At 57.3% G+C, this 57671-nt stretch carries 34 protein-coding genes and 2 pseudogenes (1 of these 36 running past the window's edge); 25 read left to right on the top strand and 11 right to left on the bottom strand.

Annotated features, from left to right (window positions below; genetic code table 11):
• Positions 1-539: the 5' portion of an ABC transporter permease gene (locus ACYP2A_RS01160; RefSeq protein ID WP_459741987.1), read on the bottom strand. The gene continues 256 nt to the left of window position 1, outside the view; 539 of the gene's 795 nt are visible here — the first part of the coding sequence; its start codon is at positions 537-539; the stop codon falls past the left edge of the window.
• Between the two features lie 481 nt (positions 540-1020).
• On the opposite strand from ACYP2A_RS01160, the gene gmd reads away from it, so the two are divergent.
• The 3 genes from gmd (at position 1021) to ACYP2A_RS01145 (ending at position 4188) form a co-directional block, all read left to right on the top strand.
• Positions 1021-2052: a GDP-mannose 4,6-dehydratase gene (gene gmd, locus ACYP2A_RS01155; RefSeq protein WP_459741985.1), complete on the top strand. Its 1032-nt coding sequence runs from the start codon at positions 1021-1023 to the stop codon at positions 2050-2052.
• Positions 2052-2948: a GDP-mannose 4,6-dehydratase gene (locus tag ACYP2A_RS01150; protein ID WP_459741983.1), complete on the top strand. Its 897-nt coding sequence runs from the start codon at positions 2052-2054 to the stop codon at positions 2946-2948. Before gmd ends, ACYP2A_RS01150 begins: the two co-directional genes overlap by 1 nt.
• Positions 2949-3081: 133 nt before the next feature.
• Complete coding sequence (locus ACYP2A_RS01145; protein ID WP_459741981.1) at positions 3082-4188, top strand: glycosyltransferase family 4 protein; 1107 nt, start codon at positions 3082-3084, stop codon at positions 4186-4188.
• 21 nt (positions 4189-4209) lie between these two features.
• On the opposite strand, the gene ACYP2A_RS01140 is transcribed toward ACYP2A_RS01145, so the two are convergent.
• Complete coding sequence (locus ACYP2A_RS01140; RefSeq protein WP_459741979.1) at positions 4210-4956, bottom strand: class I SAM-dependent methyltransferase; 747 nt, start codon at positions 4954-4956, stop codon at positions 4210-4212.
• A gap of 492 nt (positions 4957-5448) precedes the next feature.
• Between ACYP2A_RS01140 and ACYP2A_RS01135 the strand changes: the two genes are divergently transcribed.
• Together ACYP2A_RS01135 and ACYP2A_RS01130 are read left to right on the top strand one after the other, a co-directional pair.
• Positions 5449-15246: a beta strand repeat-containing protein gene (locus ACYP2A_RS01135; protein ID WP_459741978.1), complete on the top strand. Its 9798-nt coding sequence runs from the start codon at positions 5449-5451 to the stop codon at positions 15244-15246.
• 81 nt (positions 15247-15327) lie between these two features.
• Positions 15328-17154, top strand: a complete 1827-nt coding sequence (locus tag ACYP2A_RS01130; protein WP_459741976.1) for an O-linked N-acetylglucosamine transferase, SPINDLY family protein — start codon at positions 15328-15330, stop codon at positions 17152-17154.
• Here ACYP2A_RS01130 and ACYP2A_RS01125 read toward each other — a convergent pair.
• Genes ACYP2A_RS01125 through ACYP2A_RS01115 form a run of 3 tightly spaced genes read right to left on the bottom strand, consistent with a single transcriptional unit; the run spans position 17151 to position 21656 of the window.
• The gene (locus ACYP2A_RS01125) at positions 17151-18548 is read right to left on the bottom strand and encodes a TolC family outer membrane protein (protein ID WP_459741975.1); all 1398 of its coding nucleotides are present in this window, start codon (positions 18546-18548) and stop codon (positions 17151-17153) included. The two genes, ACYP2A_RS01130 and ACYP2A_RS01125, sit on opposite strands and share 4 nt — an antisense overlap.
• Positions 18545-19882 (bottom strand): HlyD family type I secretion periplasmic adaptor subunit, encoded by a 1338-nt coding sequence (locus ACYP2A_RS01120; RefSeq protein WP_459741973.1) that lies wholly within the window; start codon positions 19880-19882, stop codon positions 18545-18547. The genes ACYP2A_RS01125 and ACYP2A_RS01120 overlap by 4 nt, the downstream gene beginning before the upstream one ends.
• Positions 19883-19895: 13 nt before the next feature.
• Complete coding sequence (locus ACYP2A_RS01115; RefSeq protein ID WP_459741971.1) at positions 19896-21656, bottom strand: type I secretion system permease/ATPase; 1761 nt, start codon at positions 21654-21656, stop codon at positions 19896-19898.
• A gap of 871 nt (positions 21657-22527) precedes the next feature.
• On the opposite strand from ACYP2A_RS01115, the gene ACYP2A_RS01110 reads away from it, so the two are divergent.
• The 14 genes from ACYP2A_RS01110 to ACYP2A_RS01045 all read left to right on the top strand — a co-directional run bounded on the left by ACYP2A_RS01110 (position 22528) and on the right by ACYP2A_RS01045 (position 41972).
• Positions 22528-23355 (top strand): hypothetical protein, encoded by an 828-nt coding sequence (locus ACYP2A_RS01110; RefSeq protein ID WP_459742034.1) that lies wholly within the window; start codon positions 22528-22530, stop codon positions 23353-23355.
• 18 nt (positions 23356-23373) lie between these two features.
• Positions 23374-24780 (top strand): DUF4214 domain-containing protein, encoded by a 1407-nt coding sequence (locus ACYP2A_RS01105; RefSeq protein WP_459741969.1) that lies wholly within the window; start codon positions 23374-23376, stop codon positions 24778-24780.
• 148 nt (positions 24781-24928) lie between these two features.
• Positions 24929-27406, top strand: a complete 2478-nt coding sequence (locus ACYP2A_RS01100; RefSeq protein WP_459741968.1) for a glycosyltransferase family 2 protein — start codon at positions 24929-24931, stop codon at positions 27404-27406.
• Positions 27406-29826, top strand: coding sequence for a glycosyltransferase family 2 protein (locus tag ACYP2A_RS01095; protein WP_459741965.1), 2421 nt, complete (start codon positions 27406-27408; stop codon positions 29824-29826). Before ACYP2A_RS01100 ends, ACYP2A_RS01095 begins: the two co-directional genes overlap by 1 nt.
• Before the next feature lie 156 nt (positions 29827-29982).
• Complete coding sequence (locus tag ACYP2A_RS01090; protein WP_459741964.1) at positions 29983-31026, top strand: HAD family hydrolase; 1044 nt, start codon at positions 29983-29985, stop codon at positions 31024-31026.
• Between the two features lie 38 nt (positions 31027-31064).
• Positions 31065-33377 carry a rhamnan synthesis F family protein gene (locus tag ACYP2A_RS01085; protein ID WP_459741961.1) on the top strand — a complete coding sequence of 771 codons (2313 nt, stop codon included), beginning with the start codon at positions 31065-31067 and terminating at the stop codon, positions 33375-33377.
• Positions 33378-33456: 79 nt separating this feature from the next.
• Positions 33457-34557 (top strand): dTDP-glucose 4,6-dehydratase, encoded by a 1101-nt coding sequence (gene rfbB, locus ACYP2A_RS01080; protein WP_459741959.1) that lies wholly within the window; start codon positions 33457-33459, stop codon positions 34555-34557.
• Entirely contained in the window at positions 34554-35459 is a 906-nt protein-coding gene (rfbD, locus tag ACYP2A_RS01075) for a dTDP-4-dehydrorhamnose reductase (RefSeq protein WP_459741958.1), read from the top strand. The genes rfbB and rfbD overlap by 4 nt, the downstream gene beginning before the upstream one ends.
• Positions 35460-35470: 11 nt before the next feature.
• Entirely contained in the window at positions 35471-36352 is an 882-nt protein-coding gene (gene rfbA / locus ACYP2A_RS01070; protein ID WP_459741956.1) for a glucose-1-phosphate thymidylyltransferase RfbA, read from the top strand.
• Entirely contained in the window at positions 36352-36900 is a 549-nt protein-coding gene (gene rfbC, locus ACYP2A_RS01065; protein ID WP_459741953.1) for a dTDP-4-dehydrorhamnose 3,5-epimerase, read from the top strand. Before rfbA ends, rfbC begins: the two co-directional genes overlap by 1 nt.
• A 681-nt stretch (positions 36901-37581) precedes the next feature.
• The gene (locus tag ACYP2A_RS01060) at positions 37582-39186 is read left to right on the top strand and encodes an aldolase catalytic domain-containing protein (RefSeq protein WP_459741952.1); all 1605 of its coding nucleotides are present in this window, start codon (positions 37582-37584) and stop codon (positions 39184-39186) included.
• Positions 39183-39878, top strand: a complete 696-nt coding sequence (locus ACYP2A_RS01055) for an acylneuraminate cytidylyltransferase family protein (protein ID WP_459741950.1) — start codon at positions 39183-39185, stop codon at positions 39876-39878. The genes ACYP2A_RS01060 and ACYP2A_RS01055 overlap by 4 nt, the downstream gene beginning before the upstream one ends.
• On the top strand, positions 39875-40549 hold the full coding sequence (locus tag ACYP2A_RS01050) for an HAD family hydrolase (RefSeq protein ID WP_459741948.1): 675 nt from the start codon (positions 39875-39877) through the stop codon (positions 40547-40549). Before ACYP2A_RS01055 ends, ACYP2A_RS01050 begins: the two co-directional genes overlap by 4 nt.
• Positions 40550-40763: 214 nt before the next feature.
• Entirely contained in the window at positions 40764-41972 is a 1209-nt protein-coding gene (locus ACYP2A_RS01045) for an alpha/beta hydrolase (protein WP_459741946.1), read from the top strand.
• A 172-nt stretch (positions 41973-42144) separates the two neighbouring features.
• On the opposite strand, the gene ACYP2A_RS01040 is transcribed toward ACYP2A_RS01045, so the two are convergent.
• The 3 genes from ACYP2A_RS01040 to ACYP2A_RS01030 form a co-directional block, all read right to left on the bottom strand.
• Positions 42145-43230 carry a hypothetical protein gene (locus tag ACYP2A_RS01040; RefSeq protein WP_459741945.1) on the bottom strand — a complete coding sequence of 362 codons (1086 nt, stop codon included), beginning with the start codon at positions 43228-43230 and terminating at the stop codon, positions 42145-42147.
• A gap of 349 nt (positions 43231-43579) precedes the next feature.
• A complete protein-coding gene (locus ACYP2A_RS01035) occupies positions 43580-44617 on the bottom strand; it encodes a hypothetical protein (protein WP_459741943.1) in 1038 nt (345 codons plus the stop codon).
• A 622-nt stretch (positions 44618-45239) separates the two neighbouring features.
• Complete coding sequence (locus tag ACYP2A_RS01030) at positions 45240-48899, bottom strand: glycosyltransferase (protein WP_459741941.1); 3660 nt, start codon at positions 48897-48899, stop codon at positions 45240-45242.
• Positions 48900-49497: 598 nt separating this feature from the next.
• On the opposite strand from ACYP2A_RS01030, the gene ACYP2A_RS01025 reads away from it, so the two are divergent.
• Positions 49498-50901, top strand: coding sequence for a sialidase family protein (locus ACYP2A_RS01025; RefSeq protein ID WP_459741939.1), 1404 nt, complete (start codon positions 49498-49500; stop codon positions 50899-50901).
• A gap of 133 nt (positions 50902-51034) precedes the next feature.
• Here ACYP2A_RS01025 and ACYP2A_RS01020 read toward each other — a convergent pair.
• Both ACYP2A_RS01020 and ACYP2A_RS01015 read right to left on the bottom strand, forming a co-directional pair.
• A pseudogene (locus ACYP2A_RS01020) lies at positions 51035-51469 on the bottom strand (methyl-accepting chemotaxis protein); the annotation flags it as partial.
• A gap of 105 nt (positions 51470-51574) precedes the next feature.
• Positions 51575-52294 (bottom strand): annotated as a pseudogene (locus tag ACYP2A_RS01015) (PAS domain-containing protein); the annotation flags it as partial.
• A 612-nt stretch (positions 52295-52906) separates the two neighbouring features.
• Between ACYP2A_RS01015 and ACYP2A_RS01010 the strand changes: the two are divergent.
• From ACYP2A_RS01010 to ACYP2A_RS00990, 5 genes are all read left to right on the top strand, one after another.
• Entirely contained in the window at positions 52907-53191 is a 285-nt protein-coding gene (locus tag ACYP2A_RS01010) for a hypothetical protein (RefSeq protein ID WP_459741937.1), read from the top strand.
• Positions 53188-53604, top strand: a complete 417-nt coding sequence (locus ACYP2A_RS01005; protein WP_459741935.1) for a hypothetical protein — start codon at positions 53188-53190, stop codon at positions 53602-53604. The genes ACYP2A_RS01010 and ACYP2A_RS01005 overlap by 4 nt, the downstream gene beginning before the upstream one ends.
• Positions 53601-54479 (top strand): toprim domain-containing protein, encoded by an 879-nt coding sequence (locus ACYP2A_RS01000; RefSeq protein WP_459741932.1) that lies wholly within the window; start codon positions 53601-53603, stop codon positions 54477-54479. The genes ACYP2A_RS01005 and ACYP2A_RS01000 overlap by 4 nt, the downstream gene beginning before the upstream one ends.
• Positions 54466-56250 carry a DUF927 domain-containing protein gene (locus tag ACYP2A_RS00995; protein WP_459741930.1) on the top strand — a complete coding sequence of 595 codons (1785 nt, stop codon included), beginning with the start codon at positions 54466-54468 and terminating at the stop codon, positions 56248-56250. Before ACYP2A_RS01000 ends, ACYP2A_RS00995 begins: the two co-directional genes overlap by 14 nt.
• 536 nt (positions 56251-56786) lie before the next feature.
• Complete coding sequence (locus ACYP2A_RS00990) at positions 56787-57077, top strand: nucleotidyltransferase family protein (RefSeq protein ID WP_459741928.1); 291 nt, start codon at positions 56787-56789, stop codon at positions 57075-57077.
• Positions 57078-57153: 76 nt separating this feature from the next.
• On the opposite strand, the gene ACYP2A_RS00985 is transcribed toward ACYP2A_RS00990, so the two are convergent.
• A partial coding sequence (locus ACYP2A_RS00985) for an RNA-guided endonuclease InsQ/TnpB family protein (RefSeq protein ID WP_459741926.1) occupies positions 57154-57671 on the bottom strand: 518 nt, incomplete at its 5' end.

Raw genomic sequence — 57671 nt, 5'->3', positions numbered from 1 at the left:
ATAACCTGACCCACATCGCGCACGAAGACGTTGAGCACGCCGATGATCAAACCCAGGCCGACGGCCAGTGCCGTGACGACCACGGTCAAGGGAATCAGCCAGAGCATCTGCCATTGCGGCCACTGGCCCAGCAGGGCGAATACCGCCAGTAGCGCGACAAATAGCAGCAGGTAGTTGAGCAGGCACGAGCCCACCACGATCACCGGCAGGGTAATGCGCGGAAAGCGCATTTTCTTCATCAGGTTGCCCTGGTCGATGAACAGGGTCAGGCAGCGGCCGATGATTTCGGAGAACAGGCTCCAGGCCAATATCCCGGCCATCAGGTACAGCGCGTAGGCATACTTGTTTTCAATGCCGGGCAGTTTGGCCGCCAGCACGTTGGAGAGCACCAGCGCATAAATCGCAACTTGCGCCAGCGGGTTGATGATCATCCACAGGCCGCCCAGGCGACTGCGGGAAAAACGGGCGGAAAATTCATTGCGAATGGACGAAAACACGAAGCCTCGGTAACTCCATAGGCTTCTAAACAACTCCAACATTCATGACTCCTGATAAGGGCAAGACCTGGCGGTCTCACGCTTGAAATGGTGTTTCGGAAGAGGCCTTTCGCAGGCCTGCCCTCGGGTGACAAAGTCCTTTGCACGGTGGGCAGCGAAACGCAGAAAAGCCAAAAAGGAATTTCCGGAGGCGCACTATATCGCCTTCACCGCAATAGTCACCGATTAGTCTCTTGAAGCGCGGGGTTGGATAGGGTGTCGGGGCATTGGTTCATCGTTGTGAACAGAGGCCGGGAATTAAACAGTCGATCAGGTGTCAGTTAGCCACTAATTTACCTTGACGCACTGTTCGCCCAAAGAGCCTGTACGGTTTCAATACGGCCCTGACAGCATCAGACACATGGCTTGGCGGGTCGTATATAAGCGGCCTAACCTGTATCATCGCGTCCTTTCGTTTACTGGCCGATCCTTGCGCCAGTCGTCTTTGACTACCCATTCTTTTTAATGGAGTAAAACCCCCAGCATGAAAGCAATCGTTACCGGCATCACAGGTCAAGACGGCGCCTACCTGGCCGAACTGCTCCTCGAGAAGGGCTATACCGTCTACGGTACTTACCGCCGTACCAGCTCTGTCAACTTCTGGCGTATCGAAGAGCTGGGCATCCAGAACAACCCTAATCTGCACCTGGTCGAATACGACCTGACCGACCTTTCTGCCAGTATTCGTTTGCTGCAAACCACCGAAGCCACCGAGGTTTATAACCTCGCCGCACAAAGCTTCGTGGGTGTGTCGTTCGATCAGCCGGTCACCACCGCCGAAATCACCGGTCTGGGCGCTGTGAACCTGCTCGAAGCGATCCGTATCGTCAATTCCAAGATCCGCTTCTACCAGGCATCGACCTCGGAGATGTTCGGCAAGGTCCAGGCCATCCCGCAGATCGAGAGCACGCCGTTCTACCCGCGCAGCCCGTATGGCGTCGCCAAGCTGTACGCGCACTGGATGACCATCAACTACCGCGAGTCGTACGGCATCTTTGCCACCAGCGGCATCCTGTTCAACCACGAGTCGCCACTGCGCGGCCGTGAGTTCGTGACCCGCAAGATCACCGACTCCGTGGCCAAGATCAAACTGGGCCTGCTCGACAAGCTCGAACTGGGCAACATGGATGCCAAGCGCGACTGGGGCTTTGCCAAGGAATACGTCGAAGGTATGTGGCGCATGCTGCAAGCCGACGAGCCGGACACCTTCGTGCTGGCCACCAACCGTACCGAAACCGTGCGTGACTTCGTCAGCATGGCGTTCAAGGCAGTCGGCATCACCCTCAAGTGGGAAGGCAAGGACGAAGCCGAGCAAGGCATCGACGAAGCCACCGGTAAAGTGCTGGTCGCGGTCAATCCGAAGTTCTACCGCCCTGCCGAAGTCGAGCTGTTGATCGGCAACCCGGCCAAGGCCAAGGAAGTGCTGGGCTGGGAGCCCAAGACCAACCTTGAAGAGCTGTGCCGCATGATGGTCGAGGCGGACCTGCGCCGTAACGAAAAAGGCTTCTCGTTCTGATGACTATCGCCGGTAAGCGTGTCCTGATTACAGGTATCAATGGCTTTACCGGACAGTTCATGGCCGCCGAGCTTGCCGCTCGCGGCTGTGAGGTGGTCGGCACCGGAAGCCAGCCTTCGAACAGCGCCGGTTACTACCAGGCGGACCTCACGGACGCCGAAGGCTTGCGCACGCTGCTGGCCGATATTCAGCCGGACATCGTCGTGCACCTGGCGGCGCTGGCCTTTGTCGGGCATGGCGCGGCGGATGCGTTCTATCAGGTCAACCTGATCGGCACCCGCAACCTGCTGGAGGCCATCGCGGCCTGCGGCAAGACGCCTGACAGCGTGTTGCTGGCCAGCAGTGCCAACGTGTATGGCAATGCGTCCAGCGGCCTGCTCGACGAGTCGACCCTGCCGGCGCCGGCCAACGATTACGCGGTGAGCAAGCTGGCGATGGAGTACATGGCCAGCCTCTGGCACGGCCGCTTGCCGCTGATCATTGCCCGCCCGTTCAATTACACCGGCGTCGGTCAGGCCGATAACTTCCTGTTGCCCAAGATCGTTTCGCACTTTGTTCGCAAGGCCGACACCATCGAACTGGGCAACCTGGACGTCTGGCGCGATTTCAGCGATGTGCGCGCGGTGGTCAGTGCCTACCGCGGCTTGCTGGAAAGCCAGCCGATCGGGCAGACCATCAACGTCAGCTCCGGTGTGACCCACTCGCTGCGTGAAGTCCTGGACATGTGCCGGGACATCACCGGCCAGGCCATCGATGTGCAGGTCAACCCGGCGTTTGTGCGGGCCAACGAGGTCAAGACCCTGTGCGGCGACAATAGCCGTCTGCGCTCACTGGTCGCCGACTGGCAGACCCCGCCACTTCGGGAAACCCTGAGCTGGATGTTGTCTGCTCGCTGACTTGCCCGACACCGATTCCGTAGGAGCGGCTTCAGCCGCGAATGGCATTACCACAAATCGGTGGTGCCCCATTCCCGGCTAAAGCCGGTCCTACGCGGTTCGCCGCCCGCACGCCCCGACAACGAGTTCTCCCATGAAGGTATTGCACTTCTTCAAGACCTATTACCCCGACACCACCGGTGGTATCGAACAGGTCATGTTCCAGCTTTGCCAGGGCAGCCGCGCGTTTGGCGTGGAGGGTCAGGTGCTGACCTTGAGCCCGAACCCCTCGCCTGAACGTATTCAGGTGGCCGACCACCCGGTCGTACGGGTCAAAGAGAACTTCAACCTGGCTTCTACCGGCTTTTCGTTGTCGGCGTTCTCGACCTTCAAAGCCATGGCCGCCGAAGCGGACCTGGTGCACTTTCATTTTCCGTGGCCGATGATGGACCTGGTGCATTTTGCCACCCGCCATGGTCGTCCAACGGTGCTGAGTTACCACTCCGACATCATCAAGCAGCGCACCCTGCTCAAGCTGTATGCGCCGCTGATGAACCGCATGCTGGGCAGCATGGACCGCATTCTGGTCGCCTCGCCCAATTACCAGCGCACCAGCGAAACCCTCAAGCCGTTTGCCGACAAGACCGTGGTGGTGCCGTACGGGCTGGATGAAACCGCGTACCCACAGGTTTCAGCCGAACGCCAGGCGCACTGGCAGGCTCAGGTGCCGGACAAGTTCTTTCTGTTCGTGGGTGTGTTGCGCTATTACAAAGGCCTGAGCACGCTGCTCGATGCCCTGGAGGGCGTGGATTACCCGGTGCTGATTCTGGGTGGCGGGCCGCAGGAGCAAGAGCTCAAAGCCCAGGCCGAACGCCTGCAATTGCGCAATGTGCGTTTTCTCGGCCGTCTGGACGACGAAGACAAAGCCTGCCTGCTGCAACTGAGCCATGCGCTGGTGTTTCCTTCGCACTTGCGCTCGGAGGCCTTCGGGATTTCGCTGCTGGAAGCGTCGATGTACAGCAAGCCGATGATCTCGTGCGAGATCGGCACCGGCACCACCTTCGTCAATATCGACGGTGAAACCGGGCTGGCCGTGCCCCCGGAAAATCCGCAGGCACTGCGTGAGGCTTTAAAGCGCTTGTGGGACAACCCCGAAGAAGCTGCCCGCTTCGGCGCCCAGGCCCGGGCGCGTTTTGAGGCGATGTTTACCGCACAACGCATGTGCGAGCGCACCGTCGAGGTTTACAGACAACTGGTCTGAAACCTCTCGGCAGGCCTGGTATTACGCGTAAGGCTTGATCACCAGGCCCTGGCCGGTCGGCAATTCCAGAACGGTCAAGCCAAACGAGGCCAGCAACGGGTCTTCGGCGGCTTTCTGCGAGCCGTAACTCCACCAGCCGTAATCGTCGAGCACCAGCACGGCACCGGGCACCATGTTCGGAACGATGCGTTTGAGCGCTTCGACTTCAGCCGGGGCCTGGTTGAGGTCGACGTGGGCAAAGGCGATTTTCTCGGGAAAGCCCTTTTCGAATGAATCCGGCACATAGCCCTGAATCACCTGCACGAAGGGGTAGTTCGCAAAGCGTTCCTTGACCTGATTGTACAGCTGCGGGCCGTGCTCGGGCATCGCGTGGTGTTCGTCGGTCTCTTTATGTTCGAACGCATCGTACAGATAGTACTGCTTGCCACTGGAGGCCATGTCGATGCGATCGGCAATGACATTGGCAGTGTTGCCCTTGTACGCCCCGACTTCGACGAAATCACCCGGCAGGCTGCGCGCCAGGGTGGCGAAGTGGCAGAGGATATAGGTGCGCCAGATGATCGTCATTTCGATGTTGGAGGTGGCGTTGCGACGCATGATCTCCATGAAGCCTTCATCGGTCATGAAGCTGAAGTTGCGGTTCCAGCAGATGACATTGTCGGAGCTGTAAAAGCTGTCCGGGGTGGCGACGCTTTGGCGCAGGCCTTCGAGGCTGTGCTTGAACAGTGGCAGGTTGGTGATGTTGAAGTTGTCGCCGTTCACGATCATTGCTGTTACCTCAGGTTTATTTGCCCACATCGCAGGGCGCCTCGATTGGCAGCATGTGCCTGCCAGCCGGAAAAATGCTGTTTGACCCGAATCCGATCAAGACCCTTGCTGGATAGCGCGAGGCTGGGGGGATAACGTCCTGCGTGCTGTGCGCCGACGGACGGAGGTTCCAGCGCACACTAGGGGAAGAGCCACAGAGGGTCAAGGTGGTGACAGGCCTTGCATGGCTCTGCACCGCTGATCGTCTGCCGCTGGAAATGGCGTTCAAAAAACAGTAATAGCCATGTGATATCATCCTTGTCTGGACCTTAGCCTCTAAAAATGAGCTTTTTAATAACCAAAAAACAAAAAAAGGCAAAAAGCCATATAAAAAGTTCTTAATGTTTCTTTAGCCTCGGTCGCTAACGAGGACACATGGGCTACCCATTCTTTCCATCAAGCTAAGGCGGCAACGCTGACAGCGCGGTTAATCATCTTAAACAGGATGCGTATATGAGCTTTATTTCTTCGTTGACGCCCGCGCAAATTGCTGCCTTGAGCACCGATACCATCGCCGGACTTGCAACCGAGGACATTGCTGCCTTCAGCACCGATCAGGTGGCAGCATTGACCACGGCACAAATTGAGGTCATCACCGGTGTCAATCTGGGCACGTTCTCCGCCGATCAACTGCCAGGGTTCACCACTGCCCAGGTTGTGGCCCTGACCACCGATCAGATCGGCGCGCTGAAAACCGCCCAGATCGTAGCCCTGACCACCACTCAGGTGGCAGCCATTGAAACCGACGACATCGCTGTCTTGTCCCTGGCCAGCCTGAACGCGCTGACCACCGCACAGACCGCAGCGCTGACCACTGATCAGATCGTGGCCCTGACCAGCACCCAGGTGGCAGGCCTGACCACCACTCAAGTCGTGGCGCTGACCACCGCTCAAGTGGCAGCCATTGAAACGGACGACATCGCCGCCCTGCCGGTCAATAAAATTGCGGCACTGACCACCGCCCAAGCGGCGGCATTGACCACTGATCAAGTGGTCGCCTTGACCACCGCTCAAGTGGCAGGTCTGACCATCGAGCAAGTCGCCGCCTTGACCACCGGTCAGGTTGCTGCCCTGGAAGCCGTCGACGTCGCAGCCCTGACCACCGCTCAGGTCGTGGCCCTGACCACCGCCCAAGTGGCTGCGCTGACCACCGATCAAGTGGCGGCCCTCAAGAATACCCAGATCGCTGCGCTGGAAACCGCCGATGTAGCGGCCCTGACCACCGACAGCATCGTGGCCCTGAGCAGCACCCAGGTCGCGGCCCTGACCACTGCCCAGGTGGCTGCCCTGACCACCGGCCAGGTCGCGGCCATTGAAGTCGCTGATATCGTGGCCCTGACCACCGCGCAGGTCGCGGCGCTGACCACCGCTCAAGCGGCAGCGTTGACCACCGATCAAGTGGTCGCCTTGACCACCGCTCAGGTCGCCAGCCTGACCACCGCCCAGGTCGCGGCCCTGACCACCGGTCAGGTTGCTGCTCTGGAAGCCGTTGATGTCGCGGCCCTGACCACCGCTCAGATCGTTGCCCTGACCACCGCGCACGTAGCCAACCTGACCACCGAGCAAGTGGCGGCCCTCAAGGCTACGCAGATCGCTGCCCTGGAAACCGTGGATGTCGCGGCGCTGACCACCGGCAGCATCGTGGCCCTGAGCAGCACCCAGGTGGCGGCGCTGACCACTGCCCAGGTCGCAGCACTGACCACCGGCCAGGTCGCGGCCATTGAAACCGCTGATCTTGCCGGTCTGTCGACCGCCAGCATTGCCGCGCTGACCACGGCTCAAGCGGCGGCATTGACCACCGCTCAAGTGGTTGCCTTGAGCACCGCTCAGGTCGCCAGCCTGACCACCGCCCAAGTGGCCAACCTGACCACCGCTCAAGTCGCGGCCCTGGAAACGGTCGATGTCGCGGCGCTGACCACCGCTCAAATTGTTGCCCTGACCACCGCGCACGTGGCTAACCTGACCACCGCTCAAGTCGCGGCGCTCAAACCTGCCCAGATCGCCGCGCTGGAAACGGTCGATGTCGCTGCCCTGACCACCGCTGGTATCGTTGCCCTGAGCAGCGCCCAGGTGGCGGCGCTGACCACTGCCCAGGCCGTCGCCCTGACCACCGCCCAGTTGGTTGCCATTGAAACGGCTGATATCGGCGCGCTGTCGACCGCCAGCGTTGCGGCGCTGACTACCGCTCAAGCGGCGGCATTGACCACCGCTCAAGTGGTTGCCTTGAGCACCGCTCAGGTCGCCAGCCTGACCACCGCCCAAGTCGCCAACCTGACCACCGCTCAAGTGGCGGCTCTGGAAACGGTCGATGTCGCGGCGCTGACCACGGCTCAAATCGTTGCCCTGACCACCGCCCACGCAGCCGCCCTGACCACCGCGCAAGTGGCGGCCCTCAAGCCTGCCCAGATCGCCGCGCTGGAAACCGCTGATCTGGCGGCCCTGACCACCGCCGGCATCGTGGCCTTGAGTTCCACTCAAGTAGCCGCCCTGACCTCTGCCCAGGCAGCCGCCCTGACCACCGCTCAGTTGGTTGCCATTGAAACGGCTGATATCGGCGCGCTGTCGACCGCCAGCATTGCCGCGCTGACCACGGCTCAAGCGGCGGCTTTGACCACCGCTCAAGTGGTTGCCTTGAGCACCGCTCAGGTCGCCAGCCTGACCACCGCCCAAGTCGCCAACCTGACCACCGCTCAAGTTGCGGCTCTGGAAACGGTCGATGTCGCGGCGCTGACCACCGCTCAAATCGTTGCCCTGACCACCGCCCACGCAGCCGCCCTGACCACCGCGCAAGTGGCGGCCCTCAAGCCTGCCCAGATCGCCGCACTGGAAACCGCTGATCTGGCGGCCCTGACCACCGCCGGCATCGTGGCCCTGAGTTCCACTCAAGTCGCTGCCTTGACCTCTGTCCAGGCCGCCGCCCTGACTACCGGTCAGGTCGCCGCCATTGAAACGGCTGATATCGCCGCCCTGCAGGTGGCCAGCGTTGCAGCACTGAGCACTGCCCAGACCGTCGCGCTGACCACCGGCCAGGTCGTTGCCTTGAGCACCGCTCAGGTAGCAGGTTTGACCACAGCCCAGGTTGCCGCCTTGACCACCGCCCAGGTCGCCGCACTGGAAACCGCCGATGTCGCCGCCTTGACCACCGCTCAGGTTGTCGCGCTGACCACCGGCCAGGTCGCTGCGTTGACTACCGGCCAGGTCGCCGCGTTGACCACTGCCCAGATCGCAGCGCTGGAAACCGCCGATGTGGCAGCACTGACCACCGGCAGCATCGTGGCCCTGACTTCGGCTCAGGTAGGCGCGCTGACCTCTGCCCAGGCCGCCGCTCTGACTACCGGTCAGGTCGCCGCCATTGAAACCGCTGATATCGCCGCCCTGCAGGTGGCCAGCGTTGCAGCACTGAGCACTGCCCAGACCGTCGCGCTGACCACCGGCCAGGTCGTTGCCTTGAGCACCGCTCAGGTAGCAGGTCTAACCACGGCGCAAGTGGCCGCATTGACCACTACCCAGGTCGCAGCACTGGAAAACGCTGATGTCGCCGCCCTGACCACCGCTCAGGTTGTCGCGCTGACCACCGGCCAGGTCGCTGCGTTGACTACCGGCCAGGTGGCCGCGTTGACCACGGCCCAGATCGCCGCGCTGGAAACCGCTGACGTCGCCGCCTTGACCACCGGTCAAGTCGTTGCGTTGAACGCAGCCCAGGTAGCAGCCCTGACCACGGCCCAGGCCGTCGCCCTGACCACTGCTCAGCTCGTTGCCATTGAAACCGCTGACATTTCGGCCTTGTCGGTTGCCAATATTGCCGCGTTGACCACCGCTCAGGCGGCCGCGTTGACCACTGATCAAGTGATCGCCTTGACCACCGCTCAGGTAGCAGGTCTGACCACCGCTCAAGTCGCGGCGCTGACCACTACCCAAGTTGCAGCACTGGAAACGGCCGATGTGGCTGCCCTGACCAATGCCCAGATCGTGGCCTTGACCACTGCGCAAGTGGCCAACCTGACCACTGCTCAGGTCGCTGCCCTCAAGACTTCGCAGATTGCAGCAATGCAAACCGTCGATGTGGCGGCACTGACCACCGACAGCATTGTGGCGCTGACCACTGCCCAGGTGTCCAAGCTGACCACCGCGCAAGTGGCCGCGCTGACCACCGCCCAGGTTGCAGCACTGGAAACGGCCGATGTCGCGGCCCTGACCAACGCTCAGATCGTGGCCCTGACCACCGCTCAAGTGGCCGCATTGACCACCGGTCAAGTGGCTGCCCTCAAGACTGCACAGATCGCAGCGATGCAAACGGCTGATGTGGCGGCCCTGACCACCGACAGCATCGTGGCCCTGACCACCGGCCAGGTGGCCGCGCTGACCACCGCCCAAGTGGCCGCCTTGACCACCGGTCAAGTGGCTGCACTGGAAACGGTGGATGTCGCAGCGCTGACTACCGCTCAGATCGTGGCGCTGACCACGGCCCATGCGGCCAACCTGACCACCGATCAAGTGGCTGCACTCAAGACTGCCCAGATCGCTGCGCTGCAAACCGTCGATCTGGCGGCCCTGACTACTGGCAGCATCGAGGCCCTGACCACCGCTCAAGTGGCTGCATTGACCACCGCTCAAGTGCGGGCGTTGACCACCACTCAAGTAGCGGCCATTGAAACGGCTGATATTGCAGCACTGACCACGGCTCAGGTCGCCGCGCTGACCACCGCTCAAGCGGCCGCGCTGACCACCGATCAAGTCGTTGCCTTGACCACCGCTCAGGTAGCGGCGCTGACCACCGCGCAAGTGGCCAACCTGACTACCACTCAGGTTGCAGCGCTGGAAACCGCCGATGTCGCGGCACTGACGACCGCTCAGATCGTGGCCCTGACCACTGCACACGTGGCCAACCTGACCACCGAGCAAGTGGCGGCGCTCAAGCCTGCCCAGATCGCAGCGTTGCAAACCGTCGATCTGGCCGCGCTGACCACCGCTAACATCGAAGCCCTGACCACGGCTCAGGTAGTGGCCCTGACCACGGCCCAGATCGCGGCACTGACCACCAGTCAAGTCGCTGCACTGGAAACCATTGATGTTGCCGCGTTGACGACCGCCCAGGTCGTGGCGCTGACCACCGCTCAGGTGGCCAACCTGACCACCGATCAAGTGGCGGCCCTCAAGCCTGCCCAGATCGCGGCGCTGGAAACCGTGGATGTCGCAGCCCTGACCACCGGCCAGGTTGTTGCGCTGACGTCTGCCCAGGTCGCAGCATTGACCACCACACAAGTGGCCGCTCTGACCACCGCTCAGGTCCGCGCGATCGAAACCGCTGATGTGGGTGCTCTGACCACCGCTCAGGTAGCGGCTCTGACCACTGCTCAAGCGGCTGCATTGACCACTGATCAAGTGATCGCCTTGACCACCGCTCAGGTGGCTAGCCTGACCACTGCTCAAGTGGCTGCACTGACCACTACCCAGGTTGCTGCACTGGAAACTGCTGATGTTGCAGCGCTCACCACCGCCCAGGTCGTGGCGCTGACCACCGCTCAGGTGGCCAACCTGACCACCGCTCAAGTGGCGGCGCTCAAGCCGACCCAGATCGCGGCGCTGGAAACTGTCGATGCGGCAGCCCTGACCACTGCACAGGTCGTCGCCTTGACCACCGCCCAGGTGGCAGCACTGACCACCGATCAAGTGGCCGCACTGACCACCACTCAAGTCGCTGCGCTGGAAACCGTTGATGTCGCAGCCCTGACCACCGCTCAAGTCGTGGCCCTGACCAGCGCTCAGGTGGCCAACCTGACCACTGCTCAAGTGGCAGCGCTCAAGCCTGCACAGGTTGCTGCGCTGGAAACTGCGGATGTCGCGGCCCTGACCACCGGCCAGGTGGCAGCACTGACCACTGAACAAGTGGTCGCGCTGAAAACCGCTCAAATCGCTGCGTTGACCACCGCTCAGGTAGCGGCCATCGTCACGGCCGATATCGCGGCCCTGCCGGTCGCCAGCATCGCGGCACTGACCACTGCCCAGGCGGCGGCGTTGACCACCGCTCAGGTCGTAGCCCTGACCACCGCCCAGGTGGCAGGTCTGACCACTGGTCAAGTGGCAGCGTTGACCACCACTCAGGTTGCAGCGATGCAAACTGTCGACGTGGCGTCGCTGACCACTGCTCAGGTCGTGGCATTGACCACTGCCCAAGTGGCCAACCTGACCACCGCGCAAGTGGCAGCTCTTAAAGTGGCTCAGGTCGCAGCGCTGGAAACCGCTGATGTCGCGGCGCTCACCACCGCTCAGATCGTTGCGCTGACCACCGGTCAAGTCGCGGCCCTGAAAACCAATCAGGTCGCCGCCCTGACGACCGCCCAGGTCGCCGCCCTGCAAACCGTCGACCTGGCCGCTCTGCCGGTCGCCAGCATTGCTGCCCTGACCACCGCGCAAGCGGCCGCTCTGACCACCGCTCAAGTGGTGGCGTTGAGCACAGCCCAAGTAGCCGGTCTGACGACCGCTCAAGTGGCGGCGTTGACCACGGCTCAAGTCCGCGCGCTGGAAACCGCTGATGTGGGCGCTCTGACCACCGCTCAGATCGTGGCCCTGACCACTGCTCAAGTGGCCAACCTGACCACCGCCCAAGTCGCGGCGCTCAAACCTGCCCAGATCGCGGCGCTGGAAAACGCCGATGTTGCAGCGTTGACCACCGCTCAAGTCGTGGCGCTGACCACCGCCCAGGTGGCGGCACTGAAACCTGCTCAGGTCGCTGCGTTGACCACCGCTCAAGTGGCTGCCCTTGAAACGGTCGATCTCGCTGCCCTGCCGGTTGCCAGCATTGCCGCTCTGACCACCGCGCAAGCGGCTGCTCTGACCACCGCTCAAGTGGTTGCCTTGAGTACCGCGCAAGTGGCCGCGTTGACCACCGCTCAAGTGGCCAACCTGACCACCACTCAGGTCCGCGCGCTCGAAACCGTTGACGTCGCGGCCTTGACCACCGCTCAGATCGTGGCCCTGACCACTGCGCAAGTGGCCAACCTGACCACCGCTCAAGTGGCGGCGCTCAAGCCTGCCCAGATCGCGGCGATGGAAAGCGCCGATGTCGCGGCACTGACCACCGCTCAATTCGCAGCACTGACCAGTGCTCAAGTAGCCGCGCTTAAAACCACCCAGGTCGCGGCACTGAGCACTGCCCAGATCGCGGCCATGGAAACGGCTGATCTTGCGGCCTTGCCAGTGACCAGCATTGCTGCCCTGACGACCGCTCAAGCGGCGGCGTTGACCACCGCTCAGATCGTTGCCCTGACCACCGCTCAGGTGGCGGCGCTGACGACTGCGCAAGTGGCCAACCTGACCACCACTCAGGTCGCGGCAATGCAAACCGCTGACGTGGCTGCACTGACCACCGCTCAGGTCGTGGCGCTGACCACCGCCCAGGTGGCCAACCTGACCACTGCGCAAGTGGCGGCCCTCAAGCCGACCCAGATCGCAGCGATGCAGACTGTCGATGTCGCAGCACTGACTACCGGCAGCATCGTGGCCCTGACCTCCGCCCAGGTGGCGGCCCTGACCACGACCCAGGTCGCAGCCCTGACCACCGCTCAGGTCCGTGCGCTCGAAACCGCTGATGTGGGCGCGCTGACCACGGCTCAGGTCGTGGCGCTGACCACCGCTCAAGTGGCCAACCTGACCACCGCTCAAGTGGCGGCGCTCAAGCCTGCCCAGATCGCGGCGATGCAAAACGCTGATGTCACGGCGTTGACCACCGCTCAGATCGCGGCACTGGGCAGTGCTCAAGTCGCTGCGTTGAAAACTACCCAGATTGCTGCCCTGACCACCACGCAAGTGGCGGCTATTGAAACGGCTGATCTGGCAGGCCTGGCGGTTGCTACCATTGCCTCGCTGAGCACTGCTCAAGCGGCAGCATTGACGACCGCTCAAGTGGCGGCGTTGAGCACGGCTCAGGTGGCGGCGCTGACCACCACTCAAGTGGCCAACCTGACCACCACTCAGGTTCGTGCGCTGGAAACCGTTGATGTGGCGGCGCTGACCACCGCTCAAGTGGTTGCCCTGACCACCGCGCAAGTGGCCAACCTGACCACCGCGCAAGTGGCGGCGCTCAAGCCTGCCCAGATCGCCGCGATGCAAAACGCCGACCTCGCGGCGCTGACCACCGCGCAAGTGGCGGCACTGACCACCGCTCAAGTGGCGGCGCTGAAAACCGCCCAGATCGCTGCCCTGACCACTACTCAGGTAGCGGCCATTCAAACCGCTGATCTCGCGGCCCTGCCGGTCGCCAGCATTGCAGCGCTGACCACCGCTCAAGCGGCGGCGTTGACCACCGCTCAGATCGTGGCGCTGACCACGGCCCAGGTAGCAGCGTTGACCACCGCTCAAGTGGCTAACCTGACCACCACTCAGGTCCGCGCGCTTGAAACTGCGGATGTGGGCGCTCTGACCACGGCTCAAGTCGTTGCGCTGACTACCGCTCAGGTGGCCAACCTGACCACCGCGCAAGTGGCGGCCCTCAAGCCTGCCCAGATCGGTGCGATGCAAACTGCAGATCTTGCAGCCCTGACCACCGCTCAGGTTGTAGCCCTGACCACCGCTCAGGTGGCCGCGCTCAAACCTGCTCAGGTCGCTGCTTTGACCACTGCGCAGGTGGCCGCACTGGAAGTTACCGATCTAGGCGCATTGACCTCCGCTCAAGTGGCTGCGCTGACCACCGGCCAGGTCGCCGCGTTGACTACCACGCAAGTGGCCGCGTTGAAAGTGGCTCAGATCGGTGCCCTGGAAACCGCTGATGTAGCGGCCCTGACCACCGCGCAAATCGTCGCCTTGAGCACCGCTCAGGTCGCCGCGCTGAAAACCACTCAGCTCGTTGCCCTGACGACCACTCAGGTCGCTGCGCTGCAAACGGCTGACATCGCGGCTCTGTCGGTTGCCAGTGTGTCGGCGCTGACCACCGCTCAGACGGCTGCCCTGACCACCGCTCAGGTCGTCGCGCTGAGCACTGCTCAGGTCGTCGCGCTGAAAACGGCCCAGATCGCCGCTCTGACCAACACTCAGGTTGCTGCTCTGGAAACCGCTGACATCGCTGCCTTGACCACCGCTCAAGTGGTCGCTCTGACCACCGGCCAGGTCGCGGCCCTGACTACCGCGCAGATCGTGGCCTTGAAATCGACGCAGCTCGCTGCGTTCCAGACCGCCGATATCGCGGCCCTGACCACCACTCAGATCCGTGCGATCGAAACCGTTGACCTGGCGGCGATCACCACCGCTCAAGTCAAGGCCTTGACCACTGCGCAAGCGGCGGCCCTGACCACTGAACAACTGTCGCACCTGAAAATGACCCAGGTCGATGCCTTCACCACCGCGCAGCTGCAAGCCATGAGCGCGGCCCAGATCGACGCGCTGGCCTTGTCCACGCCGCTGGTTCTGGACCTCAACGGTGACGGCGTGCAGACCACGCACCTGGTGGCCGGTACGCGCTTTGACCTCAATGCCGACGGCCATAAAGAAGCCACCGGCTGGACTGCCGGCGGCGACGGCCTGCTGGTGCTGGACGTCAATGGCGATGGCAAGGTCAACGATGGTTCCGAGCTGTTCGGTTCTTCGTTCCGCCTGGCTGACGGTTCGCTGGCCAAAGACGGCTTCGACGCCCTCAAGAGCCTGGACAGCAACAACGACGGCGTGGTGAACGCCGCCGACCATCTGTTCGGCGCTCTGCAGGTCTGGGTCGACAGCAACAACGACGGCATCAGCGATGCGGGCGAGCTGCACAGCCTGAAAGACCTGGGTATCACCCAGTTCAATCTGGAGGCGGCGACCACCACCGAGCTGAACCACGGCAACCTGATCGGACTGCACAGCAGCTTCGAAACCAGCGATGGCCAGTCGCACACCATTGCTGACGTGTGGTTCCGCACCGATGCCAATGGCGGCGAGTCCATCGACCTGACCAAGCTGGATGTCTCGGTCGTGGGTGCCCATGCCCTGGGCGCCATCGACCTGGCTGCCGACAACGGCGCGACCACGTCGCTGACCCTCGATGCCAACGCGGTCAGCCAGCTTGGCCAGGCCGGCCAGGTGGATCTGGGCAACGGCGCTGCCGCACCGGTGCAGATGATCATCAACGGTGATCAGAACGACAGCGTGCATATCCAGGGCAACGCAGGCGAATGGCAAGCAGCAGGCACGGCAACAGTCGATGGCACGAGCTACAACGTGTTCAACGACGGTGACGTGCAAGTGCTGGTCGCCACCGATGTTCACACTTGGATTAGCTGATATTCAGTGTTAAACCTTTGATAGACCTTGATACCGGACTCGCAAGAGTCCGGTATTTTTTTGTGTGCGGAGCCTTCACCCATGCTGACCGATAATCTTGACAGTCCGGACCTGAACGAAGTGCTTGCCAGCGCCTTGCAACGGGCCGAGCGTGTCGTACTGGAACCGATGCAACTGCTGCATATCGCCGACCGGCTGCACGGCGCCCAGCGCCCGGCCGACGTCGCGACGCTGTATCAGCGCTGGCTTGCGCACTGCCACTCCTCGATCAATTACATCATTCAGTTCAACCTCGGCGTCACGCTGACCAACCTTGGGCGGGTAGCAGAGGCTGAGCAGGCGTATCGCGTGGCGATCGCACAAAACCCCGAATTCGCTCAGGCCTGGTTCAATCTGGGCTCGCTGCTGGAGCGTCAGCTCAAGCCGCAGGAGGCACTGGATATCTGGCAATCGATGCTCGACAAGAAGCTGGTCGATGCGCAGCAAAGCCAGGAGCTGTACCTGATGACGTGCAACAGCCTGGGCCGGCTGCTGGAAGAAACCCGCCAGTTGCAGTCCGCCGAGGCGAATCTGCACGCCAGCCTGCTGGCCGCACCGGCGCAGCCCAAGGTCATTCAGCACTGGGTGCATTTGCGCCAGAAACAGTGCGTGTGGCCGGTGTATGACGCCCCTGTTGGCCTGACCCGTGGCGACTTGCTCAAGGGATCTTCGCCGCTGGCGTTGCTCGCTGGCAGCGATGACCCGGGCCTGCAACTGGCCGCCGCGATGCATTTCGTCAAAGAGCGGGTCAATGTGCGGGTGCCGGCGCTGACAACAGCACAGGGCTATGGCCATCAGAAACTGCGCATCGGCTTTTTGTCTTCGGACTTCTGCCTGCATGCCGTGTCGTTGCTGACCGTCGAACTGTTCGAGCTGATCGATCGCGAGCGCTTTGAGGTCTACGGGTTCTGCTGGACCCGTGAAGACGGCTCAGCCCTGCGCGCGCGAGTGAAAAAGGCCATGGATCACTTTGTGTTGATCGGCGGCATGGATGACGCCACAGCCGCGCAGTGCATCCGCAACCACGAGATCGACATCCTCATCGACCTGCACGGCCTGACCTCCGGTGCACGGGCGGACATCGTCGCGTATAAGCCTGCGCCGGTGCAGATGACCTATCTGGGCTTTCCGGGCACTACCGGGCTACCGGGCATCGACTACGTGATTGCCGACCGCTACCTGATCCCCGACAGCGAAAAGCCCTATTACAGCGAGACTCCGCTGTATCTGGACAAGATCTACCAGTGCAGCGACCGGCAACGTCCGGTGGCCGAACTGCCGACCCGGGCGCAGTGCGGCTTGCCGGAAGATCGCTTCGTCTTCTGCTCGTTCAACAACAACTACAAATTCAACGAAGAGGTGTTCGACTGCTGGATGCGCATCCTCAAGCGCGCCCCTGAGAGTCTGCTGTGGCTGCTGGCCGACAATACCTGGGCGCAGAGCAATCTGTGCGCGCGTGCCGAACGACAGGGCATCGACCCGGCGCGCTTGCTGTTCGCGCCACGCGTGGCCCCGCCGGAGTACCTGGCCCGTTACACGGCAGCCGACCTGTTCCTCGATGCGTACCCGTTCAACGCCGGCACCACCGCCAACGACGCACTGTGGATGGGCTTGCCGGTACTCACCCGCTCAGGCCGCACCTTCGCTTCGCGCATGGCCGGCAGCCTGTTGACCGCGCTGGATTTGCCAGAGTTGATCACCACCACCCTGGCCGACTACGAAGACCGCGCCGTGCAACTGGCGACACAACCGGGCTTGCTGCCCGAGTTGCGTCAGCGTCTGGCACAGGCACGTAACGATTCGCCGTTGTTCGATACGCCGGGGTTCGTTCGCGACTTTGAAGCCGCGATCAGCAGCGTGGCGCTTTAGCGAACCCCGGTCGGGGCCGGTTTGGCGGGTTCTTGTGCCACAGCGGTCCCGCCCAGCCAGACGTTGACGCTGTCGATGCTGTCTTGCGGCGGGCGCCCGGCCCAGCGGTTGAGGATGAACAGGTTGGTGATGAAGTCGTACTGCGCCTTGAGCAGGTCGCGGCGGGCCTTGAACTCGGTCTGTACGCTGTTGAGCACATCCACCGCATTCACCACGCCATACTTGAACGCCTGCTCTGCCGCATTGCTCGACTCTTTTGCCGAGTCCAGAGCGTTCTTGCTGGCACGCACTTTCTCGACGCTGGAGAACGCTGTCAGGTACGAGTTGGTGGTCTCCTTGACCACCTGCCGGCGCGCGGCCTCAAGCTCCTGCTCGACCGCCAGTTGCTCGTCATACAGACCACGCACCCGTGCCGACGTCGAGCCACCGCTGTAGATCGGCACTTTCAGGTTAATGCTGGCCACATAACTGTCGCTGCGACTGGTCAGCGTGTTGTCATAGCCCACGTCACTCTGCTGACCGCTGATGCTGAAACCCAATGTTGGATAATGCCCGCCCTTGCCTTCACGCACAGCGGCATTGGCCACCTCGACGTTGCTTTCACGCGACTTGAGCATCGGGTTGCTGTCCATCGCCTGGGCCACCCAGCTTTCCAGCGAACTGCCCGGCACTTCAAAGGCAATGTCGTTGCGTATACGGCTCAGCGGCTCCACGATCGGCCGCCCCACTAACTCCGACAACGCAGCCCGGCTAACCCGTACCTGATTGCGCGCCTCGATCTCCTGCGCGGCCAGCAAGTCGACCCGCGCCTTGAGGTCCAGCACGTCAGTTTTCTTGGCAAACTGACGCTCGTACAGCGCCGACACCAGGTCAAGGTTCTTCTGCGTGGCGCGCCGCTCGGCCATCAACAGCTCAAGCTCGTCATCGGCCGACAACGCCACGAAATACCGCTGGGCCAGATCGACCGTGGCTTCAGCCTGTGCATCGTCGGCCTGCTGGCCTTTCTGCAAGGTGACGCTCTTGGACTTCTGATACCCCTCCCAGACCGCCTTGTTATACAAGTGCTGGGTCAGGCTCAAGCCGTAGCTGGAGTTGTTATAGATATCGCGTTCGGCTTCATTCTTGCGCAGCACCCGGTTGAAACTGCCATTGGCCGACACCTGCGGCAGTAACGTACCGAACGCCTCACGCTCTTTCTCCTCCGCCGACCGGGCACGCAGGTAGGCGGCCAGGATGCGCGGGTCTTCAAGACGCGACTGGCGAAACAGCTCCATCAGGTCGATGGTCTGCAACGATTCGCGAGTGACCTGAGGGGCATCGGGTTGTGCGGCGTGGGCCTGGTACGAGACCAGGCCCAATGCCAGAACGAGAGGTAATAAACGCAGCACGGTCACTCCTCGATCATCGACTTGGCGAACATGTTACGCGCAGGCTTGAGCAGGTATTCCAGCATGGTGCGGCTACCGGCGTTGATCAGCACTTCAGCGGGCATGCCCGGTTGCAGGCGGCGGTCAGCGAGTTTTTTGATGCCATCGTCGGTGAGCTTGACGCGTACCAGGTAATACGGGTCGCCGTCTTTCTTGTCTTCCAGGCGGTCAGCAGAAATGCCCACCACCGTGCCCTCGATAATTGGCGTGGTATAACTGTTAAAGGCGGTGAAGCGAATGTCCGTCAACTTACCCATCTCGACACGGTCAATGTCAGTGGGCGAAATGTGTGCCTCGATGATCAGCTCAGAAAACTCCGGTACGATGTCCAGTAGCGGTGTTGCCGCACTGACCACGCCACCCACCGTATGGACTTTCATGTCCAGTACCATGCCGTCTTCAGGCGCACGAATCACGATTCGTGAAAGACGATCCTCAAGGGCTGCGGCCTTTTCTTGCAGGTCAAACACATTGGCTTGCACCTCGCTGAGTTCATTGACCACATCCGAGCTGAACTTCTTCTTCAACTGGACGATTTGCAGTTCTGTTTCGCTGATCTGCAACTGGGTCTTGGTGATCGTGGACTCATGATCGGCCACTTCAGACTTGAGCATGTCCAGGCGACGCTCTTGCTCAAGCAAGCGCTGTTTCTCGACAAAGCCCTGAGCCAGCAACGGCTTGAGCTCAGCGATTTCGCTGCTGTAAGAGCGCTGCAAGCTGCCCTTGGTACGGATCATGTCCTGAAGGCCAATAATCTGCTGTTTCAACTGGCCGATACGCTCACGCTGAACGGAAATCTCGCCCAACATGGAAAGCTTGCGAGCCTTGAACACCTGCTGCTCGCCAGCGATAGCTTCTTGAGCACGCTGACTGTCAGTGTCCTTGATCACCAACGCCGGAATCTCGTCCAGATTATCGCGCTCGGCACGCAAACGTGCTTCTTTGGCCTTGGCGGACACCAACTGGTTACGCGTCGACTCGTATTCAGCACTCAGTTGCGCTTCATCCAGCACGATCAGCGGATCACCTTTATGTACGGTGTCGCCATCACGGGCCAGCAACTCTTTGACGATACCGCCCTCCAGGTGCTGAACCGTCTTGCGGTAGCTCTGCACCATCACCACGCCATTGCCATGCACAGCATTACTCAGTGGCGCCACGGCCGCCCAAGTGCCGAAAAAGCCAAAGGTCACCAGCACGATGGTCATTCCGATGCGGCGAATGCCGCGGTCGGAGGTCGGTAGGTCATCAGAGTGCTCGTTTGACTGCTCATCGAGCACATTCACTGCTTTACTGCTCATCTACGAATTCCTTTCACGCGCCAGGTTGCGTCGGCGCAACGGCGGTACCGGTTGAAGCCGCTTTCTGTTGAGCTTGCAGTTGCGCGGCCTTGGCCTGCTGCTGGGCCAGTTCGGCAATCACTTGTTCACGCGCGCCGTACAGGCTGATGGTGCCGTTGCTCAGTACCATGACCCGGTCAAGACGAGACAGGATGCTCGGCCGGTGCGAAATGATGAACACCGTGGCCCCGGTTTCCTTGACCTTCTCCAAGGCAACGCTCAAGGCACGCTCACCGACATCGTCCAGATTGGAGTTGGGTTCATCGAGCACAATCAGGCGCGGGCTGCCATACAGGGCACGGGCCAGGCCAATGCGCTGGCGCTGGCCGCCAGACAGGTTGATACCTTCGCTACCGATCACTGTGTCGTAACCATCAGGTTGTTGCAGAATCAGCTCATGCACACCTGCCATACGGGCGGCATGCACGACCTTCTCGGGGTCGACCTTGCCAAAACGGGCAATATTGTCGCTGATGGTGCCTTCGAACAACTCGATATCTTGTGGCAGATAGCCCAGGTACGGGCCCAGACGCTCTTTGTCCCAACTACTGATATCGGCGCCGTCCAGACGTACCACACCATTTTTCGGTGCCCAGATGCCCAGCAACGCCCGAGCCAGGGTCGACTTGCCAGCACCGCTTGGGCCGACAATACCAACAATGCTGCCTGTGGGCGTTACGAAGCTGACATTGCGGATGACAGCGGATTTGGCGCCTGGCGGGGAAACCACCAGGTTTTCGACCTGAATGTGGCCTTCAGGATCGGGCAGTGCCATGCGCTCGGGCTCGTCCTTGAGTTGCTCCATTGTTTCATTCAGGCGCGTGTACTGAACACGGGCTGCGATAAAGCCCTTCCAGCTACCGATCATCTGGTCAATGGGCGACAGTGCGCGTCCCAGCAACAGCGAACCGGCCATCATCAGGCCGGGATTGATCTCGTGAGTGATAACCAGATACGCCCCGATTGCCAGCATGATCGATTGTGACCACACCCGGAAAGTACGGGAAATATTGCTGACAACACCCCCCTTGTCGCTGGCATCAGACTGCAATACAAGCACCCGACGCTGTCGATTTGCCCAACGCGCCATGAGCGTGTCAAGCATCCCCATGGACTCGATAACCTCGGCATTACGCAAGGTCTTGGTGGTCAGCAAATTAGCAGCGACGCTTTCCTTGTTGGCATCGGTAAGCGCTTTTCCGGTATAGCGATGATTCAAATAAGCCAAAAACACCAGAATGATGGCAGAACCAATAGTCATCCAGCCAAACCATGGATGGAACAGGAACATCACTGCCGTATAGATCGGTAGCCAGGGCGCATCGAAAAAAGCAAACAAGCCCCTTCCAGTCAAAAATTGTCGCAGCGCCGTCAGGTCATTCAGCGACTGAGCCGTGGGGTCCATACCGCCGCTGTTGAGTGCTTTCTTGAAGCTGGCACGGTAAACGTCACGGCTAAGCAGCACATCAAGACGGTTGCTGATGCGCACCATGATCCTGGAGCGTACCCACTCCAGGGAACCCATCGTTATCATCAGAACGGTCATGATCAGGGTCAGCATGAGCAGCGTCGAGCTGCTTCCAGTGGAAATCACCCGGCTGGAAACCTGAATCATGTAGAAGGTGGGGACCAGCATCAAAGCATTGATGAAGAAGCTGAAAAATCCCAGTGAGAGGAAGCTGCCTTTACAGACCTTGAGGGCGGCCTGCAAATTGTTTTCGTGTGGACGACTCATAGAATCCGTACTGATGAGGGGCGGCAAAGGCGCGGCAGTGTAGCACCAGCGGTGATGCCGGTGCAGCATTAGAGGGCCATCAAGTTAACCAAAGCGCGGTTAAACACAAGTGAAGATTTTTCCAACGGTACTTGTAAGCCTCTGCAAAAAAAACGGACTCAATTCTTCACCCCTGCCAAAAGTTCCATTTTATTTTTCGCCGCCGACGAGCGTAACGCGTCTGTTGTCGATGAGGCGTCTGCGCCCTGCTTCACCTTTGCAGCGTCTGAAACAGACGTTTTGCATAAACACCTAACAAGAAGGCATAACTTGCAGGGTGCACTACGGCAATAACCAACTGCCTCTTTGCAACAGCAAAGAGCTTGCGAGTGCTGATGACAGCAGCCCCCTTCATTTGTTCCTGGCTACAGCAAATAATATCAAAATGCCTTCCGGTTATGAGTCAGGCCCAAGGGCCGGAAGAGGCCGAAATCCTTGGTCTTCAGGGCGGGTAACACGATGTTGCAGCAATTTTTAGCGCCCGGTAGCAGTCTCTGAATGCGGTGGCCCTGTTTCGGGTCAGAAGAGGCGCTCACTGCACTACGAAAGGTCAGCAATCGTTTGCTGATGCATGTCGCTGCGGGGAAAATTTCCCACAAACCTTATGGAATTTTCCTATCAACTCAATTGACTTTTCCCACAAATGTATTACCCTCTCGACTTCGTGACTCAGAATGGGTCGCTTGAACAATTACATCTAGAGAAGTTGGTTAGCGGCTGTTGGTCGCTAATAGATGTAGACGCTCGAGATGAGAAGGAAGCTTATTGAGTGCAGTCGCAAAAACACGATGGCCTGAAAATCAATTCCCGGATCACCCTGCTGGAACCGGGGATGTACATTTTCCGCTACGCCTCCCAGCCCACCGCTGAAAAAAGCGTCTGCATCGCTCTGCAGCAAGCGCCGCTGGGCAAGGGTGCGATTGACTTTTTCCCTGCTGAAGGTGTGAGCAAGAATATCCTCACCAAGCTGGGCGACTGTATTATCGGTCGCGTCAAAGGCGGCGTCACCACGGTCCTGATCACCGAGTACTACCTGGCCAACCATGAAGTTGAGCCGGTGGACCTGCGCATCGATCGAATTGATACCTCTGCCGCCATCATGCGTAACCTCAAGCCCACCCTTTCCTCCCCGGACACCGCTGCCCTGTCGAACACAACGCCTGGCGCTGCCGTACTGACATTGACGGGCCATATAGAACAAATCGGCGACGTCAGTGTCATTAACCAGTGCCTGGGTGATGAAGCCGGACAAAGCCGCCTTGAAGGCTTCGCCATCAATTGGGCCAACAAGCCCCAAGGCGTAGACCTTGCATACACCACAACGCTTGCGGGCTCAGGTCCAGGTCAGAAAGTCATGACCGGCAGTTTTACCGGTGCACGTAATAAAGCTGCAGCAATCATCGCTGTAGGCTTCAGTCTCACGGGCCCTGAACGTGCCGATTATGAACTGGCAGGCCATGTGGTATTTGCCGGGGGTGACCGGCAGGCAATCGTCACCGATCAAATGATTTTTGGACCCAGCGGTAACGAGCCGCTGGTTGCAATGAGTTTAACGATTACTCCCAGGAACGAGATCAACGCCCTCCGCCATACATCTCAAAGTCAAAGGGAACAACCTGCGATTACGCAGACGGATAGCAACATAGGCCAACTGGCCTGATATGGCAGGAATTGACTCATGGCATTGCAATACGACAAAGCAGTAACCAGCACCGAGTTCGCAGCATCTCTGGCAGCCAACACCAACATCTCTAGCACCACTACTGCTGCCATCAGCTCGGTATTGGGTCTGGACTCTACAGACTCTGTGGTTGTTGGTAGCTGGAACGGTACTTCTCCTGTTATCGCACCGGTCGGTCAGATTCCTGACGCCCTGCTGATCAGCGCTGCTGATGAAGCAAACCTGACCCTGCCAACCGGCACCGAAGACACCAAAGTTGTTCTGATCGACAGCCAGGCTGGTGACGACGTAACTCTGACCATCGGTGCAGAAGCTGCTGTTGCTGCTCGCCTGCTGGCCACTGACGCCGTTGTTGAAGGCATCGCTCGCGTTGTAGTTGGCGGCGACGGCAACGAAACCATCACTGTCAACGGTAGCACCAACGTTCTGCTGGACGGCGGCGCTGGCGACGACACCCTGACCACTGGCTCCGGCAATGACGTGATCATCGCTGGCACCGGCACCAACACCATCGACGCAGGCGCTGGCAACGACACCATCGTTACCGGTCTGGGCGTTGACACCATCGACGCTGGTGCTGGTTTCGACACCATCGACGTAGTTGGCAACCGTGCAGACTTCGCTGCTACCGTAGCGAACGGCTCTCTGGTTCTGACTGGTTCGGGCGCTTCTGTTGGTGCAGTTTCGACTGTTACCGGTGCCGAGTTCCTGACCTTCGCCGACGGCAAGTCCGTAGCAATCGTCGAGACTCAAGCTGAAGCCCAGGCTCTGAGCCTGTACTCCGCCCTGCTGGGTCGTGATGCAGACGCAGGCGGTGCTCAGAACTTCCTGAGCGCAGTCGACAGCGGCACTTCGCTGACTGACGTTGTTGGCCAGTTCCTGAACTCCAACGAGTTCCTGACTGCCGAGCGCACTGACTTCCTGGCTGACCTGTACCAGGGTCTGTTCGGTCGTGCAACTGATGACACTGGCCTGCAAGGCTGGCTGTCGGTGTTCGAGCAAGGTGCAAGCCGTAGCGACGTGATCGCCGGTATCGCAGGTTCGGCTGAAGCTTCGGCTCTGTCCGACGACGCGTTCGTCTCCGCTCTGTACTCGGCTGCTCTGGGCCGTGACTCTGTGGGCACCGAAGCTGATGGCTGGCTGTCGCTGCTGGAATCGGGTACTTCGCGTACTGAAGTTGCTGATAGCATCTTCGCTTCGGCCGAGTCCAACCACAACGCCAACTCCGAGTTCGTCGATTCGCTGTTCGACAACCTGGGTAACACCAACGATTCGGCTAAAGCAGCTTACCTGCTGGCGCTGGACAGCGGTGCAACCCAAGCCGACGTGGTTGTTTCGCTCATCGGCCAAGACGATGCTCTGGACAACGTCACCAACGTGATCGTGGTACCAGGCGCAGTCTAATCACTGCTCCGCTGCAACAAAGCTGAACACCTCCAGCCGCAAGGCTGGGGGTTTTCAAAAAAGGGGCACCTTCGGGCGCCCCTCTTTCATTTAACAGCGAAATACCATGCCCATGTCCAAAGACGCCCTACATGAGCGAGGCACGCTCATGGATCATTTCCATCGCCAGCGCCAAAATGGCCAGCATGGTGATGCTGCGGCTTGTCTGGAACGTGCGCTGCAAACCCCCGAATACCGTCCTGAAGCCTTGATCTGGAAAGGGATCGAAGCGCTGCAGGAACAACGCCCCACCCACGCATTCATTTACCTGGCCTGTGCCGCCAATGCCCTGCCCGAGCGGGCCGACATTCGTGCACTTGCAGGTCGCAGTATTCTTGCCCAGCAGCAGCCCGCGCTCGCTACACGGCAACTGAGCGCTGCCTGGCAACAGATGCCCGCAGACCCTGCGTTGCGCATCATGCTCTGGCAAGCCCGCAGCAAGACTGAAAAACCTGAAAAGCTGCGCAAGCAGATTCTCGCTCGCCTGCCTGAAATCAACGACCCCAAAGAGCTGCATCTGGTGCTGAGCCTGTTGGCCACCCAGCCCAACCCGCCGGCCCATATCGGCGTGGTCAGTTATCAGGTGGACACCGGTGAAATTCAAGGTTGGGCCGTGAGCCTCAAGAACCCTCAATCGGTCGTTGGCCTGAGCATCATCAATGCCGGGCAAAGCACGTCATGTGCGGCCGACAAGCCTCATCCCTTGCTGACACAGGCCGGTTTTCCGGCCACTCATGGCGGCATTCACGAGCGCATCGTGGATCCGGCGCTAACCCTGCACGTGCGATTCAATGACGGTACGCCCTTGCTGGGCAGCCCGTTACTGAACCAACCCGCATTCGTGGCCCCTGTACAGGTCGGAAAAACCCGCAGTCGTCAGGAGCCGGTCGATGTTCTGGTTCCGGTTTACGACGGCTATGAAGAAACACTCGACTGTCTGAACAGCGTCATTCGTAGCCGAAGCCACAACCGCACCGCTCATCGTCTGGTGGTGCTCGATGACGCCACCCCCAATGCGCCCCTGCGCGAAGCGCTGCTGGCCATGGCCGCTGCCGGCGACATCGAACATGTGATCAACCCGGTCAATCTGGGCTTTATTCGTAACGTCAACCGCGGCATGGCCTACAGTCCGGAGCGCGATGTGGTGTGGCTCAATGCCGATACCCGTGTGCATGGTGACTGGCTGGACCGTCTGCGTGCGGTTGCCTACAGCGATAAAAGCATTGCTTCAGTCACGCCTTTTACCAATAACGGCGAACTGATGAGCTTTCCTGAAAGCCGCATCAGTCACACCATGCCCAGCGCAGAGGAACAGGCGCACCTGGACGATCTGGCCCGGCAGACCGACAGCCCGGCCATGGAAATCGAAACCGGTTGTGGTTTTTGCCTGTACATCAAGCGCCGCGCCATCGTCGAGGTCGGTTACCTCGACGAAGTGCATCTGATGCGTGGCTATGGCGAAGAAACCGACTGGTGCCTGCGCGCTCGATCACACGGCTGGCGGCATATGGGAGCGCCTAACGTATTTGTCGCGCACCAGGGTGGTGCTTCTTTTGGCGATGAAAAAGTTATACGCGTGGCATACAACAACGCCATTCTTACGCGCCGTTACCCGGATGCCTCGGCACGCTATTCAGCGTTTTGCCTGACTGATCCGATCAAGCCGGCACGGCAAGCCTTGCAACGGGCGCGCCTGGCCGAGTTGCGCGAGCAGATCGCGAACAGCAGCAAAAGCCAATGGCCAAAAACCAGCCTCAAACAGCTGCATTTGCACAATGGCAACCTGCCTGATCTTCCGTTAAGCCTGATCTGGCGTCATACCAGCCAACAGACCTGGATCACGCTGAAGGCCGACCTGCAACCGCTGGCCTTCAGTCTCGACTATGCCTGGCCTGCCGAGCGTGACCAACTGCTGCAAGACCTAAGGGATTTGCCGCTGGATGAGCTTATCTATCAGCAGTTGAATGGCTGTCCGAATGCATTGCTCGACTTACCCGGTCAACTGGACAAGCCTTATCGCATTGTCTGCCGTGACGACCGTTTGCTGGAGCAGGACGCTGTGCATGACTGGCCAGCTTTTGCGCACTTGGCTGCCAGTGTGCAACTGCCTTTCAAAGCCCTGCAAAAACGCTATGCCGCAGCACTGCCTGATGGTCGCTTCGTCATCGGTAAAATCCGTAAACCGGTTGCCGTCACCAAGAACGCATTGCGCGTACTGTTGATTGCCGACACGCTGCAGGACCCACCGCTGGCTGAACAATGGATTGCACTGGCCAGACGTATTACTCGCGAAAAACGCCCGGTCCTGCTGCTGACCCACACCGACGGCCCATGGTTTAAAGCCCTGCTGGCGACCGGCGCCGTTCAGGCATTGCCCGAGGTAGACGGTCTGGAGCTGGCCGAATGTGCGTTGCTCGCCGGCTGTAAAGTCGCCTTGAGCCTGGACCATAACCCCGGTGCAAGCTGGGCTGCGCCGAGCCTGGCGCATGAGCTGGGCCTGACGCTGTATGCCCCTCCCGGTGCTGCTGCCAATGAAGCCGGGGCACGTCCCATCAACCAGTTATCTTTTTTAACGGATCGGGCCTGATGTCAGTAGAAGTCTTGAATCAAGAACAGCACGCGCTCAACGGCCGCTTCAGCGGCGCGATCAGCGGTCTTTATGGCGACGTGTTGCAGGGCTGGGCACTGGATACCGAGCAGTTCAATCAGCGTTTGGCCATTGAGATTTTTGTCAACGGTGCCAGCGTTGCCCTGGTGCGCGCCGATCAGTTCCACCCAGATGCCACGATGGGCGATCAATTTCACGGGTTTACCGTGCAACTATGGCCAGCCTGGTTATCGGACGCGCATTATATCAGTGCCCGGATCGCCAATCAGGATTTCTGGCTTGAAGGCACGGTTCAATTGCCTGCGCCCATTAATAAAGAACCAGCACCTGCGGCTTCGCAAGTCTGGTACAGCAACGAAGGCCTCAAGCTCAGTGGCTGGGCATGGGACACGCAAGCACCCCACAGGCATGTACAAGTCACCATCCGCGAAGGCAGTCGTGTATTGGGCCGTGTGACCTCCGATCAATATCGTCAGGGCATTATCTGCAAGGCGGGCAACGATCATGGCTTTGACTTTGACCTGCCTTGGGAACTGGCCGACGGCACGTTACACCTCTTGCATATAGAGAATGATCAGGGAGAGTCGCTGACAGGTAGCCCAGTCAGCGTATGCTGCTGGCCTGAAGGCCTTGAAGGCTTGCTGCAACGCTATGACAATTCTCCTGACGAAGAAACCTTCGCCCTGCTGAGCCAAGGCATAAAAGAACTCACGTTGCATGCACCGAAAAGTGCTGGTTTTCAGCATTACCCCCACTGGTTTGAACTGTTTCAGCACAATGTGCCCGCGAAAAGCCGGCCGCCTCAAGGCAAGTTGGGTGTACTGCTGATTAGTGAAGGTGATACGGCGCTGGAAAGCATCACGCTGAGCAGCCTGCGCGGCCAACGGGTTATCCAGTACCAGATCGCCAAAGGCTCTGAGCACGACGTATTGCCTGCGATTGCCCATCTGCTAAAAGACGGTTGCGACCGCATCGTGCCTTTGTTTGATGGAGACCGGTTGGCACCCCATGCGCTCGAGCATCTCAGCGGCTTGCTCAACGATGGCAGCGCCTGGGGATTTGCAGACTGCGACCGTGATGGTACGGACGGTGAGCGTAGCCTGCCCTGGTTCAAACCGGTCTGGGATATCGACTTGTTCATTGGTGCCGATATTTTCACTCACGGCGCGATCTTTAGCTCGACCATCCTTAACCAGGCACTGGCCTTGTTGACGCCGTTCGATGGCTTGAAGTCGTTGAACTGGCAGTTCCTGCTGGCCGGTATTGCCTTGGCAACTGAAATGAGCCATGCCAGTGTTGCGCATCTGCCGCAGGTGCTTTACCACCGCCATCATCTGGCACCGGCCAGCCCCGAACAAGCTGCCGCATCAATGGACCGCCACCAGGCCATCGCCTGGCTGTGTCAATGCCTGACGCCCGGCGCGCTGGTCAGGACGTTGCCTGCCTATCCTGCACTGCTGCGTGCGCAATGGCCATTGCCGGTAGAGTTGCCACGCGTCAGCCTGATCGTGCCCACCCGTGATCAGGTCGGCCTGTTGCGCACCTGTATCGAAGGGCTGCTGAACAACACCGATTATCCAGACCTGGAAATCATCGTTGTCGACAACCAGTCCAGCGACCCGGCCACATTGGCCTACTTTGAAGAGCTGCCGCGCCAAGGGGTAAACGTACTGCCCTATCCGCAGCCATTCAACTATTCAGCCATTAACAATCATGCCGTGGCCCATGCCACAGGTGAGTTGATCGGCCTGATCAATAACGACATCGAAATTATCGAGGCAGGCTGGCTGAAAGAAATGGTCAGCCAGTTACTGCGTCCTCATGTCGGCGCTGTCGGCGCCAAACTGCTGTGGCCTAACCGCATGGTTCAGCACGGTGGTGTGGTGCTGGGGATGAGCGGGCTGGCGGCACACACCGGTCATGGCGTAGAGCAACATGACCCGGGGTATCTGGGTTTGAATCAAATTGCTCGCCGGCAGAGTGCCGTAACGGCCGCGTGTCTGTTGTTACGTAAATCCGTGTTCGAGGCAGTAGGGGGGTTTGATGAGCGAGCCTTCCCGGTTACTTTCAACGATGTCGATCTGTGCCTACGCCTCCAGAAGGCAGGCCTGCATCTTGTCTGGACACCGTTTGCGCAGTTGATTCATGCCGAGTCTTCCAGTCGGGGCAAGGATGAAACACGCGAGAAAAGTGCACGCGCCTCACGCGAACAGCAGGGGTTTGTGGCGCGATGGTCTTCACACCTGATCAACGAACCGTATTATCACCCTGCCTTGAACCTGGATTATATGAGTGGGCCTTATGGCGGGCTGGCCATTCCCGTCAGAAGTACGGCGGTCAGAAGCACGGCATCGGTATCCAGCAGCCGGCCTGCCAAGTACAGGGAGACGATGCCATGAGCCTTGATCTCATGGTCCATGACCCCGTATTGCCTGACACCTTTCTGGATCGTGTGCGATGAAAGACTTCATTGCGTTCAAGCAGCGATCAGACCTGACCGTCATCAATCGCCGCTCATCAGCAGTCAACCTTTTATCAGACGGGCGAAATGTCGCATGAAAAACTCTCATCGGGCGCTATACGAATTTGGATATAGCTTCTTTTCGCCCATCTTCAATCATTATGTGCGCCGAATCACCGAGTACACCGGCGAGTACCGTGCCGTCTGCCTGGCCCGTGAGGGGTGGGTGTTCTTTAAACTATTGACCCACCTGCAGGACCGCAATCTTATCCAGCTGCAACACGCCCCCCTGTACCTGAAAGTGTCGAGAACCTTGTTGTTCCGCAGCCAGTTAGGTAACCCCTATGTTTGGGACGCCGCGCTGAAAGGCATTTTTGAAGGCTCGGTTTTAAGCCTGCTGATGAAGCGTTTTGGCCTTCAACAGCACGAACTCACCGAGTGGCTGCCTGCAGAGCTGCTGAGCCTTGATATCTCTCTCCCTGATGACAAAGACACGTTTATGCAGTGGATGGCGCCACACAATGAGCGCCTGCAAGCCTGCGTAACACCTACACGTACGGCGGTTTCCACTTACTTTGAGCGTGAGGGGCTGCTGCAAGGACCTTCTCCCTTGATGCTGGACCTGGGGTATGCGGGCACCATACAGAAACTGATTACCCGAATGATCGAAAGGGACACGTCCGGCCTTTACTTCATTGCCAACGAAGCCGGTGATGCTCAAGTGGGGAAACACACCGCCCACCTGCGCGGTGTGTTCAAGGAAAACGTCAAGTGGTCTGAAGGCTACTTGATGCTTGAGCGTTCTTTGTTGTTAGAGACGTTAATGACGGCTCCGCACGGGCAAGTGATCGATATCCGGCTCAACACCAACGGTGCACTCGATTTTTTCTATGGCCGCATGGCGGCACCCCAGCGCTACCGTCAAGACCTGGATGCCATCATGGAAGGGGCTCTCGATGGCGTCGAAGAAGGACTTCGCTTGAACATCAATTACAGTGTCAAGGACATTGAATCCATCTATGCCGGTTTTGCGCTGACGCCCAGCGCGATTCCACGAGAGGTCTTTCATATCTTTGATATTGATGATGACTTTTCTGGAAACGGCGTACTTAATCCGACCACCTTATTTGGCCTCTGACGCCTCGTCCTCACTTATTAATCTGGTCGGCACTTTCTATGAAAGCCAAAGAACCCGTTATCAATAAAGACCTGCAAGAAATAATCACCTACATTGAAACAATCGAGGTGTTTGACAAGAAATTTTATCGTTCGCAGGTCAAGGGTAAACCGATAAAATTTAAAAACCTGATCGAGCACTACCTGATGGAGGGGTGGAAAACCGGTTTTGAACCGCACCCGTGCTTTCACACCGTATTTTACTGGCAGCACCATGCCGATGTTCGCGAAACAAAAATGCATCCGTTCATTCATTTTGTGATGCATGGGCATCGCGAGGACCGCTACACCCGAAAGGATTTTTCACTTTCTGATTATCGCCGGCGTCACCCTGACATTGACGTGCACGGTATTAATCCATTTAAGCACTACACCCAGACGTACGGCCAGGCAAAACAGCTTCCTGAAACGTCGAGTCTCTATTCGGCCCCTAAAGACCCTGCGAATATCAATGAAGCCCTGTCTACAGCGCTGAGCCTGGGATTGTTTGATAAGGACTGGTACAACGAGACGTATGGCAAGTCGTTCGAGGATGCCAAATCGGCGTTCAGCGATTATCTGTTCAAATCAAGATTTTCTCCGGTCAACCCTTCGCTGTTATTCGACAGCGAAACGTATCACCGTTTGAATTTCGACGTCTATCATTTGCAAATGAGCCCGCTCTACCACTACCTCATGACCGGCAAGAAGGAAGGTAGAGCCTGCCCTCCGGCCATCAGGCGATGGAATCCCAGGACAACGCTGACGATCGCCAAAGACCTGTTACCCGACGCTCAACAGCTGAAGATTGCGGTCTGCCTGCATATTTATTATGAGGACTACATTGAGCGTTTTTCACAGGCGTTGAATACGTTTCCTGTCGACGTTGACGTCTTCATCACGCTGGCCAATACAGACCATGAAGCACGTGCCCGCGACGTGTTCAGTAAACACCCGCGTGTGAACAGCATTGAAACCCGATGCGTGCCTAACCGCGGAAGAAACTTTGGGCCTTTGCTGGTCGAGTTTGCAGAGGCTCTGCAGGGTTACGACCTTTTCTGTCACCTGCATTCCAAGAAGTCGCTGTATTCCGGCCGAGAGCAAACCCAGTGGTCGGACTACCTGACGGAATACCTGATGCGCGACGAGTCCGTCGTGACCCGGGTGGTCAATGCTTTTCAGGAAAATCCCGACCTGGGCGTGTATTACCCCACCACGTTCTGGATGATGCCTTCCTGGGTTAACCATATCACCATGAACAAAGGGTTCATGAAGACCTGGCAACAGGACCTTGGCCTGGACGAGCATGATGGATTTTTAAGTTACCCGGCCGGGGGCATGTTCTGGGCCCGACCCGAGGCCCTGAAGGGCATTATCGACCGTTCGTACGACTATGAATTTTTTCCTGCAGAGCCTCTTCCGAATGATGGCTCCCTGCTGCATGCTCTGGAGAGAATGATCGGTCTGCTGGCCGAGCATAACGGGTATAAGCAGTTCTTTTACTACCCACCCACCGGGCAGTTCACCCTCGACCAGAGCTACACCGTTTCCAGCTACGTCAACAGCGTGGAGAACGTCCAGGCGCAACTCAGAAACTTTTCGACCATCAGCTTCGATGTGTTCGACACCTTGGTCCGCCGAGAATACTCCGTTCCCGACTATGCCAAGCTTCTTCTTGGCAAGGAGCTGGTAGAAAGAAAGCTCGTTACGTCACCTCAAGCATTTGTAGCGCTTCGCAACGATGCCGAGTTTCAACTTCGCCAGCGCGCCAATTTTCAGGGTGATGTAGGGATCCGTGCGATCTATACCGAGCTCGGTGAGCAGTTAAAGATCCACGAAGATGAAGCGCAACGTTTGATGCAGCGCGAGTTTGAGCTGGACCTCAATGGGCTGTGTGCCAAAGATGAAATGGTCGACATGTTCAATAATCTGGGCAGCCTGGAACATACCCTTTGGGTCATCTCCGACACGTATTACACCCGTGACCAGATTGGTCTCATCCTGAAAAAAGCGGGCATTTCAGTGCCCTATAGGCTTCTCGTTTCAAGCGAGGAACAGAAGCGCAAAGACAATGGCACGATGTGGCGCATGATCAAGTCTGATCTGCAGCGCGATGAGGTCACTCGCTATATCCATGTGGGGGATAACGTTGTCGCCGATTGCCAGCTACCTGGCGATTTAGGCCTGACCACCCTGCATATCTTGCACCCGGTGGATAAGTGGAAGGCATTAGGGTTCCCCGCAGGCAACGAAACAGGATCGTCCCTCGACGAGTACACGATCAAGAAATGGGGCAAACTCATTAGTTGTATCGGAAGGGTACCGTTCTTATGACCATGCGCCCTGCCCACCGCCTACGCGCCTTGAGGCGCTGTATGAAAATTCTTTCTGTATCGCAATTCAGAGACTTCCCATGATCCTAGTCACAGGCGGAGCCGGCTTCATCGGCTCAAACTTCGTTCTCCAATGGTGCGCTCGCAACGGTGAGCCGGTCATCAACCTCGATGCCCTGACCTACGCCGGCAACCTGGCCAACCTGCAATCGCTGGAAGGCAACGAGCAGCACCATTTCGTGCAGGGCAACATCGGTGACGCCGATCTGCTGACCAAGCTGTTCGCCGAGCACAAGCCACGCGCTGTCGTGCACTTCGCCGCCGAGTCCCATGTCGACCGCTCCATCACCGGCCCCGAAGCCTTCGTTGAAACCAACGTCATGGGCACTTTCCGCCTGCTGGAAGCCGCTCGCGCGCACTGGAACGGTCTGCAAGGCGAAGAGAAAGCGGCGTTCCGTTTCCTGCATGTGTCCACCGACGAGGTGTACGGCACCCTGAGCGCAACCGATCCTGCGTTTACCGAAACCACGCCGTACGCGCCAAACAGCCCGTATTCGGCAAGCAAGGCGGCCAGCGACCACTTGGTACGTTCTTACCACCACACCTACGGCATGCCGGTACTGACCACCAACTGCTCGAACAACTACGGGCCGTTCCACTTCCCTGAGAAGTTGATCCCGTTGATGATCGTCAATGCATTGGCCGGCAAGGCACTGCCGGTGTATGGCGATGGCCAGCAGATCCGCGACTGGCTGTATGTCGAAGACCACTGCTCGGGCATCCGTCGTGTACTGGAAGCCGGCACTTTGGGCGAGACCTACAACATCGGCGGCTGGAACGAGAAAGCCAACATCGAGATCGTGCAGACGCTGTGTGCACTGCTCGATGAGCTGGCCCCGGCCGCTGCCCGTAACGTGATCAACCAGAAAACCGGTGCGCCGGTGCAAGGCTATGCCGAGCTGATCACCTACGTCACCGATCGCCCCGGCCACGACCGCCGCTATGCCATCGATGCCCGCAAGATCGAGCGCGAGCTGGGCTGGAAGCCTGCTGAAACCTTCGATACCGGTATTCGCAAGACCGTGGAGTGGTATCTGGCCAATCAGGAGTGGGTCACTGGCGTCATGGACGGTAGCTATCGCGACTGGGTCCAGAAGCAATACGAGGTAACGCCGGCGTGAAAATCCTCTTGCTCGGCAAAAATGGTCAGGTGGGCTGGGAGCTGCAGCGCGCCCTCGCCCCGCTGGGCGAAGTGGTTGCGCTGGACCGTCAGGGTGCCGATGGCCTGTGTGGTGATCTGGCGAATCTGGAAGGCCTGGCGGCGACCGTTCGCACGCTGGCCCCGGATGTAATCATCAACGCGGCGGCCTACACCGCCGTCGACAAGGCCGAGACCGAAACCGAGCTGGCCGACGTGATCAACGGCCAGGCCCCTGGCGTGCTGGCCCGCGAGGCCGCAGCCCTGGGCGCCTGGCTGGTGCATTACTCCACCGACTACGTGTTCGATGGCAGTGGCGAGCAGCGTTGGGAAGTCGACGCGCCGACCGGGCCGTTGTCATCCTACGGCCGCAGCAAGCTGGCCGGCGAGCAGGCGATTCAAGCCAGCGGCGCCAAAGCCATCGTGCTGCGCACCAGTTGGGTGTATGCCGCCCGTGGTCATAACTTCGCCAAGACCATGCTGCGCCTGGCCAAGGAGCGCGACACGCTCAATGTTGTGGCCGACCAGTTCGGCGCACCCACCGGTGCCGAGCTGATTGCCGATGTCACCGCCCACATTCTGCGGCAGATTTTCGCAGCCCAGAACGCGCAAGCGCTGGCCGGTGTCTATCATCTCGCTGCGGCAGGTGAGACGTCCTGGCACGGCTTTGCCCGTTTTGTGCTGGAGCATGCCGAGCACAATGGCGCCGTGTTGAAAGTGGCGCCCGGTCAAGTCGGCGCAATTACAACGGAACAATACCCGGTACCGGCCCCGCGCCCGCGCAATTCGCGGCTGGCATTAGGTAAACTCGAAACCGCTTTTCAACTGAAGATGCCGCTTTGGCAACAAGGTGTGCAACGCATGCTGGACGAAACCCAGCAATAAGGACTCTCTCAATGGCTCGTAAAGGAATCATTCTGGCTGGCGGCTCCGGTACTCGCCTGCACCCGGCCACCCTGGCCGTCTCCAAGCAGTTGCTGCCGGTGTACGACAAGCCGATGATCTACTACCCGCTCAGCACCCTGCTGCTGGCCGGTATCCGCGACATCCTGATCATCTCCACGCCGCAAGACACGCCGCGTTTCGAGCAATTGCTGGGCGATGGCAGCCAGTGGGGCCTGAACCTGTCCTACGCTGTGCAACCTACTCCGGACGGTCTGGCACAAGCCTTCACTATCGGCGCCGACTTCATCGGTAACGACCCGTCGGCACTGGTACTGGGCGACAACATCTTCTACGGCCATGACTTCCAGTCGCTGCTGCTCAATGCCGACAAGCGCGAGTCCGGAGCGTCGGTATTCGCCTATCACGTCAATGATCCAGAGCGTTATGGCGTCGCTGAGTTCGATAACAGCGGTCGCGTACTGTCGCTGGAAGAAAAGCCCAAGGTGCCGAAATCCAGCTATGCCGTGACCGGCCTGTATTTCTACGATAACCAGGTTGTCGGTCTGGCCCGTGATCTGAAGCCATCGCCACGTGGCGAGCTGGAAATCACTGACCTGAACATCCTGTACCTCGAGCAGCAACAGTTGAACGTCGAGATCATGGGCCGCGGTTATGCCTGGCTCGACACCGGTACCCACGACAGCCTGCTCGATGCCGGTCAGTACATCGCCACGATGGAGCGTCGTCAGGGTCTGAAGATCGCCTGCCCTGAAGAAATCTGCTTCCGTGCCGGCTGGATCGATGCCGAACAAGTGGAACGCCTTGCTCAGCCACTGCTCAAGAACGGCTATGGCCAGTACCTGAAGAACCTGCTCAAAGAAAAGGTGTTTTGATGCAAGCAACTCCTTTAGCCATACCTGAAGTCGTGCTGTTTACCCCTAAGGTATTCGGTGATGAGCGTGGCTTTTTCTACGAAAGCTTCAATGCACGTGTGTTTAAAAACGCCACCGGTCTTGAGCCTGAGTTTGTCCAAGACAACCACTCGCGTTCGGTAAAAGGTGTACTGCGCGGCCTGCACTATCAACTGGACCCGCATGCACAAGGCAAGCTGGTGCGTGTGGTGCAAGGCGAAGTGTTCGATGTGGCCGTGGATATCCGTCGTTCTTCACCGACCTTTGGTAAATGGGTCGGCGCCGTGCTCTCGGCGCAGAACAACAACCAGTTGTGGATTCCGCCAGGCTTTGCCCATGGGTTCATTACCCTGAGCGACACCGCCGAGTTCTTGTACAAGACCACGGACTTCTATTCGACGCAGAGCGAGCGCTGCATTGCCTGGAACGACCCTGAGATCGGGATCGAATGGCCGCTCGATTGTGCACCGCAGTTGTCGGGTAAAGACCAGTTGGGTGTGGCGTTGAAGGATGCCGATCTGTTCGACTGATCAGTCGAAAAAGGCGGAGCGTGCCCTTTAAGGTGACGCTCCGTTTCTGATTCGATAAGCCGCTCGCTTTAGTTGGAATGTCACCGCGTGCCGAACCGTTCCATGTCTGCCCATGTCAGGATTTTTCCTAGACGCGAGTGCAGATCAAGGGCTATATTCCCGTGAGATCAAGAAGATTACTGGTGGCAGTTGCAAGTACTGAATGCAACGGGTTACTGAATTGAAGTAGGAGCAGCATGATGCATGCCCATCACCTTTGTGATGACTTCAATCGGGCATTTGGAACCGAGGCGGCTGCGAGGTCGAACCCTCAGTCCCTTCTGGCGGTATTAAGACACGTCCGTGTCTGTTCATTGGTTACTCAACGTCGCGTAGCCCCTAACATCTGCCGACATCGCAGCAAAATTGCGTATTTCGCTGTGGCACCGATCTCCCCCTCCGCTGGTCTAAACGCTCAACCGTGGAAAGTACTCGCGAACTGGTCATGGGCTGGTTAAGTCACCGTGCTGCCAGTCAATGTGGAATGGCGCCGGGTGCGCTTTATCTGCAACCCCCTTATTTGCCGTTTTTTTTCGGATCGCCGCGGATGACGGGCGAGTCCTGCTGCATCACATTCTTCAATTATTTGTGCCTTGATGAAGCGAGACCTCGCTTCCCTTCCCTCCCAAAAGACAGGTTGATATGAAGCATCTTGACTGCACTCTCAGAGATGGCGGCTACTACAATGCATGGGATTTCTCTGAGTCCCTGATAAAACAATACCTGGTGTCGATGCAGGCTGCCGGCATCGATATTGTAGAGTTGGGGCTTCGCTCACTGAAAAACAGCACCTTCAATGGAGCCTGCGCTTACACCACCGATGCATTTCTCAAAACACTGGAGCTGCCGCCATCATTGACCATCGCTGTCATGGTCAATGGCAGTGAACTGGTAGGAAGCCTTCCGTGCGAGCAAGCGCTGGAGCGTCTGTTCCCGTCCCCTGCAAGCGAATCACCGGTTGATCTGGTTCGGGTCGCCTGCCATGTCCATGAGTTTGCCAAAGCCTTGCCAGCCGCCACCTGGTTGAAAAAGCGTGGCTATCAGGTCGGCTTCAACCTGATGCAGGTAGCGAACCGCACGGAAGAGGAAATCAAGGCCCTGGCTAAACTCGCCACCGAGTACCCGCTGGACGTTCTGTACTTCGCCGACAGCCTGGGCAGCATGCCGCCGGCCCAGGCGGCACAGATCATTGGATGGTTACGCAGCGAATGGAAAGGCGCACTGGGCATTCACACCCACGATAACCTGGGCCTGGCGCTGTCCAATACATTGCGCGCCCTGGATGAAGGCGTGACTTGGGTAGACTCCACTGTTACCGGCATGGGACGCGGCCCTGGTAACGCTCGCACTGAAGAGCTGGCCATCGAGATCGCTTCGCGACGCGGTAAGCCCAACAACCTGATTCCTTTGATGACCCTGCTGCGTGAGCATTTCAAGCCCATGCAAACCAAATACGGCTGGGGCACTAACCCGTACTACTACCAGGCGGGTAAATATGGCATTCACCCCACCTATATTCAGGAAATGCTCAGTGACTCCCGTTATGGCGAAGAGGATATATTCGCGGTGATCGAATACCTCCGTAACGAGGGAGGAAAAAGCTACAGCCCCAATACCCTGGAAGCCGCACGCCTCTTCTTCAGTGGCAACCCTAATGGGCTGTGGGCGCCCGATACACTGTTTGCCGAGCGCGATGTACTGCTACTTGGCACAGGTCCCGGCGTCGCCAAGCACCGGGAAGCGCTTGAAGAGTTTATTCGTCAGCACAAGCCTTTGGTGATGGCGCTGAATACCCAAAGCGCAATTGCTGCTGAAATGATCGATGTACGCGTGGCATGTCACCCCGTTCGTCTGCTGGCTGACTGTGAAGCGCACATCAACCTGCCTCAGCCATTGATCACGCCTTATTCCATGCTGCCTCTGGACGTGCAGGATGCACTTTCCAATAAGACAGTGCTGGATTTTGGCCTGAACGTTCAGCTCGATGAGTTTGCATTCGAGCGCACGCATTGCACCATACCGACCTCCCTGGTCGTGGCATATGCGCTGGCGGTGGCCACCAGTGGCAAGGCAAAACGCATATTGATGGCGGGGTTTGACGGGTACCCTGGTGAAGACCCACGGAACTACGAAACCAACAAGCTGCTCAAGCATTATCAAGAGACGCCGAATGCGACGCCGCTGCTGTGCATCACCTCCACGCGCTACGACATCAACTCCCAAAGTGTTTATGGGCCTTTAGAATGAGCATAGATAAAATCACCTGCTTTCTGCCTTGCCGCAAAGGCAGTCAGCGTATTCCCAACAAGAATATCAAGCCCTTCTCAGGTATTGAGTTCGGGCTGGTTGAGATAAAGCTGAAGCAGTTGCTTGATGCTGAACAGATTGACAGGATTGTATTAAGCACCGACGACGATGTGATTCTGGAATACGCTCACTCTCTGGGCAGTGAGAAAATTCAGTTGCACAAGCGAAGTGCCGAATTGTCCAGCAGTGAAACCAGCACGGACAAACTGGTTGCGCACGCGCTTGACCTGATCCCGGAGGGGCATATTCTCTGGACACACGTCACTTCGCCATTTGTCACGGCAACGCACTACAACGACATCGTGAAGACCTACAAGGAAAAGCTTAAAGAGGGCCATGATTCGCTGATGACCACCACCGTAATCCATAGCTTTCTCTGGCAGGACGGAAAGGCGATGAATTATGACCGGAATGTGGAAAAATGGCCGCGAACCCAGACATTGAAGCCTGTCCACGAAGTGAACAGTGGCGTGTTTCTCGCGCCTTCAACGGTCTATAAAGAACTGGATGATCGAATCGGTAATCAGCCTTATCTTTTTGCGCTGGACAACTTGATAAGCCATGACGTTGACTGGCCCGATGACTTTATCATCGCTGAATGCCTGCTGGAAAAAGGGCTGGTTAAACTATGACCCAGCCCCTGTTAAGCATTGATCGTTATGCAACGATGGTCTTCGATTGCGATGGCGTCTTGTTGAACTCCAACGAGGTCAAAACCCAGGCCTTTTTTCAGGCGGCACTGCCTTACGGTGAGAAGGCGGCCCAGGCCTTGGCCGACTATCACGTCGCCAATGGTGGCGTTTCTCGGTACAAGAAATTCAGCTACTTCCTTGAGCACATGGTGCCGGCGCCTCTGGAGGATGTGACGCTTGATCATCTGCTGGCCCGCTACGCAGCCTGTGTACAGGAGGGGCTGCTTAAGTGTGAGGTGGCCTCTGGTTTACACCAGCTACGCGAGAAAACACCAGGGGCCCGCTGGCTGATCGTTTCTGGCGGCGACCAGGCCGAGTTGCGTAGCTTGTTTGCAGAGCGTCAATTGGCATCGCTATTTGATGGCGGTATTTTTGGCAGCCCGGACACCAAAGACGAAATACTGGCGCGCGAGAAAAGCAATGGGAACATTGTGTCGCCCGCTCTGTTTATTGGTGATAGCAAATACGATCATCAAGCCTCGACAGCCGCCGGTCTGGACTTTGTATTTCTCAATGCCTGGTCGGAAGTGAAAGAATGGGAACACTGGTGCCAACAGAATGAAATCGATTTTTCATTGAACGTTTCATCGTTGGCGGACAGGCTGAAGTAGTCCTGCATTCAAACTGCCTACCGCTTGCAACATAGACGGCCGATCAAGATCCTATCAATCGGCTGTCAACCTTTGCTGTGCGCCGAGTCCCTCCAGAAGCCAGCCTTTCATGAGGCGACCAGACGCTAAAGTCAGAAACTTCTGTCGACTCTCCTGACGATACATTAACGGGTGGGGGGCTTGTATACTTCAGGACTCCTGGAGAGCGACCAACATGCGAAATACCTCAATCCCCCTGGATTTCCCCGAGTCCGACAAGATCATTTATGAATCGGAAAATCTCGTCGTACTCTACTGCCGCGCCTCGGATGCTCAATCCAGGCAGTTGGTTGTTGCGTTTTACCCTTTGCAACTTACGCATTATATGGACTTACCGCGTAAAGGCCAGAGCCGTGAAACCATTCGAGCCGCCGGGCTGGATGCCATCCAGGTGATTCCTCGTGGAAATCATTGGTACCAGTATGACGATATCGATGCAATGATCGCGGAGGTGCGCCTTATCGCTGATCGGTATTCGGAAGTCGTAGCCTATGGTCAGTCCATGGGGGCATATGGTGCGATTCACACATCAGCGCTGCTTCGTCCTTCTACAGTCTTGGCAATCTGCCCACAATTTTCAGTCGATCCAGCGAGAATAACCTTCGATTCCGGCTACGAGGACTATGCGGTAGACATAAACTTTATCCGCGACGATATCGAAAAGAATGCAAGTCCGGACACTGAATTTGTTATCACGTATGACCAGCACCTTCTAAACGACTACAACCACTACCTTGCGTATGAGGGGCATCTGAAGACGGTATATAGATTGCGCATGCCGTTCTGTGGGCATGGTGTGAGCGAGGCGCTGAGAAAAGCTGAAATGGTCCCCAACTATCTTATTCGACTGATTATTGGGGGCAAAAATGAGATCAATGCCACACGGCAAGAATTTCGGCGTCACAGGCATAAAGTCCCTGCCTACTGGGAGGGATTAAAACGGGCCTTATCCAAGTGGCAGCTCAGAAACAAGAGCATCGATAAGGCCAGTGCTCGAGCTTTCAACGTCTACGAGTCGACCAGGCTTTTCTCATCGCTGCAAGCGTTTTGCGAGATTGCCGAAAAGCTAGGTACGCCACAGCAGGCTGCGGCTCGGTGGTTTTTTGCCATATCAATTTTTGGCGAGAAACTCCCAACACTTGCTTATGTGCGTGCCATCAAGTATTCCTTGCTGGGCGGGGACATCGACTTGGCGCGGATCACGTGCCTTTCGGCACTTGAAAAATTTCCGAATGATTTCGGGCTGATGAGGGAATACCTGGACATTCTGATCCATGAATCCAATTTCAGCAGCGCAAAGCTGGCAGCAGCCGAGCTTCAAAGAGTTCATGGAGCGAAAGCGGATGATGTGATCCGTCATCGAAAGGCTGTGCTCTCGATTTAATATCTCGCCAGCGATGCGTAGGCCCGGCCGGTCGCTCATGATGCGTGCCGATGCCAATTGAAAATCCTTTGTAAACGCGCCACACACCACCTTTTATAGGGGGTATGGCGCGTTACGGTCAAGCCGTCCTTGTTTTCTCTCTCCGGAAAACCTGTCAGCCCACACGGGGTTATCAAACGGTTGACACAAGCTCTTTTAAGACACAATACGGATTATCGCGCATATCGCCCTCTTTAAACATAATAGAAAGCGCCACATACAACACTTGAGACAAGCCAATCAGATTATAAATATCGCCCGCCACTTCTTCATCTTCAACATCATGTGTCATCACGTACTTCAAGGTCGGCTTGGCCCTGGAGGTGGACTCATAAAAATATGTTTTGTCCCGATTTTTTACCACAAGCACTTTTTTCTTATACGGAGAATTATCAAAGTGCGACAATTGATCGCTGTGAATCTTCGCGTTTTCTTCGCCGGCAAAATACAATAGGTTATCGCAATATTTATGCGAAGCAAAGATGGCCTCTTCAGCGTGCCGTAACTCAACCCCTCCGATCACGCGTGGCTCAACAATCCCCAAACCAACATAGTTATTGATAAGCTTGAATGAGTTATTGGTGCCAGATACTACAACTTTCTCATTTCTAAAATATTTGAATATCTTGAAAAATGACTTTTTCAAGGCCAGCGTGTCATGAAAAGCATCCATAGGGGACTTCCCCTGATACAGCTTTTTCAAGAAAAAAAATCCAAACGTCGTGGGATGATTGCTCGCGTCCATAAACAGGAAATCCAGATCCTGATCAAATAAAACAGAAAGCTTTATCGCATTCTTGAATTTATTTTCCAGGTGGCCCAAATTCCAGACCGGGTGCTTATAACAACCATTCACGGTGTATTTGTTGTTAATTCTGTTTTTATATTCCCTGATGAACAAACACCAAAAAACCAGTTTTATATCATGGCGATTAAGCTTTTCCAAACCTTGGATTGATTTATCAAATGAGACCTTGTCTATGTCCAGATTAAAAAATTCTTTTTTAATCGAGAACATGTCTTTGACGTTATGGGTTACGTGATAAGCATTTCCAAACCTGAAGTCGCCCACCATAATAAACGGGTGTGCGGTCTGTGCCAGTTGCTCAACTTTTTCATGCCAGATCGGCAGTGTTCCATGCCCATAGAACTGGTCATCTATATTGAAAAATGATTTAAGCCTTTGCCAGCGAACAACATGAGATGGACCAATAATCATAGGGGTAGAGACCTGAATATTTTTAGATAACTAAACGTTAATAACGCACACCTTTGTTCTTTCTGAACAGGTGATGTTTTCAGATACATTGATCAACTTCAAGTGTGCGTCATGTTTTATCCTGGTGCGCCACACCGCCTCATGAGTGGCTGTGTAGGTACCGCCCTGATCACGCCTGCACACCGCCGCAGCACCGTTTTTGTGCTGTTCTGGAGAACGGAATGTTCGGGTGTCTTTTTTCATGGTGGGAAGTGTACTCAATGCCCTATTTAATTGCCAGATCATGTGTGTCGCAACGGCGTGTCCTGCCCATTAGTTCAGGTAGCACGCCGTGAACATAGCGTCGGAATCAATTATTGAAAAAATCATTCTTCGTTTTGTTCAGGCGATCCTTAAGCTGAATGAAGTAACCCAGTCGAGGAGGAAGGCCCTTGTCATGCCGGCGTACGGCACCAATGAAATCGATGTAATAGCCTGCCAGGTCGACAGGATACTCCGCCGTTGTGCCAGGTGAAAATTTTCGCTCATTCAGAGCCGCATGAGCGGCGAAGGCATTACGCCCGATTTCTACCAGGGCCGTGCAGTCTGGATATTGACTCAAGATACTTTTGTTTTGAAAACTGAAAATATCAGAGAGACCACGACGGCAGAGTATAAACGTATTCAGGAAAGCATCCGACGCTTCTCCATGACGGCCTTTTCCATAGAGATAAAAGGAATAAAGCAGCATGGCCGAAGCGGTGTTCCAGTAAACAATATGCGCTTTGGCACTTTCGTCGCGCATGTCATAGAGGTCTTTCGCAATATCGAAAGCACTGTCGCGAAGCCCGTAGAACTCTGCCAACGGAATGATATTGGTCCCCGAAGAAATCCACCAGCGCAGCGTCACAGGATCCAGAGGGGCGGCGGGTTTGGAAGCGATTAATTCGCTCCGAATACGAATAAGCTCACGCCCCAATTCCGCTCGGCCCTCAGGGTTTTCACCCACACGGAAAGCGAGGACGGAAATCACGCCACAGAAAAACTTGCTACTCCTATCCATCGAGAGCAAGAGGGAGCGTAGATAGTGGTAGAACACCGTCTTGTCAGACACTCGGGTACGGAAATTGAAGACTTTTTCATTCAGATAATGAATATTATGCGAACGGTCTATATCGAAATCCATCGGCGGATCAATACACGTCGTCTGCCCGTTAGTTTCGCTGATCAGTACGCTATCCGCCACGAGAGAGTAAGTATCAGGAACAGAGAACACATGGCTTTCGGGAGTGACGGCGACCGGCTCCAGCCACGTCGTTCCTCCATCGAAACTGACCGTGGGAGAGTTTTCTGCTGTGACATGAAGTTTTACATCAAAAGCAGAGTATTCAAATGTTGTAGATGGCAACTAATTCACCTATTTATACTTGAGTTTTAAGGTCGTGCAGATGATGGCAGGACGAGTTATTGTAAGCAGGGCACGTGCAGGCGTAGAACTTTCAATCGGGATAAAATAATTGAAGTTGGTCGACATGGCGTGTTGAATTAAACCACCTACAGCCCTTCGATAATCCCCTGCTTTACGCGGTGGTTCGATGTAAGAACTCAGCGGATAAGATCGAGGGTTGTTTTGATATAAATTCACTTATCTGCCTGAACTGAGAAAATCTCGCTAGATCGCTTAAAAATACCACCAATCATCTAATTATCAAGCAGGTTTGACGGTTTTTTGCGGACGGCGACGAAAACCGAGTGAGCCCCCTTGCCTGAGGTAAGGGGCGGTAATGCCTTATACCAAACTCAGCCTCGAAGAATGCGTGACTATCCCGATCAGGAAAATGCACAATTTCTGGCCTTGCTGGTTTCAACCAGGCTTCAAGAGAGTGACGAGAATCGGCGGGCTTGACGAAGAGAGAATAGTTCGACGTTGGCGTCGAGGTGCCTCATGAGAGGCTGGCGCCTGAAAGCGTTCAGGCGCCACCCCAAGGTGTTGAATGACGTATTACGGGCTGATTTTTAACAGGCTCAGATTACACCTCGGCCCCTGCTTCAATCACCTCGCTTGTCAGCTCCATGTACAAGCCTTTCAATGTTTCTGTCTGCTCTGTGGCCGTTCTTTTGACAGCGGTAGTGGAAGAAGCCTTATGTTTCTCGGGCGACAGATTGATATAGTTCAATGCTTTTATCAGCATGTCTTCTGTCGGATTGATCACATACCCATTTTCGCCGTTGACGATATCCTCGCCGATGCCCCCCAGACTGCTGGCCACCACCCAGCAGCCACACGCTACCGCTTCGCGCGTGACAAGGCCAAAGCTTTCAGGCCAGATGGAGGGCGCAAACAGCACATCAATCTGACGGTACAGGTCTACAATCTTGTCCTGATCGACGCGCCCGATGAATTTGACCGGTACCTTGCCCCAGAATGAGCGATGCTCGTACCCTTCTTCCTTGGAGTGATCCACGATAAGGAATTCCAGGTTTTTCGGTTGAGACTCCAGCACGGCGTCTTTAAGCAGGTGATAGCCTTTGTGCTCAGACATGCTACCGATATGGCCGCACACGACATTCTCTGTGTGGCTGGTATCTTTGGGGCTCCATGGCAGGTATTCAGAGATACCGTTCGGAGTCACCTCAATATCACGGATGCCGTTGGCGCGGTAGATATTGGCAAATGCATTCGATACGGTTAAACGTTTTTCAGCGCTGTTCAAAAGCTCTTTCAAATCCCGACGACGCTCAATGGAGTCAGCCAGCGTCATATTAGGGGCTAGCTCGATGAGCTGGTAAGGGTCGGGGTGGCCTTCAGCGTAGACTTTATCGTTATGGTCAACGAGGAACTGGAAGTCGGAAATCCACCAAGCGTCGTGAGCGGTGACAATATAGGGAATGCCGAAGTCTTTAGCCGCCTCGACAATTGAGGCAGTCAAGCGCTGGATACAATGGAAGTGGATAACGTCCGGTCGTTCCACCTCCAGGAACTCGGTGAACAGGCGATACATTTCCGGGTCCCTTGGGTGCCAGTCCATGTGCTCGCGCCACAGCGTTGTCACTTGATAAACACGGCAATCCTGATGGTTATAGACGGTCATCTGGTGGGCGCTGCGGTGCTCGGCATCGGCGGTGAAGACACACACGTCGAGCTCATCAGCATGGTGTTTACGCAGCGCCGAGAAGTTATCCGCGACAACACGAGTCGCCCCACCAATCGATTGTGGCGGGAAGAACACGTTGACCAATGCCAACTTGGGCTTGCGTGGCTGCGCACTGGCACTAGCACTTTCAAGCTGCTCAATCAGCTTGCCGCCAAGCGTCTGCAGGCTGTAATCATCTTTGGCACGCTGCATCGCCGCCTGGCCCATGCGTTGACGAAGTTCCTGACTGCCCGCGAGTTGCCGGAGAGACGAGTACCACTCCTCAGAGGTAGTTGCCAGGAATGCATCTTCACCGTCGCGCACCACATCCCGGTAGTTGGCAGTACTGCTAAGCACCGAAGGGATACCGAAGCAGGCGGCCTCGAACCACTTCAGTTCACTTTTACAGGCATTGATCAGGTCGTCGTGCAAAACGGCAATATTGATATCCGCCTGCTCCAGCAGCGACCAATAGCCCTGCACGCTTTTTACAGGAGGCAGCTGGCTGTACTGTTTGGCAAATCGAGTGAGGAACGCTTGGGGCAGACGCAAGTAGCCCACTACCACCAGGCGAGCCCGGGGAACCTCCTCAAGCACTCTTTCGATGGCAGGCAGGGCCTGCTCGATAAAATCACTGTTGTGGGCTTGAGTCCCGCTGCCGTAGAAAATATCGATGGTCTGTTTTTGAGATTTGTTCTGTACGCGGAATTGGTTGAGGTGGTCCAGACCATTCCGGTGTAGCCAGCAGCGTTGTTCTTGCACCAGTTCAGCCAGCTGCTCACGCAGCGGCTCAGTGGAGGCAATACCCTGACGACAAAGTCGGGCAGCGGCGTTGAACAGCGCCATACCACGAGTCAGATTTCGGTAAGCGTCCAATGAAACATAGCCACCATAGGTCTCGATGGCCGGTGGGTACTCGGGGACGAACAACAGGTCGTCGATTTCATAAAGGCTAAGCTTGCCCGTGGCATTGACCTGGGCAATCGCCTTGATGACCTTGGGCACCGCCGGCACCCGATAGAAGATCACCACGTCGTGAATGGCCAAATCGTTCTGGTGCGTTTCAAGTTCCGTCCAGTTGATGGCGGTGACTTCTTTGTCGAAAGCAACCAATTGCTCAATTTTTTGATTGATGCGGTAGCGTTCACACTGGGCTATATGGAAATCGCCCACAATCAAAATGCGGTCAGTATTGATGTGACCCAATGGCGGCAGTGTTGGATTTTGCAGCGCCGCCTCATTCGAGCTGACGGCCGATGGATTTCTTCCAAATTTAGGCAAGTACGCCTGGTGAAGTCGGGTTGCGAAAAGACGAGCCTTTTCGATCAACTGCTCACGACTTCCAGTATCGACCCACGCCAACAGTTCCGCATGAAGGCTGCTCCACATCTGCTCAGCGAGCCGCTCCAGCTCATCGTATTGCTGACGGAAGTTAGGGTTACTGGCAATACCGCTGACCAACACGTCAAAGGCTTCATCGAGACGGTGTAGCTTGGTAAGGCAGCGCGCTCGGTTGATAGCTGTCCACTTCAGCGTATTGGACAATGCGGCAGTCGCATTGTAATAGTGCAAGGCAATACTGACGTGCCCTTCGTCCAGGTAGCTATTGCCGAGTAATTCCAGGGCCTGTGCCAACGGTCCGAAGCTCAACGCGGCTTCCAGCAAATGGCGTCCTTGCACACGCTGTCCGTGGGCAAGGTAATACTTGCCCAGCTTAAAGAAGGCCGTCTGAGTCTTTTCGGGGGTCTCTGCCAAAGCAATAGGCGCCACATTCCAGCCGAGCAAGGTCTCCAGAATGCCCTGTGGTTCCACCTCCATCCCGCACTCGGCATTACGCTTCATCACCTCGGAGAGTGAGAATCCAGCAGGAATAAGGTTCGATGGAACATTATTTTTTTTGGCCCACGCTGAGAGCGAAGGCACTCTGCCTTCCTCCTCACCATAATTCTTGAAGTGCGCATCTGCCATGGCTTGCGTTGTGACATTGGCAAGTACCAGGTCAGGGTATAGCGTCAGGTAAAACTTCAGCTCGACTCTGTTTGCGTTGGAACGTTTGGAAGCCACGGATGTTGTGTCATGACTGTCCAGCAGCGTATTAGCCCGTTCCGCTTCTCTTTCTGCATGGGCGGCAGAGGCGTAACGTTTTTCGTGGAAGCCGAACTGGTGCCAGTGATATTCCAGCGCTTCATCATCCAGATGCGCCAAGTCATGGTAGCGGGCTCGGTAGTAGATCAGATCTAATTCAATGTCCTGTGCGCTGGTTTTTTCCGGCGTCAAAGAGGCCGGACTGTCCAATAACTCATTCGTCAGTTCGTTCTCGCCCTGTGCATGGGCAGCGGATGCATAACGCTGCTCATAGAAGCCGAACTGGTGCCAGTGAGATTCCAGCGCATCGTCATCCAGATGCGCCAGATCAGGATAGTTTGTTCGATAGTAGGTCAGGTCCAACTCAATATCAGAGCTGGTTTTTTTCGGAGTGACAGAGGCTGTACTAGATGCCTGATACGTAGGGTCTAACTGCGCCGGTAGGCTGGGTGATGTTTGCGTGGCGATCATGTATAGCGCTCGTGTGAAGATCCGAAATCAGCAGCCGGAATATGTGATGAAAACAGGGGAATCATGTAGATAGAGCTGAAGAAGCAATCCCGCATTCTGCGGCAGGATGGGGGTTCGTACAATACCTGATCCATGACCGAAACCCGTCTGCAAGGCCAGTCCGGGATGCCTGGCTATCTTACATCTTTGGCCGTAGGGTATATTTTTTGTGGGTACTTTGTGCCCTGTTTTTCAAGGCTGTCTCGAAACGTTCGGTTGTCGATACGGCAGGCGCAGTGTCCGTTGGTCGGCAGCGCAGGATTTCCATCACAAGCTGGAAGAGCGCGGCGCGGCCCCAGGGAGGTCGACCACCTCAGGCGGATCTACAAGGCTCAGATGAAGGCAGCAACGGTTAATACCGCCATGCCGGCACTCCAATGTTGCCTACCCAGTAGTCAGTGGCGGAACCAGTTTGACGCATTGATGCCATAGCCATATCGCTACGTGTTCTGCGTCATCGCCAGCGTCACAGAGTGCCTGTTGCGCGTACGGATCAAGTCGATGGTTGATGATAAGTTGTATCGAAAAGCCAATCGGATCACAGAAAGGAAAAGCATTGATGGACGCCCCACTTACCGCCCCATTGCCAAGTGGGGTATCAACTGCTTCAGCTATCATCATGGGTGGCAAGGAGCATGCGCGATTCGATACGCAGCTCAACCACTGGGTTCTGAATGCGGAGCCTCGCAACACCGCGAATGTGCTCCAAGGCGCTACAGGTCATACAGATCGCTCCTTGCCGGCCTCCGAAAGCGCCTTGATGTATTTAGCGAAAGATGACTCGCCTGCCTTGGGGAGCGATACGGCACAACGCCCAAACCTTGCTACCGCCTCTATCTCTGAACAGCGGCCGCCAGTGGTCTTTGTGGACGCTCCTGCGCGTATCGAGCGAAACACAGATGATCCTGCTTACCTCTTGGCCAATCGCAAATACCAAGCCACGCCAACCATTGCCAGGACGGGGCCTGACCGATACTGGAGCGCATGGCGTGCAGACAATGCCACTGCCGACGAGGGGCCTGGAAACTTCGTTGTCCTGGGCTATTCAAAGAACGGTGGCGAGGGCGTCAAAGAGTACGGCTACTTGACGTATTCACCCAGCTATCCAGGTAACCAAGTCATCGATCCGATGCTCTGGACCGATCCGGATGGACGCCTTTGGCTCTTCTATGGCGTCGTAGGAGACAACAAACGTTACGATGGTGTGGGCGGCTCATGGGCGGTGATCTCCGACAATCCGAATGCAGCGTCTCCTGTATGGGGTGAACCCTTTCGCTTGTCTTACCATGGGGTTCCACGCCACCCCGTCAAAGTTAACGACAAGTGGTATTTGGCGGTGGATATCTGGCGGTTCTCTGCTGAATACCCGCCTCTCTACATGAATCATGTAGGGCCGCACATGTACGAGCTGGATTGGCACGATCAGAAGATCAAGTATGTCTCTCGACTTCCACCGAACAATAAAGGCCAGTACACCGGGTTTTTCGAAACCGAGTTCGTACCAAAATCAGATGGGAGCGTCCTGGCCCTGCTCAGGTCGAAGGATGCTTCCTCGCCGATGCTGTATTCGGTCAGTAGCGACATGATGCGGACGTGGACACCGTGGCAGGATTACACAGTGGTTGCACCAAGCTCATCGTCGCGCGCATGGCTGGGCCGGACGCCTTCGGGGCGCCTGTTACTGTGCTGGAACAATGATCTTGTGCGACGGACGCTGACGGTTGCGCTCTCCGAGGATGATGGCGCTACGTTCCCGTATAAACGTGTTATTGAACCGGGCGCTTCGGATCAAGCTTCGTACCCTGTTGTTACCTTTGGAGATAACGGGGAAATATTCGTTATTTACGACTACGGTCGCGTTTCCAAGAAACAGATCAGAATTTCCACGCTTAACGAGCAGGAGATCATTTCAGGAAAGCGTGCTCCCTTGGTCAACGTCGTTAGCGATCCAGCTCATCCATAAGGAATGCCCTTGAGTGACGTACGGAATTTGGCGGGGTAAATGACGGATTCAGGTGGGTAAAGTACGCAAAGACGGTTTACTTTATCCACCCGCTGCGAGATCGATATTCTTTACCCCTCTCGCCTGCTACCCCTTATCCCGACAACCGATTCGCAAACTGCTCCACCGCCCCCACCACCCGCTTGGCGCCGTCCTGGATCTCGATGATCACCGCACCCGCTTCACCGGCCAGATCCAGGCCCTGCTGTGCCTGTTGCTTGCCACTGTCAATCACGGTGACGGCCTGCTCGGCCAGTTTCTGGTTTTTCTGTACCACCGTGATGATCTCTTCGGTGGCCTTGCTGGTGCGTGAGGCCAGTTGCCGGACTTCGTCTGCCACCACCGCAAAGCCTCTGCCTTGTTCGCCTGCACGCGCCGCTTCAATGGCGGCGTTGAGGGCCAGCAGGTTGGTCTGGTCGGCGATGCTGCTGATGCTTTGAATGATCGAGCCGATTACCTGGGACTGTTTGTCCAGCGCGGCAATGCCGTCTGCGGCCTGCTGCATGTGCCTGGCCAGCTCGCGCATGACATCGACCGTCTGCTGTACCACCTTGGCACCGCGCTGGGCGCTCTCGTCGGTGTTTTGCGAGGTGCTGTAGGCAATGTTGGCAGCCTGCGAAACGGCCTGTTCGTTGTTGACCTGGTCGGTGATCACGGTGGCGAATTTCACCACTTTGTAGAGGGTGTTGTGCGAGTCGGTGATCGGGTTGTAGGAGGCTTCGAGCCACACCGCCCGGCCATGGCTGTCGACACGTTTGAAGCGGTCGACAATGAATTCGCCACGGCGCAGCTTCTCCCAGAACGTCTGGTACGCCTGCGAGTTGTATTCCTGCGGCTCGCAGAACATCTGGTGATGTTTGCCGATGACCTGGGCCTTGTTGTAGCCCATCGCTTGCAGGAAACGATCGTTGGCTTCCAGCACGTGGCCGTTGAGGTCGAACTCGATGACCGCCGTCGAGCGTTGCAAGGCTTCGATCAAATTCTCGTGCTCGCGAGAGGCTTCGATGGTGCGGGTCAGGTCGCTGGCGTAGATCGAGATATGCCGCACCTGGCCTGCGGTGTTGCGGATCGGTTGCAGGATCGAGCGCAGCCAGGCTTCTTCGCCGTTCTGGCGCAGCAGGCGAATCACGCCGCTCATGTGTTCGGCCCGGCTGATCGCCGTCCTGACCCGCGTGGCGAACTCCAGCGGCCTGACGTGGGCCGGCATCAAGTCTTCCAGCGCACGGCCCTGCAGGTCACTGGCGCGGTAGCCCAGCTCCTTTTCGAAGTTGGTGTTGACCCATTCGATGCGTCCCTGAGGGTCGAGAGAAATGACCAGCATTTCCGATTCAAGACTGTCGCGTACCTGCTCCATGGATGACAACGACTCGCGTAACTCCGACAACTCTTGCTTCAGGCGTTTATTGAACATGGGGCAGATCAGCTCGATGACAGGGGGGCTTTGCTCCCAGCATCGGCAGGGGAAGACGTTACTTTAGGGGCTGTGTTTTATAGGGTTTGCCCAAGGCAAGCTGGCATGCCCGGTTGCACGCTGTCGTGATGCCCGGTATGGTTCGCCAATCCATGGTCAATCCCATGGGTCGGGCGTAGGAACCCGTTCTCAAGAAGGCGCACAAGCGCTTCCATAACGATTGCAGGCGCTTTTTTTGTGCCCGCTTTTCTGTGTTATGGCGGCTGTGTGTGGGCAGGCTTCGGCCTGGCCGGTAGCCTTCTTGACCGGTATTCCTACCCTGCACACAGCTGCCACCCAATCCCGTAGGAAGGATCGTGGCAGCTTCGTTCTCAAGAAGGAGCTACACCTATGCATACCTGCAATCCGTCCAGACCCTGCGCCCTGGAATCCTGTCCGGGTTACATCGTTTCGACATAACTCACGCATTTCCTGACTAAACGGGATCGCGGTCGCCTTTGAGGTGGCCGCGACAGTGATCTGTCTTCCAGGGCCACAGGGCCGGCGGAAAAAATAATGAATATTCAAAACGGCGCCTCGGCGTCAATGGGTTCGGCTTGCCTGAAAAAAGCCATCGAGCTGTTTTTTGTCGTGCATCCCAAGGTAGCGAAGCCGTTGCTTGGGCCTTTTCTCACAGCGGCTGATGCCGAGTGTGGGCGCTTGGTGATTCGCAGCGAGGGCGCGTTTGTCGAAGCGCGTACGGTCGTTTCAATCGAAAACTTCATTCACGGGCATGCGGTGAACAACGGGCGGGTATGTCGGGTATTGCTGGGGATTGCTGCAGAAGGAGGTCAGGCATGAGCCAGTCCATTGATTCCCTGCCGACCCTCTTGCCTCGCCCGGAGAACGTCGCCGATCACACCGGCAAGCGGCGCGGCAAGATGATTGCCATCGCTTGGTATCGCCCCAGTCGCACGGGCAAAGGCACGGTGTGGTTGTGCCGCTGCGAGTGCGGGTTGTTCGAGTACCGACGGCCGGGTACGTGGGAGAGCAAGCCACATCCTGATGACATGTGCGATGCGTGTCTGCGGGCCAAGGGGCCTAATTCCAAAGTCACCGCTAAGGCCCGTTACCAGCAATGGATTGAGGGTTTGCGCGACCTTGGCCTTACGGACAATGAAGTCACTCAAATAATCGCGTCCGGCTCAGCGATAGAGACCAGAAACAAGACCGCTGCTGACATCCGCGAGCAGCTCGCCAAGGAAGGCTTATGAAAATCGCCACAGTGTTATTTCGCGAAGCCCTGCAATCAGCTTTCGGCCCGCTTGATTGGGTCCCATTGTGCGATGGTGAGATTCATCGTTTTCATGTGCCGGGCGATAAACCGGGCCGGCTCAATGGCTGGTATGTGTTGTTCATTGATTCGATTGCTGCCGGTGCATTTGGCAGTTGGAAATCAGGAAGTACCCACACATGGTGCAGCCGGCAACCTCAGGATCATCAAGAAGCCCGGCAAGTACGTGAGCACATGGAGCAGGCACGCCGGCGACGGGACACAGAGCGCCTGCGGTGTCAGTACCAGGCCGCCGAGTTGGCGCTGTGCTGGTGGCGAAAAGCGCCCGGCGCTAATCCAGAACACGCTTATCTGGTGGCCAAGCAGATCAATCCGTACACCCTTCGCCAACGCAACGATGAGCTGCTGGTTCCGCTGTACGCCAATGGGCAACTGGTCAATCTGCAACGTATTGGACCGGACGGTTCCAAACGCTTCCTGCGCGGCGGCAAGGTGCAATCCAGCTACTCGATACTGGGCACCGTTACACCCGATAAACCCCTGTGTATCTGCGAAGGCTGGGCGACGGCTGCCACATTGCATCAGAGCGGCTACACCGTTGCGGCTGCGATGAATGCCGGCAATCTCAAGCCGGTAGCGCTGGCACTCAAGGCGCAATATCCCGACGTGTCACTCATCATTGCCGGCGACGATGACCGCCAAACCGATGGCAACCCCGGCCGCACTTTTGCCAATGCCGCCGCCGTGGCAGCGGGTGCACAGGTGACCTTTCCCGACTGGCCTGCCAATGCGCCGCTGGACCTGACCGATTACAACGACCTTGTGATCTGGAGGCGCGCTCATGACATCGCCTGAATCTACGTTCATCAGCCTGCATCCCGATGCGCCTGCTATTACGCCCGATCGTCCGTGCTGGGCGGTGTACGAACACTGGGTCATTAATGAAAAAGGCCGCCGTCTCAAGCCCGGCGTGTACTGGCATGGCTATAAGAACCCAACGGACGATGAGTCAGATGACAGCCGGCCCACCACCGATGAGTGGATCTCCACACCGGTCACCGTCATCGCCCGCACCACCAATACCGACGACGGCAGCGAAGGCCGTCTGTTGCGGCTATTGACCGACAACGGCCACAAGGAGTGGATCATCGCCATGGAGGTATTTGGCGGCAGTGGTGAGGACGCTCGTCGCCAGTTATTCGGCATGGGCGCGATCATCGCCATCAAGAAACGCGGCCCGTTCATGGAGTATTTGCTGGACCAGAAGCCTGTCGAAACCTTCGCGACCACTAGTCGGCCGGGCTGGCACGAATCAGGTGCGTTTGTGTTGCCGGGTCGCACGATTGGCAGCGACAAGGTGCGCTACCAGAGCAGCGGCAAGACCCAATTACTGTTCAGTCGTCGCGGCACCTTGGACAGCTGGAAAACCGAAGTTGCCGCCCGTTGTACAGGCAACCCGGTACTGACTTTGGCCATCGGCTGTGCCTTGGCAGGGCCGCTGCTGAGTCTGGTCGGCGTACTGGGTGGCGGTGTGCATCTGGTTGGCGACAGTTCCAGCGGCAAGTCGCTGGCGCAGTTGATCGGCTCGTCGATATGGGGCGATCCGGGTGTGTTTGCCGTGTCGTGGGACATGACCAAGGGCGGTCTGGAAATCGAAGCCTCGAGCCGCAACGATACGATGCTGCCGCTGGACGAAATCAAGCGTGCCGACCCCAAACGGGTGCAGGAAATGGCTTATGCGCTGGCCAACGGTCAAGGCAAAGGCACCATGACTCGCGACCGTGAGGCCCGCGACAAACTGAGCTGGCGCCTGTTGTCCCTGTCCAGCGGTGAGCGTTCCTTGTCCGAACATGCGGCCATCAGTGGCAACAGCGCCCACGCCGGCGCCGAGTTGCGCATGGTCGATGTCAACGCCGGCACCCGTACGCACCGCGCCTTTGATGAGTTGCACGGACTGGCGGGTGCCGACTTTCACCGCCTGCTGACCGTCGCTGTCGCGGCTCACCACGGGCATATCGGGCCGGCCTTTGTTGAGCAGTTGCTGGCCAGCGACGACCAATCAACCCTGCTGAAAACCTTTGCTACCCTCCGCGCCCGGTTTATCGAAGATAACGCCCAGGCCGGACGTGTAGCCGATCGGTTTGCCGTGATTGCTCTGGCCGGGGAAATGGCGATCACTTATGCGCTATTGCCTTGGCCGCCGGGCAGTGCGCTGGACGATTGCCTGTTGCTGTTCAGGGAATGGCAATTACGCATGGGCGGCGGTAATGCCGAAGACCGACAGATCCTTGCCGGTATTTCGGATTTCATCGACAAGCACGGCAGCAGCCGGTTCTCGGATATCGACGAGGACATGATCGATACAAAGGTGCACAATCGGGCCGGCTATTGGGAGCTGCTGGACGGCAAGCGGCTGTACCTGTTCAACAAGCCGGCGTTGATCGAGGCGGCGAATGGGTATGGTCTGAGTCGGGTTATCAAGGCGCTGGAGGGTATTGGTGGCATTGCCAAGCGCGACAGCGACCGTAAGCGTCACACCAAGAAGTATCGACTGCCGGGTGGCGGCTCTACAGGGCTCTACGTCGTCGATCCTGAGGTCGTCGAATCAGAAAACGTTCAACGCTGAAGTCCCGTCAATACTGTTCCCACCAAAAACGAGGTGGGAACAGCATGGGAACGCCTAAACCCCTGTAAACATTGGTTGTTCCCACCGTTCCCACTGTTCCCACCATTTTTTACATTACAAGAACATGTGCTTAGAGAGGTTGCTCAAGCGCTCAAAATTGCCCTGAGCTCAAAGCATGATTTCACGGGAACCTGAAATCGGTGGGAACAGTGGGAACGGTGGGAACAGCCTGCTGGTACGGGGCTTTGCGGCGTTCCCACCTTAAAACAGTGAGTGGGAACGGTGGGAACACAAATATATTTTTGAATATGGGCGCGACAGCCAGTAAAACCGGTGCATCTGCTGCGCCTTTACACAGCAATCGCAATGCTTCCATCGAATCTGTGTGCAGCTCAGTTGGCACAGTGGTACCGCCGAAGAACAGCAGATCCTTGCTCCGAGCTTTCGGGCTTGGTCTGTGGTTCTCGACAATGGCCCTTGAAACACTCCTCTCGATCCCCTAGCCTTTCAAAGAGTTCCTATAAGGAAAGCCCCCTATGCGTCCTTCAGTCGCTTTTGACCTACAGCGCAGTGCCGTGCGTGAAACGATCAGCCGCTTTCGCGTCACGAATCCACGCGTCTTCGGTTCGGTGCTTCGAGGGACGGACCTCGAGGGCAGTGACCTCGATCTGCTGGTTGATGCGCTCCCAGGCACGACACTATTTGACTTGGGCGGTCTGCAAGTCGAGCTGGAGTCATTGCTTGGCATCCCTGTCGATTTGTTAACACCCACCGACTTGCCATCGAAGTTCAGGGGCCAAGTGCTGGCAGAAGCCAGGCCTGTTTGACGTCCTCCCCCACCTCGATCTTCGATCGGCGCCACAGGCGCAAAGGAAGAGGATTCCTGCTTCACAGAGCACAGCCTCAGGCTACTTGAGCCATCGGTCTTACACGCTCTCCACAGGCTAGCACCGTGAGTCCCACGGCTTTGATATTCTTTGCAGCATTGGTGTCGCGATCATGCTCGGCGTTGCACGATGGGCATGCCCAGGTTCGAGTCGAGAGTGGTAATTGGGCCAATACGTGATCACAACCTGAACAGGTTTTGCTGCTCGGGTACCACTGATCAATCCTCACGATCTGCCGGCCCGCCCAGTCACCCTTGTACTCCAACTGCCGGGCGAACTCACCCCAGGCGGCGTCAGCAATGGCTTTGGACAACTTGCGATTCCTGATCATGTTTTTGACTTTCAAAGACTCGACGCAGATCACTTGGTTTTCGTTGATCAATCTGCGCGACACCTGATGAAGGTTGTCTTGGCGGGCATCTGAAATTTTTGCGTGCAGCCTGGCCACCTTGCGTTTCGCTTTCAGGCGATTGGCTGAGCCGAGCTTCTTTTTGGCCAGTCGGCGCTGTAGCAGCGCGAGCCGGGCGGCGTATT

It is taken from the genome of Pseudomonas sp. 3A(2025), from assembly GCF_054589175.1.
This window is presented reverse-complemented; position numbering and strand designations above follow the sequence as displayed.

What these genes read in the sequence shown, in the direction of transcription:
- gmd (WP_459741985.1), top strand. Translation starts at nt 1,021, where the DNA reads ATGAAAGCAATCGTTACCGGCATCACAGGTCAAGACGGCGCCTACCTG.
- ACYP2A_RS01150 (WP_459741983.1), top strand. Translation starts at nt 2,052, where the DNA reads ATGACTATCGCCGGTAAGCGTGTCCTGATTACAGGTATCAATGGCTTT.
- ACYP2A_RS01145 (WP_459741981.1), top strand. Translation starts at nt 3,082, where the DNA reads ATGAAGGTATTGCACTTCTTCAAGACCTATTACCCCGACACCACCGGT.
- ACYP2A_RS01140 (WP_459741979.1), bottom strand. Translation starts at nt 4,956, where the DNA reads ATGATCGTGAACGGCGACAACTTCAACATCACCAACCTGCCACTGTTC.
- ACYP2A_RS01135 (WP_459741978.1), top strand. Translation starts at nt 5,449, where the DNA reads ATGAGCTTTATTTCTTCGTTGACGCCCGCGCAAATTGCTGCCTTGAGC.
- ACYP2A_RS01130 (WP_459741976.1), top strand. Translation starts at nt 15,328, where the DNA reads ATGCTGACCGATAATCTTGACAGTCCGGACCTGAACGAAGTGCTTGCC.
- ACYP2A_RS01120 (WP_459741973.1), bottom strand. Translation starts at nt 19,882, where the DNA reads ATGAGCAGTAAAGCAGTGAATGTGCTCGATGAGCAGTCAAACGAGCAC.
- ACYP2A_RS01115 (WP_459741971.1), bottom strand. Translation starts at nt 21,656, where the DNA reads ATGAGTCGTCCACACGAAAACAATTTGCAGGCCGCCCTCAAGGTCTGT.
- ACYP2A_RS01110 (WP_459742034.1), top strand. Translation starts at nt 22,528, where the DNA reads ATGTACATTTTCCGCTACGCCTCCCAGCCCACCGCTGAAAAAAGCGTC.
- ACYP2A_RS01105 (WP_459741969.1), top strand. Translation starts at nt 23,374, where the DNA reads ATGGCATTGCAATACGACAAAGCAGTAACCAGCACCGAGTTCGCAGCA.
- ACYP2A_RS01100 (WP_459741968.1), top strand. Translation starts at nt 24,929, where the DNA reads ATGGATCATTTCCATCGCCAGCGCCAAAATGGCCAGCATGGTGATGCT.
- ACYP2A_RS01095 (WP_459741965.1), top strand. Translation starts at nt 27,406, where the DNA reads ATGTCAGTAGAAGTCTTGAATCAAGAACAGCACGCGCTCAACGGCCGC.
- ACYP2A_RS01090 (WP_459741964.1), top strand. Translation starts at nt 29,983, where the DNA reads ATGAAAAACTCTCATCGGGCGCTATACGAATTTGGATATAGCTTCTTT.
- ACYP2A_RS01085 (WP_459741961.1), top strand. Translation starts at nt 31,065, where the DNA reads ATGAAAGCCAAAGAACCCGTTATCAATAAAGACCTGCAAGAAATAATC.
- rfbB (WP_459741959.1), top strand. Translation starts at nt 33,457, where the DNA reads ATGATCCTAGTCACAGGCGGAGCCGGCTTCATCGGCTCAAACTTCGTT.
- rfbA (WP_459741956.1), top strand. Translation starts at nt 35,471, where the DNA reads ATGGCTCGTAAAGGAATCATTCTGGCTGGCGGCTCCGGTACTCGCCTG.
- rfbC (WP_459741953.1), top strand. Translation starts at nt 36,352, where the DNA reads ATGCAAGCAACTCCTTTAGCCATACCTGAAGTCGTGCTGTTTACCCCT.
- ACYP2A_RS01060 (WP_459741952.1), top strand. Translation starts at nt 37,582, where the DNA reads ATGAAGCATCTTGACTGCACTCTCAGAGATGGCGGCTACTACAATGCA.
- ACYP2A_RS01055 (WP_459741950.1), top strand. Translation starts at nt 39,183, where the DNA reads ATGAGCATAGATAAAATCACCTGCTTTCTGCCTTGCCGCAAAGGCAGT.
- ACYP2A_RS01050 (WP_459741948.1), top strand. Translation starts at nt 39,875, where the DNA reads ATGACCCAGCCCCTGTTAAGCATTGATCGTTATGCAACGATGGTCTTC.
- ACYP2A_RS01045 (WP_459741946.1), top strand. Translation starts at nt 40,764, where the DNA reads ATGCGAAATACCTCAATCCCCCTGGATTTCCCCGAGTCCGACAAGATC.
- ACYP2A_RS01040 (WP_459741945.1), bottom strand. Translation starts at nt 43,230, where the DNA reads ATGATTATTGGTCCATCTCATGTTGTTCGCTGGCAAAGGCTTAAATCA.
- ACYP2A_RS01030 (WP_459741941.1), bottom strand. Translation starts at nt 48,899, where the DNA reads ATGATCGCCACGCAAACATCACCCAGCCTACCGGCGCAGTTAGACCCT.
- ACYP2A_RS01025 (WP_459741939.1), top strand. Translation starts at nt 49,498, where the DNA reads ATGGACGCCCCACTTACCGCCCCATTGCCAAGTGGGGTATCAACTGCT.
- ACYP2A_RS01010 (WP_459741937.1), top strand. Translation starts at nt 52,907, where the DNA reads ATGAATATTCAAAACGGCGCCTCGGCGTCAATGGGTTCGGCTTGCCTG.
- ACYP2A_RS01005 (WP_459741935.1), top strand. Translation starts at nt 53,188, where the DNA reads ATGAGCCAGTCCATTGATTCCCTGCCGACCCTCTTGCCTCGCCCGGAG.
- ACYP2A_RS01000 (WP_459741932.1), top strand. Translation starts at nt 53,601, where the DNA reads ATGAAAATCGCCACAGTGTTATTTCGCGAAGCCCTGCAATCAGCTTTC.
- ACYP2A_RS00995 (WP_459741930.1), top strand. Translation starts at nt 54,466, where the DNA reads ATGACATCGCCTGAATCTACGTTCATCAGCCTGCATCCCGATGCGCCT.
- ACYP2A_RS00990 (WP_459741928.1), top strand. Translation starts at nt 56,787, where the DNA reads ATGCGTCCTTCAGTCGCTTTTGACCTACAGCGCAGTGCCGTGCGTGAA.